This is a genomic window from Polaromonas sp. P4_H1 (genome assembly GCF_056400945.1).
The window spans coordinates 113,117-170,787 of record NZ_JBFUKG010000004.1 but is presented as its reverse complement, the minus strand read 5'-3'; the positions used below and the strand labels follow the sequence as shown (position 1 = coordinate 170,787).

Below are 57,671 nucleotides of genomic sequence, written 5' to 3'. Positions count from 1 at the left end.
CAGTGCCCGACTAAGGCGCATAGATTTTCGTCGCCGGGTTGCAGCAATTTACCGAATGGAGACGAATGACGAAGGGACAATGCAGACAGTTGGAGAGATTAATCAGCTGCTGGAAAATATCCCCAGAGAACCACCACTTCCCAAGGATCAAGCCGCAAGAGTTTTCTTTGCTGAAATAGACGTAGAGCTTCTAAGCGGCAATGTAGACCTTTCGAAAGGAAGGATTGAAGATGCATTCCGACGTTTTGAAGGCGCGCTCAAGCGACTAAGAAGTGGGGAAGTCGATGGCGAAAACGATAAAGGAGAATTGGGGAATTTCCTTTATCAGGCCCATTCCAGCCTGGCTGCGATGCCGCTTGAGTTCGTAAGTGAACTAGAGGCCGCAAAGCATGCGCTGAGCGCTGCCCAAACGGGGCGCATATCAGTCATGGTCAGCTTCGGCCGCCTGTCCACGGCCATCCTAAAGGTGAGTGATACGCCTTTACTAGCGCTGGAGTTCCTCAAGTCCACCATCGGAAACCCTGAGTTTCGCTCCAAGCGGTCTTTCTCAAACTATTACGGCCGCCAGGTTCGCTTGGTTGAAGTATTCCTAGAGTCCCTACTGCAGCTTTGTACAGCAATCTCAAAATTGCCTACTTCGGCAACATCCAACATTTTGGAGGCTGTTGTAGAGACGGTCGCCGGGCTTTTGGGTAGTCTTGGGCGACGCAGGCATACCGTTTCTGATAGAAGTGCGCGACAAATAGGCAATCAGGCGGACGACTTGATGCACGCATTGCTTACTTTGGGCATGACAAGAGACCAGCTCGATCCTCTCTTTACCGCATATCACCACTTCTTCCGATCAGCTCCGCGTGATACTGTGCCGCCGGAAGCTTGATGTCAACCGTCCCTCCTCCCGAGTCGCCACCACACTTATTCTTGAAATTGTGGCAGATAGCAGAGGCCGCCTCAGCCTCTGCTCGACTCACGGCACCTCCAGCTTCTGGGCACTTCAAGGCGATGGCCGCACGGTATTTGGGAGTTCAAAAACTCAGCGATTGCACCGAGGGGCTTGGCCTTTTGATGGGCGACGCTGGCATTGCCGGATTAGATCTAGGGCAGGTTCTTGCTTTAATGGTGGCGATTGATAAGACGTTCGGTCAGATACATCCGAGGTCCGTTGTGACCGTGGCCGGCGGCCTTAGGTCCGTCCCCTGGCTGAGCGACTTGAAGGCTCTACGACGCGAAACTGGTCACTACGCAACAGCCGAAAATTTCATGCTTGTGCCACGCGGACCGCTATGCCGGCAACAGCGGGCGGAATACATATCGAATACAGACAGTGTTGCCGATCGATTCGCCTACCTTGCGGTCGTACCTACTACAGCCAAGCAGAGCGCCAGATCGATCAATATCCAGATCAAGGTCATAGAAGCGCATGCCGCCCATGGAGTTTCTCCCTCGGCGGATCGTAGCAATCAGTTGATAGCATTTATTCCTGTTGCGGAGCAAGCATCGGATTTTCAGCCTACGGTGCGTGTTCACTCCGACAAGAAGTTCATTGATTTCAGGGTGGCCCCTGGCGTCAATGCGCCGGAGCGCTTGATCCAGGCGATCGAAAAGGCAGGCCCCTTGGATTTTGCGATGGCACCGGAACTGGTGATGTCACAGGATCACGCTGATCGCCTTTCGGAACTGGTTTTGCATTTGAGTACCAGGCCCAGAGTGATCATGGCAGGCTCCGGCCCAACCAGAGACAAGGAAGGCGCCCAATCCTGGAATGAGGCCACTACTTTGAACGGCATAGGGACGGTCCTTTGGACGCAACGGAAAATACTACAGGCAGGCATCAAGCAATCGCGAGCACTCCAGTTTGGCCTGGACGATCCCGGCAAAGAGGGCATGCTGCACGAAGACAATGCATCTGGGAACGAGGTGGTGATTGCAGATATTGCCGGCGTAGGCCGATGCGTTGTACTCATCTGTCAAGATATTGACGCTCCCCCGCTGACAGAAGAGATTTTGACTGCTTTCCAGCCCGATTGGGTGTTGGTGCCTGTGCTTGATCCATGCATCACCAAAGGTAACTGGGTGCATCAGCAGACCTGGAAACTTAGCGGAATTTCAAAGGCCAGATTTTTGGTATCTTGTAGCACCGCGCTGGGTCGTGACCCTCAAAAGCGTGAGGATTTGGCGTGCGGGCTGGCCGTCGGACCTCGGGATCCTTCGGAGGAAGACGGTGGACGAATGATGGCATTGGTTAGCAATGAACACCCTTCATCACCAGGTCTCGGGATAGTTCAATGGAAAGAAGACACCGCCAAATGGGAAAAAACCACCTTGGGTTCCAGTGCAATCGTGCCAAAGGCCTGAACTGGCGCCAGACAGAGGGCGCGTATCTCAAGGATCGCGACTCAGTGATGCTTCCGTTCTCTTGCCTCCAATCCGATATTCCCATTTATGGCGCCAATAGCGGTGGCCCGGTATTCGACGACGAGGGGCGCGCCTGCGCCGTGAACTGCACTAGCTGCTCGGCTTCGCCAGGCGGACGCCGTTCCACCCGCCATTAATCGAAGTGTTCTTCACCTTTAGACAACACCTAATCTTGCACCCCTATCATTTTATTTTGGATTGCATTGGCTGGATACGCTGGCAATTGTCGAAGCGGTAGATGCTCATAGGCTAACACTCCGCTGGTCTGTCAATCGGAGGCAGCTATGGAAAGTCGGTGGTGCACCGCATGCGGGTTTGCCTTTGAGCTCCGCCCTCAAGTCCCACATCAAACCTACTGCAGCAAGACCACCTGCCAGAAGGAGCGCAGAAGGCTCTGGCAACAGGTTAAGCGTTTAAGCGACCCCGATTACCTAGAAAACCAATCTCTCGCCCAACACGCGTGGGCGGTGCGCAATGCCCAATACTGGCGCAACTATCGGGAATCGCATCCCGATTACGTATCTCGAAACCGAGCCAGGCAGCGAGAACGAAACTGCGACCGGCGCAACGCAGGAATTGCAAAGAGTGACGCGTCAAATTCTCAAATTTCATTGGCGCCAGGGATTTATCAACTGAGCATCCTGGCAGCGCCAAAGATTGCAAAGAGTGACGTGTGGCTGGTCGAACTCACTCTGTACGGAGCCAATTAGCCGGAATAGCGTGTGATTGCAAAGAGATAACTTGTTAGCTGTTTCGCCACAAAACTGGTAACTTTGCCGTTCCAAGCAACCTGTGTAGTGAAGAAGTCTCTTCGACTTTGATGCGGTGACATATGGAAACAGAACTCTCTATGGCAGACGGTTCTCAAGGCACTAGCCAAGCCTTGTTTCGCGCGGCCGAGTATGTCCGCATGTCCACGGAACACCAACAGTACTCAACCCTCAATCAGATCGCCAAGATCCACGAGTACGCTGAACGCCGAGGCATCGAGATCATCAAAACCTATGCAGATGAAGGCAAGAGCGGCCTGACCATTGGCGGCAGGCAGTCGTTACAAAACCTGATCCGAGATGTGGAATCGGGCAATGCCGCCTACAACATGATCCTTGTCTACGACGTGAGTCGCTGGGGACGGTTCCAGGACGCTGACGAAAGCGCGTACTACGAGTACATCTGCCGCCGGGCCGGCATCCAGGTGACCTACTGCGCCGAGCAGTTCGAAAATGACGGATCCCCAGTTTCCACTATCGTCAAAGGCGTCAAACGTGCGATGGCCGGCGAGTACAGCCGGGAGCTGTCGGCCAAAGTGTTTGCAGGCCAATGCCGCCTCATCGAGCTAGGATTTCGCCAAGGTGGCCCCGCCGGCTTCGGCTTGCGCCGAGTACTGGTTGATCAGGCCGGCGCGGTGAAGACCGAACTTCAACGCGGCGAACAAAAAAGCCTGCAGACGGACCGTGTAATCCTCAAGCCTGGTCCGGATACCGAGGTACACATCGTCAATCAGATATACCGCTGGTTTGTCGACGACGAGCTGCAGGAGTCCGCCATTGCCGCCCGCCTCAATGAGATGGAGATCAAAACCCCTTTGGACCGCGATTGGACGCGCGCCACAGTACACGAGGTACTGACCAATGAAAAATATATCGGAAGCAACGTTTACAACAGGCAGTCTTTCAAACTCAAGAAGCTGAGGGTCTACAACGCACCCGAAATGTGGATCAGAAAGGAGGATGCATTCATCCCCATCGTGGCGCAGGACCTGTTCTACACAGCGCAAGGCATTATTCGGGCACGGGCAAGACGTTTTACCAACGACGAGCTTTTGGACCGGCTGCGCGTCCTGTACCAGAACCGTGGATACCTGTCGGGGTTGATCATCAACGAGACCGACAGTATGCCGTCGTCTGCCGTGTACATGCACCGGTTTGGTAGCCTGATTCGCGCCTACCAGCTGGTTGGCTACAGCCCGCAAAGAGACTATGGCTACATAGAAATCAATCGCATGCTGCGCCGGCTCCACCCCGAAATACTCGCAGAGACCGAGAAGCAGATCGCCCATCAGGGTGGCTCGATTTACCGCAACCCGCTGAATGACCTGCTTGACGTCAATCACGAGTTCAAGGTTTCGGTGGTATTTGCCCGCTGCCAGAGCGCCGATGTGGGCCAAAAAAGATGGAATGTCCGCTTTGACACGACGTTGCGCCCTGACATTACCGTGGCAATCAGGCTGGCCCCTGGCAACGAAAAAACGCTGGACTACTATCTCCTGCCAAGCTTGGACTTCGGACAAGAGCGCATCAGGCTGGCCGAGCAAAACGCCGTCGAGTTCGAGAGTTATCGATTCGACACCCTCGACTACCTATACGGAATGGGATCGCAGATTCGGCTAAGGCGCGCAGCATGAACTCACCGACCAAAGCCAGAGACATCCGTTTGATTCCCATTGACCGGATTGAGGTCCTGAATCCACGCGATCGCAATCAGGAAGTGTTCTCGGAGATCTCGGGAAACATCAAGGCAATCGGTTTGAAAAAGCCCATCACGGTGACTCCACGTCCTGGCTCAGACGGTGCCGAACGCTACCTGCTGATATGCGGACAAGGCCGACTCAACAGTTTCAAGCTACATGGCGAGCAGCGCATTCCGGCCTTGGTGGTTTCGGTCACCGATGATGAAGCGTTCATCATGAGCCTGGCCGAAAACATCGCACGCCGGCGCACCAAACCCCTGGAGCGGCTGGCGGGTGTGACCCTGCTCAGACAAAAGGGCTATTCCACCAAGGAAATCGCAGAGAAGACTGGCCTCTCCTTGCAATACCTTCAGGAAATTCTGTTGTTGCTAGACAAGGGAGAGGAGCGACTAATCGTCGCGGTCGAACGAAGAATCATCCCTCTCAGCGCGGCGCTGGTCATAGTCGGCGCGGGGGAAAACGACAAGGCGGTGCAGACCGCACTGCAGGAGGCTTACGAATCCGGAGAGCTGAGGGGGCGTCAGCTAATGGAGGCTCGCACCCTGATTCAGCGCCGGCACCTGCTCGGGCGATCGATCGCCAGAGGATCGCCCCGAAAGCATGCTGATGTATCGCCATCCAGCTTGGTACGCGCTTATCAAAAGGAAGTACAACGCCAGCAGATGCTGGTTCGCAAGGCTTCGTTTGCTCAACAGAAGCTTCTGTTCGTCGTTGGCGCGCTACGGGAGCTTTTCGCCAACGAAAACTTTGTCAATCTACTGCGGGCCGAAGGTTTGGATACCCTGCCGAAATACCTGGCCGACCACTTGGCGATCAGCCGGTGACCGCCATGACCCCCATCAATCTTGCGTTTCTCCTGAAACCCGTGACCGTTCCTTTTGAGAAGCTCCTGCCATCAAGGGTCCATCCTGAAGATCTACAGAAGTCCCACAAGTATCGGCAAATCCGCGAATCAATCCGAGAAATGGATCTTATCGAGCCGCTTTCGGTCGGTCCGGTAGACCGTAAAACCGGGCAGCACCTGCTGCTGGATGGCCATATCCGGTTATTGGCCATGAGAGAGCTCGGACACACAGAGTTTCCATGCCTGGTTGCCTCGGATGATGAGACTTACACCTATAACAACCGCATCAACCGACTTTCGACCATTCAGGAACACCTGATGATCAGGCGCGCAGTCGATAGGGGCGTGTCAACAGAGCGTCTGGCAAAGGCGCTCTGCCTCGACCTATCAAGTGTTCAGAAACGCCTTAGTTTGCTTGACGGAATATGCCCGGAGGCAGCCGAACTTCTGAAAGATCGCCGCTTTTCCCTAGCAGTCGCTGCGGCGCTCAAGAAAATGAAACCTACCCGTCAGGTTGAGTGCGCGGAGCTGATGATATCCGCCAACACACTGACAATACCGTACGCCCGCTCGCTGTTGATGGCCACTCCGTCGGAAATGTTAGTGAGAAAGAAGCAGCGACAGCTAAAGGGCATCACACAAGAGCAAATGGATCGTATGGAGCGGGAGATGGCAAGCCTGCAGGATCAGTACAAAACAGCAGAACAGACCTACGGCGACGACATGCTAAATCTGGTGCTTGCCAGAGGCTATCTGATTAAGTTGCTTGAGAACGCACAGGTTAGCCGATTTCTAATTCAGAATCAGATTGAGGTAATGAAGCAGTTCACGAATCTCGTTCAGACGACCTCCATGGAACTTTAGCGCTCAAACCTGTGCGAGATTTGATCTCACTGCCCATCTCACCATACGTAGTGGGAGACTATTAGCTCGCCTCATGCTGTCGGTCTAAACTTTGCGTTCGCTCCTGGCCGAATCCGGCAGGTTATTGCGGCATTACCAACGACCGGCTCCGCTGCAATCCCCTCGTTCGAACCCTAATCATCAGTGGCCGAAAAGAGCACAAACCCCGTCATTCGCCTGCGCACATACATCGCCTGAAAGCGGACATCCTGCGATCTACCGCCTTGTGATGTCAATGTCTGCAATGCGGGAGAGCGACTCCCCTCTTGACCTTCGCCTCACGGCCAGAAGCAGACGTCTTCTCGCCAGAGATCGCTAATTTTCGAGCGTTCGTCGGAGGGCGCGGCGCGATGCTCTCGTTCACCTGTGATCTTGGTACTTGTCGCGGCGGTTATCGAACGCGCGCTTTGTTCCTTCCAAGACATCCACAACATGACGGTTCGTATCTGAACTCTCGATAGAGCCTCCGAAATAGCTGATCTTCGATCCGCTCTTGCGATCGAACGCGGAGTAGATGATCTGCTCAGCATCGCAAACCACCGCTAGGTTGGGGTTGTGCGTGACCATGATGATCTGCCTCCGCTTCTTGGCTACTTCTAGGACCGGCACCAGCAGGCTGACGATTGTTTCGTTATCGAGATTCTCTTCGGGCTGGTCAAGGATGATTGGATGACGCCCTTTATCGACCAGCAAGTAGAAAATAAGCAATAGGGCGCCGCGCTGGCCCGGCGACAGTTGCTCAATGCGCGTGTCCTGGAACAGCAGCGTATACCGCGGCTCCAGAAAGGAGAGGCCGAAGAGAAGATCGTAGACCTCGACAGCCGTCTTGCCATTCTTCAAGATGGAGTTGATGCCCGGTGCCTTGTCTTTTCCCGCTGCGGCCTGCTGCACCTTGTCATGCAGCGCCGCGATCAAATTTAACGCATCATCCTTTTTGTTGAGGTCGTACTGCTCCACAGTTTTCCGAACTACGCCCAGACTTTCTTCTTCGCCCTTAAACTCCCCAGAGGTTCGCTTGATCAGGTCGAACAGGCGGGCTGCCAGGGCGTCTGGTGATCCGCCAAGGTCGGCCCTGAACTGCAGCTTGTAGTCGTCACGGATCAAGCTATTGCTCTGAATCACGTCTTGTACAGGCCCGAAGAGGGCTGCACGAGCTAGACGCTGGGTGTTCAGAATGTCGAATGCCTCGCCGGCCAGCGTCGACCTAGCCTCCCTCTTTTTCTGCAGTGCTTCCGGGAGTTTGTCAAGTTGGTCAATGCGGGCCGTCAACCCTTGCTGCGTCTCCGGTTGGGCCGCGCTACCGACATAGTCGGCCCGCTTCTTCTGCCACTCGTCCAAGTCCTTCAAGTATTTCTGATAGTGCTGCTGCGGCTCATTCAGTTGCTTTTTCAGTTCAGCCTGCTGCTGAAGCGCTTTTTCCCGCGCGTCCTTTGCCGCCTGCTGCTCCTGCCCAACCTTCGCCTGTTCATCGGATGCACTCTTCTCCGCCAAATTCAGAGGCTCCTCGGTGACCGACAAGGTCACTATCGCATCCAACTTCAGGCCCAGTCGCTGGAAGTCCGCCTCGGTATCGTAAGACAGTTGCTTGTGCTGGCGCTGTAATAGCTGAACGCGGGACCGAATTGACTGGATTGCGGTGATCTTGGCCGCGGCATCGGCGCTGCGGCTGGCGAGCAGCTTGTCCGCGTCGTCAAGCGTCTTCAGTTCATTCGCCAGCTTTTCGAGGTCCCCGGAAGCTTTCTGCTGCGCAGAAGAGAGCTGATCCGCAGGTTTCTCCACCTTGGGTGGAATCACCTTGTCATGCTCGTCAATCTGCTTTTGCTTCTGAACCTTCAGCTCAACGAGCGCTTTTCGCTTGTCGGGCTGCAGCTGCGCTTCGATGGAGGATATCTCCTGATTCACCTTGTTAAGGTTCTTCCGGTATTCCCCGAGCTGGTCGCGGTAGTCGCGCTCCTTCTCCTCGATCAGCTGGTCGAAGTCCAAGGCGCTCTGGCGAATTTCGCGGCTGGTGTGATCGAAGATAACCGATCGCAACTCCTTCTCGAACACGTTTGATTTTCCAGAAACATGGTCGTTGCACAGCTCTTCAAAATACTGCTGCGGGATATACCGCACCATCTCAACGGCCTCTGCGGAAGGATCGGTAGCCAGATTCCGCGGATTGACCGTTCCATCGCACCAAGTCAGTTTTCCCTCGAACTGCTTGGCCAAGATGGTCGGGGGTGCGCGGAAGCGTTTCGGGTGCAGAAACGAAAAGTGAACCGTACCGCGGCAGTTTCCCGCCAGTGCAATGACGTCAGCCAGAGCGCTCTTTCCGCTTCCTTTGTTGCCAATGACCGCAACCAGGTCTGGATTGAGCTTGAGCCGCGTGCCATCAAGCCAGTTCTCCTTCAAAGCGCTTCCCGTAACCTTATCGATTGCCAGTTCGTCAATGAAATACGTCTTGTTCCCCGCGACCTCAATCAGCTTACCCGGCTTGTCGCCGATGAAAGACCGCTTCGCAGGCTCCTTGATGGCTTGCTTCAAGCCAAGGAACGTGGGATTCGCCTTGATCCAAGTCGCTTTGCCGCCGGGAAACTTACCATAGTGGCTGTATGCGTGCGCATCGCTACCGGAGACCGCGAGCCGCGGCACTTTGCCGAGCGCACCCTGAAAGCTGTCGAACCACTTTTCATTCGTCGCGGTCTTGAGCCCGACAAACGCCTCCCAGAGCTCCTGCTTGCGAGTCTCGAATATCGGCGAGGCCGTCATAAGGCCAATGACGTAAGAGTAGTGAGTAACCCAGTCCGTATGAGCGAGCCCATCGTTGGTGTCCCAAGGCATGAAGCCGATCGCGTTGCCGTCAGGGACCGCAGCGATTGCCGCCTTATACGACTCCGCCGTAAGGTCGGCGATCATTGAGCCTGCCTTGAGAGCCACCGCCTCAGTCGACAGAACTTCGGCCTGCTTGAACCCGTGCTTGGACAGAATGTCCGGCTGCAGCTTACGAGCAAGCTTGATCAGACACTCGTCAGACAGCGGCAGGCCAATGATCGTCACCAGAAGTTTTGCCTTGAAATCCTGCAGGTCCTGGTCCGAGGTCTCGTTAGAGAAGACCACATGAGCGTTTAAACGATGCGTGGTCGGCGACACCAACCGGAGTTCGATGCCGGGGAATACAGTCTTCGCCAGTTGCGGTGCGTCAGCTTCGGCCAGGCGCTTTTTTAGCGCCAACCAGCCGTCGAAGGTCCAGTAGTCCATGAGAACGAACACCTGCGGTTCGGCGTCGTTCATCGCTTTGATCATGCCGTCGAGCGAGTCATTCTTCTCCTTTGCCGTCATGTCGGAAAAGCGCTGGCCAGACCATTGAAAAGAAGCCGGCGTATGAATATGAAAATCCCACTGCCGCCACTCCGCTCCTCGCGGATATCCTTGAGTCTTTTTCATTCTTGAGCCCCTCGGTCTGCCCAGCGTAGCATGACGCGCCGAAAATGCAAGAACTCACCATCCCGTCGTCCATGACTCCAGTTTTCAACCAATTGCGAATCAACCTCAGGATGCGACGGTCCCCTTGCCCGCGACGGTTGAAACGCGTGACCGCTAGTTGTCCGGTTGAATCCTTATAAAGATCGCGTCGGCCAGTTTCCGCGCTTCGAGATCCTGAACAGGGCTCAAAGGCGGCAACCCGAGCCCTTCATTGCCATCGGCATAGAGTGCGCCACCGAAGTCATCGTCGTACTGTTGGCCATCTTGTGGTCCACCATCGTGATAAGCGCGCATGGTAGATTTCGTTAGATCGGTCCCAAGCATCTTCGCGAGGTGCTGCCACATCCAGGCCTCGCCGGGATCAGTATTCATTGCCTTTTCGGCAAGCTCCCGGATCGCGCCGACATCGCCTGTTTCAGCCAGCTTCCTGAGTGCCAACTCGTCACCGTCCTGGGCCAGCGTTCTGATCGCATCCAATGAGCCCTGCTCCCCCGCTACTCGCAACCACCTGAGCCTTGATTCGTCGTCGTTCAGGGAGGTGGCAACTTTGACCATCCGCGTGACATCAATGGGCCCCGTTCCCCGCTCGGCCAATGCGTAAAACTCGGGATCATCGAATACCTCGGCGAATTCGGCCGCGGCCTGACGAACCCCTCCCGTCGCCGCTTGGCGCAGGTGGTGCTTGTACTTCTCGAATCGCGGCTTTTTCTGCAGGTACGCATCAACCCAGTCCTGCTCGACTTTGTTGAGAATGCGACCCTTGAGCGATTCTTCATACAAGTAGCTACTGGGCCGTCCGCAGCGGTAAAGCGCCGCAATTGCGAAGTGGGCCTCCGCATTGTTCGCTGCCGCCGCATGCTCAAGACCCTCCATCAATACACTGGATGTCAGGAACGCGCTTGCCTTCTTCTCGCCGCTGATTGCCACCGCCCCCGGGTCTTGATGGTCGTTAAGATCGTTCTCCCAATCCTCGTCGTCGTCATCACCGTCCTCTAAACGCACTTGGGCGGTCAGCGCTGCAAGCAGATCGCGCAATCTGATGAACGAGACCTGCCTTGCCCCAGCATAGTCGGTGAGGGATTTAGCGATCGCAGCGCTGATTGCTTGGGGGTACCCAAGTTGCATAACTCGACCGATTAGCTCGGTCGATGCGCTGGGCGGAAAAGCTACAACGCCGGCGTCTGTCAGCAGGGCATCGACACTGAATGCTGCGAAAGACTTAAACCCAAACGCGGCTGCCAGTAGCTCGTAGACGTGGGCTCGCCTGACGGTGCTGCCAGTGCTGGCCTGAATATACTGCTGGGCGGAGTACGCAAGTTCTTTGATTGCCATGAGAAACCTTTCTTAAATGCCGCGTCTATTTCGGGTCAGGCGCACACGTTTAAGTCCCCGACGACGAGGCTCAAAGAGAGGTTTGTAATGACAGAAGGATCAAGGCCTTTTTTTACTCGTGTGCAAGTAGGGTGGGCACCTGTTGGGATTCTAGCTGGCAAACTGTTCGCTAGGCGACCTGCCTCGACTGGATACGGCCGGCGACAACGAATGGGAAAGCGGTCGACTGATTTCCTAAGGTGCCTTGCGCCCAAGGGTGGCACGGTTACGTTAAGCGCTACCCGCTTCCATTGGCGCAGCCGATCTGGAAGTTCGGCGGAGGCGACCGCGGTGCCTACGGCAGCCGAAGCCGAATCATGGCAATACTATTCGACCCCAAGCGCCTTGAAGACTGCGTCCACCGGGTCGGAGTAAAACCCTGTCTGGAACTTCGCAAACAACTCCCCTGGTACCGACGGGATGTCTGTCACGCTCGACATGGGTAACAAGATCCGTTTGGCTCCAGCATCGAACGCGACTTGCATGGACTCGGCAAGGTTGCGTACCTGAACGATGGTTCCACCCAGGCTCATGTCGCCCATCACCGCCAACTGCGACTGGACAGGCTTGCCCAGCGCGGCGGAACACAAGGCTATGAAACTGGCCAGCGTCAGTGCCTGCGGAGCGCCACTGTTTTGCAATTCAACCAAGTGGGTATGGAAATCGCGCTCACCCGGCCTAATCGATGCGCTCACGCGTGATGCGTTGGCCTTGAAATAGTCGAACGCCACCCGCACCGCCTCACGCGGAGCCGCGCCCGATACATTGACCTTCCCGGCGCCCGGGATGGTCTGGATTTCTAGCCGATAAATACCGGGCATTTCGGCCGATCCCATGCTGATGGTGTGCAGCGAGCCAGGCTGCAGGCGGCCCTCCGGCACCAAAGCGCCGCCCGACTGTTCCGGAACCGTTACGAAGCGTTCGACACTGTCTGCGAGGTCGATGTAGCTAAAGTGAACGTCGTAGAACTCCATGCCACCGATCTTCTTGAGCTGTTCCTTGACCCTGCGGCGCGTCTCCAGCGCGTATTCCAGGCACTTGCGCACCGACTCCTTTGTGTATTCGCCGTTGGGGCAAACCAGCTTGAGCAAGCCGGAGGTCGTCCGGCGCACCGCGATGGTGTCGCGCTGATTCAGGTTGTTGCCCAGCTTGAACCACTTGTCGATGGCGTCGGCGAAGCTGTACTTGCGCATCTCGCGCAGGTATTCGGCCAGGTAGTCGACGATCAAACCGTACTGATTGGTGAAGAACTCGGGCCGCATCTTTGGGATTTCCCAACCCGGCACGTAGGCGTGGAAACGATCAAAAAATGCGGAATCAATCATCGCTTCAGGGAACGGAGCGAGCAGGTGCGATGTCTTCACCAGCGACTCCACACTTTGATTGATGTTGCCCACGAACACCATCGCTGCGTTTGCATTGATGGACTCACGACCCCGGCTGAAAGAGCCCGAGGCCATGTAGTCCTTCATGATCTGCACGCCGTCGTGGTCCTTGAAGTTGATGCCAGCCACCTCGTCAAATGCCACCACATCCCACAACCCGACCAGTCCAACCTTGCGTGCGCCCATGTTGTAAAACAGGTTCGCCACCGTGGTTTGCCCACCCGACACCAGAATGCTGTTCGGGCTGATTTCCTTGTAGATGTGGCTTTTGCCCGTGCCGCGCGGGCCCAGCTCGCAGAAGTTGTAGTTGTTCTCGACCAGCGGGACCATGCGCGCCAGCAGGTGCCATTTGACCCTCTCCTTGAAGCAGCTGGGCTCCATACCGGTTGAGCGGATCAGGACGTCGATCCACTGTTCGTCGGTGAAAGCCTTGCGTGCTGTGAACAGCTCTTGCATGTCCATATTGGGCATCTGGATCGGCTTGAGCTCGGTCACCGAAAAAGGTGATCCCTTCTGATCTTCTTCAAACTGATATTTCAGCGTGACAATGCACCAGATCCCGCCCACCAACAGCTTCTCGAACTGGCGCACATAGGTGTCTGACACTTCGGCGTTCTTCACCCCCAGGTTCGACAGCAGCGCTTCGTACACGTCCCGCTTTTCGTTGAGCTTCACGGTCACCTTGTCGATCACCTTGTAGGTGCCGCTCTCGCGGATTTTGGATTTGACCTTTTCGGCCTCATCAGGGCGCACGTAATTCTCGGCCAGGATGCGCTTGACGCCCTGCATTCCGTTCTGGATGGTGGCGTCATCATTGCTCGCGCAATACATGCCTAGCAGGTACTCCAGCACATAGACCGGAACGTTGGCCCCTTCCTTGATCAGCTTGGTCAGATCCTTGCGCACCACCTTGCCGCCAAAGTGGGTGTTGAGCAAGTCGTCCAGGCTGATGTCGGCCAGAGACTCGGTCTGGGTGTCAGGGGTTGTCAGGGCTTGCGTCATGTTCAGTCTCAAAAATCGTTGCCAAAAGCCAGGTTCACCTTGATTGGCAGGCGCAGCACTTCTACCTTAGTGACGGCATCGCGCATGATCAGGTCATAACGCTTGTGCGGGTCATGCGCGCCGGCCAGAACGGTCAGGAACACCGAACGCTTGCGTTCGTCCAGCAACTGCGAGGTGCTGTCAAAGGTCAACGACTGCTCGTTGCTGATCGGCTTGTCACCATCGCGCAGCGACACCACCACCGAGCGCGGCAACACCCGCTCCGACACCGCATCGGTCTGGATGAACTCAAAACGCTGGGTGCTGGTCACCACTTTGTTCGAAGCCCCTAGCAGGCTGATGCTGACAAACCGGGTTTTGGCGTGGTCGGCCTCGCTCTCGCGCACGGTGATGAGGGGCACCACAATCTCCTGCGGCATCGCGCTGCCGTGCACAAAGCGCGCGCCGCCCGCAAAGTGGAAGCGGCTCGCGCCCTTGGGTACCCAGAAGTCGACGCTGCCCTCCGGCGTGGTGCCCGCCGTTGTGGCCGTGTTGCCCGACCAGGCTTTCGGGGTTGCCCCCAGGTCCCGGCCGATCAGGTAGCGTTTCTTCGCCTTCAATGTTCCGGCGGGCTTGTCGTCCAGGGTGGATTTATCAGACTCGTCTAGTGCCGATTCCTGGTACATAAAGCCGTGGTCCGCCGTCACCAGCACGGTCGAGCCATTGAGCCCATTGATGATGAAGCCCAGCACCTGAGACAACTCCTGCACCGTTTGCGCCGCGGCCTCAAAGGTCTTGGTTTCGGAAGCCTGTTTGTCACCGATCATGTCGATGCGATCGTGGTAAATGTAGACCAAACGTTGGTCGCGCACCAGCTCCCGGCCCTTGTCCTTGCCCAGGGCCATCAGGTCTTCCGCCTTGATTGCGAGGCCGCCAAAGGGCTTGAGGTGTTCGCTGCGCTGGTCCAACGTGGCCACCGCGTGGCCGTCGGCAAACACATCCAGATTCGCGTTATCTTTGTATGCCAGCGTCTGGTGCGGCAGCAGCGCGGCCATGCCAAGCGCGGTGTAGCTGGGTAGCACGCCCAGCATGCTGCCCAAGGAGGCCTTGAACCGACTCTTGCTGTTGGTGTGCTGCACCAGTTCGTGGGCGACTTCGAACCTGAAAGCGTCGGAGATCACGACAAACACCCGCTTGACGCCGCCTTCATACAGCGGCAGCACCTCACGCGCGAAAAACTCTTGCTGCGGGGTCACCTCGGGCAGGGTCCAGCGCTTCAGCAAACCCTGCGGACCCTCCACTACCTTGGCCCAAGCCGTGCTCAGCTGTGGGATAAACCAGCCAGAATACACCCCCTCAATCGTCTCGCGCAACTCGTGGAGCACAGCCCAGCCCATGGGCTCAACTGCATCTGCCGCAGTGTGAAAGTGCCGGTAAAGCTGGTCGAAACGGAACAGAGCATCGCGATACTGGGCAAACGCGGCGCCTGCATCCGTAAAGCTGAAGCCAGCCGCATGCTCGGCTTTCAAGCTAAAAAAATCGGCGGCAGCGGTCAGCGCATCGTAACAAGCGGCCAGAGCCCGGGTGCGCTCGTTTGCACTGGCGAGCAAGGGGTTGGCCCAATGTCCGTCACGGCGGCGGGCAATCAGGGCACGCACCACGTCCATGTTCGCGCCGGCGCCAGCAACGATGCGCTGCTTCAAGTCTTGCACCACCCGCAGTTCAATGTCTTCAAAGGTCATGCACTCGACCAGTTGCTCTGCAGACTGGCCCGACAGCAGACTGACCAAGTCGACATCATTGGCGACCGCTTGCGCCAGCGCGTTGTAACTACCGAAGTGTGCGAGGTCAGACCGCCAGCGTGCCACAAAGACGGACGCGTTCGCCGCCAGCGTGCGGTCGGGCAGAACGAAATGCGCCAGCTGACGCGGAGAATCCCCGTCAAGGCCCCTGCAAAAGTCCGTCACCAGAATGCGCAGCAACAGATCGCGCAAGCTTGGGTTGGCGTCGTCGTAGCCCACCTGCGACTGAACTAGTTCCCAGAAGGCTGGCATCAGGTCGTTGGCGGCTATCTCTTGCCACGCCTTGGGCTGGGCTGCCAGATCAGCGTCACCGTCCACCACCAGGCCCGCATACAGGCGCTGCAGCATGGCAAACAGTTCGGGCTGGTCTGCCCGGGTCAAGACTGCAAGCATTTTGCGGTCCAAATCCAGCGCACTGTCACCCGGCAATACCAAGCGTTTCAGGCGGTCCACCCGGTCTTTGGCGCGCAAAAATTTGGCCCGCTCTTTCAGGTGACTTCGCAGCGCTTGCATACTCAAGCCCAAGTCCTCCAGCAGGATGGAGGTGGAATCGGCGCGAAACGCCTTGCTACGCAGCCGCACATCCAGCAGCCAGTCTTTGGTGGGTTCCGGCTCGGGTTGGGTGCTGTAGAGCAGCCAGCTTTGGCCGGGGTTGTGCTCAATGTCGAGCTTCACCCGCAGCGCGGGGATATCGTCCAGGCGCACCAGCTGCACGCCGACTAGCTGCAGGCCATCGACGGTCGACGCGAACTCGGCCTCCACGTCGTGCCAGAACACCACGGCATGGCTGGAAAACAAAGTGGCCAGGCTGGCAGAAATTCGCTGATTGCTCATATTTGATATTTAGAGTGCCTACCGTTAAACGCCGTAACTGGCTCCTTCTCTGTGTCATCAATCATGGCTCTACAACCAATGATGTCGAGAAATATGCTCAGGCGCTCATCGTAGGCGACCGGTAGCTTGACCTTATTAATCATCGCTCGCGCCACCCGTGACCGCCTTCACCTCAGCCAGCAGATCGCCAAACTTGCCATAGTTCACCTTCACCCCGTCATCCAGATCAAGCTTGATGCGCATATCGGCGTGGTGGCGGAGTTGTTCGTCGTAGGCTAGCAGCTCGACGTGTTTCTTTTTGAGCTTGTCGACTTCTTTGGCCAGCTTGTTGCGGGCGGCGGTGCTGGACGCTGCGTCGGCGTCTTTTTGCAGCATGTCGATGCGGGACTGAATTTTGCCGGTGAGGGGCACGACGTGTTCGGCGCGCAGGCGGGCGAGTGTACCCTCGTGGTAGCGGTGCAGATAGACCAGAGCCTGGAAGGCGCCTTGTTTGCCGCTGCTGAAGAGCCAGTAGATGGGGCGCTTTTTGTAGGTCTGTAGGTGGTCTTTGAAGAACTTGTCGGCGATGTAGCGGCGGACGGTCTCGTCTGGGGTTTCGGTGGCCTCTTTGGCCGATTTCTTGCCCAGGCTCTCGGCCAACCAGGTCATGTTTTCCTCCAGCGTCTCTGCCCCCCACACAGCGCGCAGGAATTCGCGGATGCGGCTTGGCGCGTCGTCGGCAAACCAGAGTTCGTCGGTGACGGGGACGATGCCGTCGGCATCTGCGGGGAAGGTGGCGTAGCGGTCCGGCTCGAAGCCGACATTGCCCGCGTGGGCATAGATCAGGCCAGGCTCGTCGAGGCTATAGCGGCCCATCATGCAGCCGATGGCGTAGGAGATCAGACGCTGGCAGTCTCTTTCCTCATCTGGCCTCAAAAATGTAATTTGGCTCGAAGGAACGCGTCCGAAAGCGTCTTCAGGCAATCCATACTGCCGGCAGATTTGCGAATAAAGCTGAGACTCAAGAGATTCCAACTCGGATACTCTTGAGCGAAGAGCCCCCCCCCAGTTTGACCATGAGTCTTTCAGGTCATTCCGACAGTGATCGCCACGAATAAAGGGATAACCTGGAAAATCCCAAGATCTTTCTGAAGTGCATGAGTCCTCAATTGACAACTCTACGCATTGCCGCACTACTGAAATAAATGTCGAATTTTCCAACTCCTTCAAACGTGGAAGTCCAAGGAAGTAGCCACCCGAGAAATGAAGAGTTGGATTAATCGCAGGAATTATTTTTTGAATCAATGGGCTATTTAAATAACCTAATGCAGCAATCTTCGATGACTCATTGTCAAAAAAAGCACTGTGACCTACGGTATCAAAAACGAAACCAGATGGATAGAGCCGAAAGGAAGTGTGGGATGAAGTGACATCAGACCAACTCAATGAATCTTTGAAATAGTAGTCTTCGTTTCGAATGACTGACTTAGGGATGAAAGCTTTTATTTCTGCTCCAGATTTTTTCCAAGCGACGACGTAGTCCAAGTTTCCGTAATATTTTCGAAACTCTCCACCCTTGTTGTAGGGTGCCCAGTTCGCAGCAGTTCGCTCAAACTCGGCGGAAGATTTACATCCAAATGCAATTCTGTCGAAATTTACTTCGTGCCAAAAGCGGATGAATTTCGATGTATCGCCAGTTGAGAGACCCTGTCGCGCTTCGCAAGCGGAGTTGATGAGAGGTGACTGATCGAGAATTGAATAGATTTCTTTACCAAGCCAATAGGCTATAGGGTTGCCAGTGATTTTTTTGAAATTGCTCACCTTGGACGTAAAGAACCATCCGCACTTCGGATCTGCAATCGCCTCCAAGGTCTTTTGTCGTTGAACATCCTGGCCTGGAAAGTCGGCTAGGCGTACGAAAGATGCGGAGTACGAGTCAATGGCCGATCCCAAGAGACTGAAAATGCATAAAGGGACTCGCACGTCACCGGATGCGTTGTACTCGAACTGAATCAATGATGAAATTGTTGATTGGTTCAATATTTTTGACCGCAACTGCTCATGAGAGGAGATGAACATCCACACCATGGGGGTCATGAATCCCAAAGATCCAGATTGCCTAGTAAATATTGAATTCCGGTCGATGAAGGCGGCGAATAAATCTCCGTCCAAACCAGGATATGAATCCCTCAGGTATTGCTTCAAGGACTCGGCCATGTATTTGCGACCGATATAAGGCGGATTCGCCACCACCGCATCAAACTGCATCGCGAGCACCTGCGCCTGCTGCACCAACGGCAGCAGATCATCCGCAGCGGCAGTCGCATACATATCCCCGCTCTGTTGCGCCAAGGCCAGCACCTCCGGCAACACCGCCAGATGCGTCTTGAGCGCATAGGGAATCTGGATCAGCGAACCAAAGGTTTTGGCGTGCTCAAAGGTGTCCACCAGCGCGGTGACGATGGCGCGCTGCACCTTGAACGGGGCCAGGTGGGTGGCAAGCTCGTCCACGCTCAGGCCTTTGCTCTCTTGCAGGCTCAGCACATTGAGCTTGGGCGGCTGCAGGTTGCCAGTGTCGTCCGTGGCGGTAAACAGGCGGCGGTCATCGGCGCGGGCTTTCATTAGCAGGGCAAAACCGGCCATTTGGGCGGCGCGGTCGTCAATGTCCAACCCAAAAAGGTTCTTTTCCAGAATCAGGCGCGGGATGTCCCTGACTCTGTAGCCTCGCTCCAAATAGATGGCCTTGAGCACGTCATAGGCCACCACCAGGATGTGGCCGCTGCCACAGGCGGGGTCCAGTACGGTGATGGATTCGGGGTTGAGCGCATCGCCGTCCTCCCGCATGCGGGTCTGGATGAGCGCATCGAGCTGGGCTTGCGCCTCGGGCGTTTGCTCTGCGGGGGTGATGTAGTACGGCCACAGTTGGGCCAGGGCGCTTTCGGGGTTGGCCATGAGCCACAGGCGGCCCACACTGTTTTGCACCAGGTATTGCACGATCCAGTTGGGTGTGAAGAGCTGGGTGGCGGCGGGGATGTCTTCGCTTTTGACGACCTTGCCAATGACCTTGTCCTTCTTCTCGGAGATGTAGAACTGGTACAGCCAGCCGATGATTTCGACCTCGGCCCAGTCTTCTTCCGGTATCTCTTCCACCAGCTTGGCAATGACGGAGTCGCTGCGCAGCAGGTTGTCGGGCAGCAGCAGCTCGGAGTCGTCGTCAATGCGCTCGAACAAAAAGGGCATGGCGCGGGACAAGGCGTTGCATTGGGCCACCAGCAGCATGCGGTACAACTCGCCATCGCGGTTGCCCGCCAGTTTCAAGTCAAGCAACTTGGGCGCGTTCAGGCCGGGCAGGCTGCCGCTTTGGGCCAGGTCGGCGGCGTGGGTCAGGAGGTCGGGCATCGTGCCTTCCGCGCTGGACAGCGCCCGGTGGCCGTGGCCCAGGTAGTCGTGCAGTTCCATGTAGCGCAGGGCGGCAACGCGGTTGAACCAGGTGTAAGCCACGGCTTCCATGGTGTGGGCAAAGCCGTCTTTCTGGATGCGGGCGATGAGCTGGTTGCGCTGCGCATCCACCTTTGCGGGCCAGGCTTGACCGGCGATCACCGTCACATCGCCCTGGGTCTGGCTGGGAGCGACTTCGAGCTTGCCACCTTTTTCAGACAGGCCTAGCAGGTGGGCGCGAGCGGTGACTGCGGCGATGAAGTCATTGCGGGCTTGCGGAGCGTAAGACTTGAGTTTGGCTTTGTTCATGTATGAAATGTGGTTCTAGCCCATATACAACGAGCACAAGCAGCTATGTATTTAGTAGCAAACAAGATGGGACTGGGTAAGCATCTAAAAGCCAGGCGCTTACCTGAAGACAGCGCCGTAGGTGACCGCCCGAACGTTTTTGGCTGAAAGCCGGTCAGCCAGCGGGTGTGCCGGGTTGATTAACGCCACCAGCTCTTCCGGAACGATGACGGAGGGAACGCACAGGATCAGACTGTCTTTATTTGTCAGCCACTTGGCCCCGACCTCCACGCTCGTCAGTCCTGCAGGGATAGCCGCCCAGCCCACCGGGAGTTGGTCAGCTGTAATTTCCTGGCGTTGGGCCCACAAGTTGTCAGGCACCTCGATGGCGACCAAAAACTTGTTCAAAGGCAAACCCATGGCATTGACATGCGCAGCCGTCTCCAACATGGCCAAAGCCACAGTCGGCGCGGCATAAACCACGACCTGGCCTGGTCCATTCCAGCGCCCCGGGTACTTTGCGGCCCCCTTGCCGCTCAGATCAACAGCTGCAAACTCGCGGGTTTCAGTGGCAATGCGCCAGAGCCTCACAGATAGGCTCCACTCTCCATCGCGCCCAGCAATTGGTGAACCATCTGCGTGCCGGTTTCGGTATCCAGAAGGTCAGATGGGCGCAGGCCATTGAGCGCCGGCTGGGGTTGTTCGAGCCACTGGCCAAGCCAATGCGCGGTATCAAAACCCTCTGCTTGGTCACTGGTGCTGTTGTCCACAATGCGCTGCGCCTGGGCGAGCAGCTTGACCATCTTGATGGTGGCCAGCCCTTCACGGCCCGTCAGAGGCGCCTTGGATTTGATTTTGCTGGCCAGTGTGGACCGCGGAAACTTGAAAATCTCCCCCATACGAGCCGAAGACAACCCCATCTCATCACGCAGATCGTTGAATAGCCGGGCAGGAACGCCTTGCCTCTCAAGCTCCACCAGCGAAAGCGGAGAGGCACGGGAGACGGAGTCTGTAAAAACTCGGATCGCCCCCTTACCCGGGCGATAAACCAAGGCAGACGGAATTGATTTTCCTGCGCTGCCCACCTTCAAAACCTTTACGGTCCTGCCTTGTGGTTCGCGTCGGGTTGCGGTGTGAGTCCTGGGGGTTGTACTTGACACAGTGCGAACTCCTGAGAAGTCGTCTTAAACTGGACCAATAGTAGTCCATTTTTGGACACTTAACCATCTTCGCTTGGACAAGGCCCTACTATTGCACCCGCGCCATTTGTCCAGAGTGAATGGCGGCCAGCAGCTCGGCCCTGAGTTTGGCCACAAAGGCGTCCACGTCAGCTTCAGTTTCAAGATAGGTCTTGCTGGAGAGTTCTGCGGCGCGGACGACGCGGGTGGTTTTTGCAACCGGCGTGGGCACATTAGGCGTCTGCACGGGATTCGCGGTGACACCCGGTGCCGCTACTCGGTGCGAGAGCTTTGCCATCGCCTCTTCGATGAGGGCGATCGCCTCGTCCATCGCGTCGCCGCCCTGCCCTTGCAGGTACAGGATCTGGGCAATGCTGGTCTGGCTGGCAATGCGGGTCTTGAGGTCTTGCAGTGGGCGCAGGGCTTTATTGCTCAACTCGGGCGTGGCACCCACGGCGTCGAGCTTGGCTTGCACCTCGGCAATCTTGGCGTCGATGGACAGCAGGGCTTTTTCGCGACGGGCCTGGGCGAGCTGCTCGTTGACGGCAGTGACAGCCGCCACAAGTGGTTCAATGCGATTGATCTGCCCGTAGGGCTTGGGATTGTCGCGGATCTGGGTCAGCTCGGCGAGCGCAGCGGCGGCTTGCGGCACCTTGTCGAGGGCTTCACGGTTGTCAGCGAAAGCCCGCAAGCCATCGAGCAGTTTGCGCCAAGCGGTGATTTGGGTTTTGTAAAAGTTGACCAGGTCGTGGATGTCGTCCGCAGTATCCAGCCAGACTTCTTTGGCGTCCAGCAGCACCTCGACGAATGCAAAGCTGTCGCGAACCGCGAGTTGCTGGGAAATCCGGGTCAGCGCGGTATCGATGTCGGCCCTACCCGGGTGATGGGGCGTGGCGGCGGTATGGGCGTAGCTCTTGAGGTCAGCTTGCCATTCAGTGAATTGGTCGCGGAAGTCGGCCACCAGGCTGTCTTCCTCTTCGCGGCCGAGCTTGCTGAACAGGTCCTTGTAAAGCTCGCGGGCGCGTCTGATGGCGCCGGCGTCTGCCGTTTTTCGCTTGAGGATGGAGACCTGCTTGAACCGGACGGACTTGGTCAGAGGCTCTGCGGCCGATTGGGGATCAAGGTCAGAGCCTTCCAGCATGAGTTTGATCTCGCCAGCCATGAACAGACGAGCGATGAGCAACACGGTTTCCCACTCAGGCTTCCAGCCCCAAGGAATGCCGGCAAAACGGTCCACCACATCAGACAACAGCACCCGATTTTGGCTGGCGGCCAGCTGCAGGTAGTCGCGCATCTCTTTGATGGCGAGCGCATTGCCTGCATCACCGTCTAGCCCCAGCGCGTGCTGGCCTAGGTCATCAGCGCTAAGCACGGCCTTGATCTCGGCGATGGGGTCGGCCTGACGTACCTTGAGGTAAGGCAACTTACTGTAGGTATTGGTAATGAGGTAGTTCAGCAGCGCCTCAAGCACCGTCGCGGGATTGCCGGCCTTGAACTCTACCGGCTGGCCCAGGGCGTAAAAGTCGCCCGTGGTCATGAGATCTGAGAGCTGATGCACCAAGCGCATCCGGCGTTCGCGGTTTTCGTCTTTTCGGTCAGCCAGGATTCGCTTGAGCGACGGGGTCGCATGGTCGGCCTTTGGACTGACAATGTATTTTTCGATTTGCAGGTAGAGCGCCAGTTCGATGTCGAGGCGTTCACCCTCGGCCAGACGGACGATGGCGCGCCCTGCGCCCTCGCTGCTGCGCAGAATGCACTTGGCGGGCTGGAGCTTGTCGTACTCATCACCCAGCGGGGTCAGCACTTCAAAGCTCAGGGCATGGCTGGCCTGACGCCAAGGAGCGCCATCGAGCAGGCGGTTGAACTCGTAGTCGGCTTTGGTGCCCTGGTGGCGTACCTTGGCTTGGTTGCCCAGTATTTCCTCAAAAATAAGCTCGGCGAGAAGGCGAGACTTGTCAGATGCGGAGACATCAACGTGGCCGATTTCGCGGGCGACATCGCGCTCTTCGTTGGTCAGGAAGAACCACAGGTCACCATTGCGGCTGACCAGGCGCTGCTGCTCTAGCCGGGCCAGACTCTCCTGAATATTGCGCTTGAGGGCGAGCTTGTCGGCGTCGATTTGGTCAATGCAAAGGGTGGCCAGGTTGTCGACATTCGGCTTGACGATGTCGGGGATGTACCGGATGAGGAACATCGCTTTGAGGAGCAAGCTGTCATAAGGCTGGAGCGCGGGGTTGAGCGGAGCTTCGTCAATGGAGCGTTTGGCCACCCCGTCAATGAAGCTCTCGATCGACGGGTAAAAGTCGTACAGCGGGACCAGCACAGCGGTGCTGTGGTCGGCATTGCGCGTAGCGGCAGACTGGAAGGCATCGAGCAGCGAACGCTCTCCCCGCGAGAGGTGTTTGCCAGTGGCGCCCACCTTGCGGATGGACTCAAAAATCTTCTGTAGCAGTGTGAACTGGTAGGGGGCAAACGGGTAGCAGGCGACGAACTCGGCAGCATCCTTGTAACCACGCAGGCTGACCGAATTGCCGGCAAACCCGAGCTGATTGTTGATGACATCGCTCTTGCCCGCAAAGTCATCACGCAGGAGGACATGAGCAGCCTCTGTTTTAGCGAGCAGGCGCTCGCCAATGACTTCATCGGTGTTGCTGCTGGCCAGCGACATCCGGGTGTGAAAGCGGCCCTGAATCTTGGAGAAGTCTTGCGACCTGGCCTTGTTGGCTTCGCCGATTGCTGCGTCGATGTCTTCCTGGCTGGTGACGATGACCCAGGCGCGGCCCTTGCACTGGGTGCCCAGTTGCTCGGTGATGGTCTGCAGGCTGAGCATGAGCTGGGCGTTGGCCCCGATGAACTGGCCCACCTCATCGACCAGAAAGATGACCTTGTGGTTTGCCGAGCGGGTGGCAAGGTAGTCATTGACCACCTTGGCAAAGCCTTCAATGTTGACGCGGAAGTCGTCGCGGGCACGGTCAAACCATTGGCTGGCGGACTCGGGCGTCATCTTCAGGACTTGCGCAAGCGCCGTAACCACGTCGTCACGCAGGAAATCAACCGCGTCACGCTCTTTTTCCCAGGTGCTGCCGTTGGACGCGGCAAAGGCCGACTTGAAGGCGTCGTAGGCGCCCTTGGCGACGAGGTGGCGCTCCATGTCGGCAATGTGGGGTGAGTCGCCTGAGTAACCCAGCTTTTCATTGAAGACCCGCAGGAAGACTTGCAGGATGGCATCGCGATCGGACTTGCTGTCGGCTTTGGCGTCGATGTTGAACAGAATGACATCGGCCGTGCCCTGCACCGCACGCTGGATGTCGGCGAGCAGCATGGCGTCTTTGATTTTCTGATGGTCAAAGAACTGGCCTGCACTGCGCTTTTCCCCAGTCTGGGGATTGCTGGCCTCGATGTTTTCCAGCAGGTAGGACAGGATCTTGATGAAATGGGACTTGCCCGAGCCGAAAAATCCCGAGACCCAGACGCCCATGCGATCGGTGATGGCGGCGTCATGCGGGCGGTCAGTGGCGGCCAGGTAGGCGTCAAAGAAGCGTCGCAGGTAGTCGCTGATCTGCTTGGTGACAACGTATTCTTCCAGCTCTTGCCAGACGCTGGCGGCGTCCATTTGGTCCGCTTTGATGACGCCATTGATGGGGCGGTCGATTGGCTTGAGAAATAGGTCTCTGATTTTCATGTTCTTATTTATCCCTGATTAACTGGAGATTGCGACTCGTGCTGGACGCCAAGTTTATTCGGGCACCAGTCGGAAGGCCCGGTAATAGTGGTCTTCCGCCAACGTATTGAACAAGCGCAGGGAATGCCCGTCGTAGCGGCCCGGAAAGAACATCAGCAGCGGCGTGTTGCCCATGATGGGGTGCAGGGCCGAAAGCAAGGTGTGGGTTCTGAGCATGGGATAGACACTACCCACGCCGGAAATAATCATGAGGTCGAGACCGGGAATGTCGAATTGGGTGGCGATCTTCTGGGCGAGCTTGTCCTCTTTGAGCACGGAGCGTAGCGCGGCGAGTGTGCTGTCGTCGCCCTTGCTTTGCTGCATTTCGATTGCCTTGTCGAGCAACTTGCGTTCTTCCAGCAGCCCTGTTACCAATTGGAGCAGATCGACTGTGCCGGCGTTAATTGATGGTTGGCGCTTGACGAGCGCAGGCAAAAGGATGCCCGAAATAAAGTCACGCACCGCCATTTCGTGGTCGGGGGGGTAGTCGAAGATCCAGAACCCGATTTCGTTCCCTAAGCCCTTGCTGTCGAGAAAATCCCGCGAGGTCACTCGCGGTAGGATTTGATTCAGTCGTTCATCAAAACTCAGCGTCATTTGGCGCGCTCCAGGCAGTCGAGTACATAGGTTTCACGGTGGGCGTTCAGGTAGCGCCTGACGTCGGGATGCAGGGATTTAGGCGTCAGTTTCATCGAACGGGCACTTTCGAGGTACTTGGCCTCGACCAGGATGCGAACAATCACCTGAAGTAGTTTGGCCCGGGTAGAGTCCGACCAACCTGCTACCTGCGGGTCCTGGTGTGCACACTCAACCAGAAACTCATGCCAGTCGCCGGGGGCCAACGAGGGCTCAAGGCGGCGTTGCCGGTTGGTATACACGTTGCGGATAAAGTCACCCAGCAGCCGGCTGTGCTTGACCGTTGCGGCCAGCAGCAGCTGGATGACCACCTCGTGCTCTCGCTCGGCGAGCATGGTCCACGCTTGGGGATCGAGCGTGGTGAGCCTTTTGCGGATCAGCGTTGCCTGCCGGCGGGCAGTGGCGGGGGTGTTTTTCTGCAGGATATTGTCAACTTCGATGGCGTGCCGCCATGCCGCCTCATCCGGAGATTCCAAAAGCAGCAATGCGATGCGCTTGCTCTCAAGCGGAAGCAGTGATCCGGCGGAAATTTCTGCGTTGTACAGGGGAATACCTATGAAGGGTTTATCGCCGCCAAGCTTACCAGCAGCCCGGAATCAGCATTGCGGCTACCTCCAACTGGCTGTCACTGCCGATGCGGATGTGATCAGGGGTGCCGAGGCTTGACTGACCACGCATCAGCGGCCGGCGGTCCACGATTGCCTTGATTTATTAACTATCGGGGTGGCCAACGATTTGTCGGCACCCCTGGTCACACTCGGGTCGGTGCCGACATATAGGTGAAGGAATTCGACATGACGGTCAGCCGATCACATCTCTATATTTCGCTAGGGCTCAATATGCTACAAGGCACTATCTCACCGCTCTGGCCATTGCATCTGGAAGCCAAGGCAAAAAATTAGCCTCGGTTACATAAGCTCAAAACAGATCCGGCGTCTCAGGCGGAGGCGGACGAGCCGTCCTCACACTACTACTCTTTGGCACTCTGGGTGGCAATGGCGCCGCAAAAGCGTCCAGTGGTCCTTGCCATTGCTTGAAGTACTTCGGAGCGTCTGCCACCGGACATGAAAGCCAGTCACCATAGTCCTTTGGATCCAGGATCACCACCATCCGCTTCTCGTCTTCTGGCTTGTGAAAGCATTGCATGACGGGGTGACCGTCCGCGTTCACGGTCAGCATGGCAAACGTGAATTGCTCAAGGCCGTTAGGATGACGCCACTTCCGATAGATGCCGGCAATGCCCATGGGCATTTCACCCGGTTGCTGAATGAGCCAGCGGACGGCCTTGCCTGATTCCCAATTTGGTTCGTAGAACGACTCAGCCGGGATGATGCAACGCCAACCGTTTTTCCAAGACTCCCTGAAGCTGGGTAACTTGGCGACAGTCTCGGAACGGGCGTTGTAGGTTTTGCGTCCTGCAGCGAGTTCAGCGAAGTGAGGGAGGAGGCCAAAGATTCCATCCTCGATGATCTTGTTGCCTGAGCCGACTTCGGCCAGACGTATGAACGGTGCCAACCCAAGCGGCCAAATATCCACTGGAGGCTCGTCTCTTGCACGTTCAACGCCAAAGAAAGTCAGCAGTCGATCCGACCGGGTGACAGGGCGGTAGTTCGAACACATGCCTCAATATAGCGTGAGGCGACCCCTAAAAGCCATCCTGCTTCACTGCCCATTGCTGCGCAGTAGTCTCAACGATCCACCGAGCATTCGCCATGGTGTCAGCCTCCGAGTGCCGTTTCACTGCAGCAGGAAAAGGCCAGGGAGAAACCTTGCGTAGACGCGGGGGAGGAGAAGAGGGCATTGCCGGACGCTGCGGGATCTGAGGTGAAGGTTGCTGCATGGCTCTGTTTCCTTTTTCCTGCGATTGCCAACAATCTTACTGGACAAGCTGTGGATTTATACAGTGTATTTGAGTCATGGACGAGATGACCCCGAGCCAGTGGATTGCCAAGTGTGGGGAGAAGCTGCATGAGCGTTGGCACACGGTTGAGACAGCTCAACTTGAAGAGGTTGCTGTGGCGATATGGCAGGACGCGAAGCTTCGTTCCATGCCACCGGAAGAGGCTGCTGCAGTGTGGCTAAGACCGGTCGTGCCTGGTGCTGGCTAAAGTGCGGCTGTCCCAATGAAAACCTACTCAGTCCTTTTCGTCTGCATGGGCAACATCTGCCGAAGCCCCACGGCTCATGGTGTATTGCGGCAAAAGCTCATCGAGCATGGCCTAAGTTCCCAGCCCCTGCCCGTTATGGATAGCTGCATGGTGCCCAAAGCGCTCCTCAGCGCTAAGGACGCATATCCTCGATGCGAACCTTCTTCCTGTTAGGGGCCTTTAGCATTCCTTTCATGTCCAGTATCGACTTGGTCTTAGCACGCACGATGATTCTTCCGTCTGGCAGAACATGCCACTTCAACTTGGTCCCAGGCTGCGCGCGTATGGCATCACGAATAAGCTTTGGCACAGTAGTTTGACCTTTGGCAGTGATAGTTGATTCGGACATCTGAGTTCCTTACTGAGCACTTTTTGGTAAGAGTACAACAGCGCTAAAAAATTGTCGATTTGGGCAGCCACCCGGAGAAGGTGACCCCGCTTTGAGCTTGTGATCAAGATTGAGTCCGGGCTCCGACACGCCACCTCCCCCTCTCATCTGATGATAGACAGCGTAACGCCCCCTGAGTATTCTGAGATTCTCATACTAGGAGCGGAGCACCATGAAGAGCAACAGTTGCAAAGCAACTTGCCGTTCGCTGTTACTTTGTGGATTGGTAATTCTCACCAGTTCTGACCTTATCGCCGAGCCCATACGGGTTGCCAGCTGGAACTTGGGCTGGCATGTCGCCCAAGCCGAAGTACCCAATTGGATCATCCAGTGCGGCAAAAGCTACCTCCGCAAAACTGAGGCGGACTCATCGGATACAGGTCTCATTTGCGACGGCCCTGATCGGACTTTTTTCGCTATATGCAGCCTTACGTCGAACGGCCTCTGCGGAGGTCAGTAGAAAGTGGTCGTGGGGCAGCAGCCCTTGTTTTTCAATTCGTCGAATCGCGCCAAGGGAAAACGACCCATGAGTGAAATCCAGCTTGACTTCGCGAAGGTAGAGAGCCGCAAGCAGTGCTCGACCATTTTTTAGCAAAAGGGCCTCCCAAGGTGCGAGTACAAGGAAATCGAGGGTGCCGTTGGTGCTGGTATGGGCCACGCACAACTTCCCCGCACAGCGCAAGCAGCGGTTCAACATGCCCACGCCCGCGCGGTCCGGGCCGCCACTGATCATGTCCGCAGGCAATAGCACTGGTGAAGCGCAATGCGGACAAGCATCCTCAAGAAGGCAGTAATGTTCTGGACACCAACGCCAGGCCTTGAAGCGCCAATGCAGGGGAAGATGTTTTTCCCTCTGCTCATATAGACACGACGGGCAAAAGCGGTAACGCGGAGCCCCTTCATGAGAGTAGAGATACTTAGCACCCTTGCGATCCAAGCTTGCAACCCCGAGAAACATCTTCCGGATGAGATGAAAGTCCTTATGCGGCAGGCCGCAAAGTCCCGCGATGCGCCGTATATTCCCCCGTACGAAGGCAATATCTGTATCACCTTTGAGGGGCAGCTCAAAGTACATAAGGAGCTCTCTCAACGAAATTCCTTGGCGTAACGCCAGCCGGCTTAGCCATGAGCTTGGTGACTCTGCCATCTGTAGCGCCGGAATGCCAACCAACTCTTTCTTGTATTTAGACATGGGACCACCCGAAGTCGATTTGGCTAAATTCGGGCATCCGCCCCATCATGCGACCAGTGAGTACCTCGCCGTACAGAGCACTGACCAGGTAGCGCGCGACCTGGCGCTCACTCTCATTGACGGATTGATGGGCAATCTGCTCGATCAGCGTTCTACTGACCAAAGGTTCGAGCCCCTGCCAAGCGGTGGTGCCGTCAATGGCTACTGCGCGAAGCCGGCCTACCCCCCTGGTAGCGACTTGCGCCCAGTAAGCAGTCCGAGCTGTCCGTCTGGTGATCCAGCTTGGACAAGGTTCAAAGGGCCTGGCCCGACTACCAAACGCGTGGACAATGCCGAGAAGGCCACCCAACCCTAATCCACCGAGCCAAGGGGGGAGCTGACATGCAGCCAGAGCGCTGTGCTTGTCAGTGGTTTCGGACCAGTTTTCGAGCAACGAGGACAGCGCAAGCGCATCCGGCAATTCTGGGGAAATTGGCTGATTTTTTCGTTCAAAAGGCCGGCCGCACTGGCACAAGTCGATTGCCGGGCGGTCCCAGCGTAATACGGACTTGCAGTAAGAACAGGCGTCGATCAACGGACAGCTGTGGCGAGTGCATGCAGTCACCAAGGTCATTTCCCAACCAAGCCGGCATAGACCATCGAGGTGAACACAGTGAGGGCAGATCTGTGGCTCCCGAAGCCGAAGCTGGTTTCGAAATAGAAACACCTCGCCCGCCTGGCTATAACACCGCCTCCCGTTAGACCGCCGCTCGCCTGCCAAGGCATTGGCAAGCCAGCCGGTGGAACACCCCAAGATCCAGGCTAGTTCCGGGGCGTAGCGGGCATCCAGCGGCTTGCCATAGCCGATGCCCGCATTACGTCTAAGCCAATGGAGATTCAAGCCATTCTGGCGCACCGCGCGCAAGCAGTAGCCGGAGCCGGATTCGCGCTCGAGCGGATCGGCACGGATAGGAAGTTGTTCATGCATAGGGGTTGGGGGACGCGCAGTCAAAGCCTTGTATGGACGTGAATCCCTTGGCGAGCGAATGCACGTCCAAGCTAGACAGCCCTGCGTTGGCGGCCACCAACGCGCCTTCCGTCAGAAGGCGTTTTATGCGCCGCTGGCTTCCACCGGTGGCAACATGCAGCCGCGCGCCTTCCTTTGGATCTTCTATAAGGCTAAGGTCAAAAGTCTGACATTGCTTCCTGAATGCTCTGAGGAAACCCATCCACTCTTTGTCAGCCGCAAAGTACCGCAGCTGATGGCGGGCTGAGATGCGATCGCCCAGATGTGAATCCACGGAATCCAGTCGATCAAGCGCATCCGTGCCAGCAAGAACCAGCCCAACCTTGCAGTCATCCATCAGGTCACGCAAAAAAAGTGTGGCACTTGGTTCGGAATCAGCGCCGAATCGAAGGCGCTGGTTCAGCAGCCGATGCGCCTCATCGATAAATATCAGGCGCGTTCCTTTCTCCCGTATCAAGTCCTGGACGAGGTAGCTTCTCGCATACACGGTCCCATTGGAGCCAGACCTGAATGGGTATTTATATGCGCGCAGCAGAGCGCCGACGATCTGCCCGGCCGTAGGACGGTCCCCAACGCGAATGCCAACAGCACCGAAGCCAGGACTGAACAGGGTCGACCGCGGGAGGCTATCCCGGAACCACCGAAAAAGCGCGGACTTTCCGCTTCCAGTCGGTCCAATCAATCGCAGCCCGTGAGCCATGGTGACTTCAGGCGCCAACTGAAATACCCTGTCAAGTAGTGCGAGTCCCCCCGAAAACTGAAGATGGTTCACATAAATGCGATCGATGGGAAGTGCCACTTTCAAGGCGTTCTTTGAGTACAGCTGCAAGCGTCGGGTCACAAGCTGAGCCTCGTCGGCTTCGATCTCGTCAAAGCTGACTGTTTGTTCGATAGGTGGTTGTTCGTTGTCCATTTTTTGCAATCAGGTTGAGCGCCGTTGAAAAGCGCCATGTTGATACTCAAGGTGATTCACCGGCGGGACATTTCGAAGGTCTCGAAATTCGGAATGTCCTCACAGGAAATACTCAATTCCTCACGCGCAAGAACCGTCTCTGCCGCCCTGGGCAAAGTGACGGTCCCCGACGCGGGACTGAACTAGGTCGACCGCAGCAAGCTATCCCGGAACCGCCGAAAAAGCGCAGACTTTCCGCTTCCAGTCGGGCCAATCAAACGAATCCCGTGAGCCATGGTGACTTCTGGCGCCACCTGGCATAGCCTGTTAAGTAATGCGAGCCCATCCGAAAACCGGTGGTGGTTCACATAAACGCGATCGATGGGAAGTGCCACTTGCAAGGCGTGCTTTGAGTACAGCTTCAAGCGTCGGGTCACAAGTTGTGCCTCTTCGGTTTCGATCTCGTCAAAGCTGACTGTTTTTTCGATAGGTGGTTGTTCTTTGTCCATTTTCTGCAATCAGGTTGAGCGCCGTTGAAAGGCGCCATGTTGATACTCAAGGTGACTCACCGGCGGGACATTTCAAAGGTCTCGAAATCCGGAATGTCCGCGCAGGAAATACTCAGCTCCTCACGCGCAAGAACCGTCTCTGCCGCCCTGGGCGAAGTACGAGAGGTTGTTCCCAAGACAATCTGGTCCGAAGACAGCCCACTAAACTTCGCGAGCGTGCGCGTGTCGCTGCTACGGTTCTTTTTCGCCACGCCATTCATCCAGAGCTCATGCAGCTCCTGACGAGCCCGCAAAAGCTGTTCGTAGCCACCGCCAGCCACGTGTTTTTCGCGTGCATGTTTACGAATCAGCCGGTGCTGGATCCAGGAGAGGCCTTCGGCATAGTCCGGCCGGATGTTTGGAACGGGCAGCCATTGCTTGTTGGATGGATCCTGCAGGTAGATAAAAGACATGTCGTCCGGATTCCACTTGACAAGTGTTTTGAAGCGGCTCCCCACGATCTTTTTGAGGCACATCACATCGGATGACGAGTACGTGAGTCCTTGGAGCTCCACCCCGCCTGGACCAACAGTCAAGGTTTTACTCATGGCTGCAATCAGATCCAGTTGCTCAAACGAGGTCAGGAAGGCCGGCGGGGGAAGCATGTCCAGCCCTTCCTTGAAGCATTCGAATGGCGTCAGGAGCCGGCGACTGTTCAACTCGAACGGATAGACATCGACGACAAACTTGATCAGCCCTTTGACGAAGTCAGAGAACATGATCGCAGCATCCTCTGAAGGATTGATGTTCATCACGTTGTCCATCGGCTTGCGTATCCGCCCTCTGATGAGAGAGAAATGATCCAGATTGGCGAAAAAGCGTTCAACTTTCGGCTTCAACCAAGGCGTCCGCACGCGGCAGTATTCGATGTCCATGCCCAGCTCCCAAGCCGCCAGCTGAAACTGAGGCGAGTGGAACTCCAGCCCGTTATCCAGCAAGATCGTTTCGCCAATGCCAAATGCAATCCAGGGTTGGGTCGTCCCCGCAGCGGCAGCAAGTTCATCCTTGGGCCGGATTACGTTCTTCAAAACATTCAGCACGCTGGTAAGACCGGGCCCATAGAAGGAAACATAGAGGCCAACGACATAGCCACTCAGACTGTCCACGACAATCGTTAAGGTAGGACGCCCCAGCGGTAATCCGGTTCGGTCGCAAAGAATTACCCAATTGAGCGGTGTATGGTCACACTCCAGGCTCTGCATAACGCGAGTTGCTTGAACACCCTCCACGGTGGTTCGGTATTTGGCCCTCGCATAATTCAACCCGTATCGCGCTCTGTCCACGTCGTAGGCCGGAAATTCCGCAAGTCGTCTGGCGACCGTGCTTAAACTGACCGAAGCCTCTTGAGGGGTGAGTTTTCCACTTTTGTGAAGCTTTTCTGCGGCCACGTGGATTTGGTCTAACGTGTGACGTAGCGTGTGCCGTGCCCTTGTAAGGTAAACACTCCTCAGCTTTTGAATAATCAGGTCGTCAATTAGTGGATGTGTTCTCCGGTTCCTACGCCGGCATCTATTGCGAGAGAGCAAATTCGCAGGATTCATCGATGACAGTTCAAACTTCCGCATCCAACCAAGTACCGTGGAAGTACTGGGTGGTTTTTCGTCCTTCAGATTCGCCGCAATCTCGGGAATAACTTTCCCGACCTTGGCGCGTTGCCCGCGGGACAGTTGCCGCTTTCGCATCGCCCTGACGTAAGCCATCCGTCGTTCTAGTGCCGTTCTGTCCGTGTCGGCCAGCGATGACAGGTCAGTCACTAACGCAGGCGACCGATTCGCACTGGACGGGTCTGCGGCACGCGCCTCTTCTGCCAACACCGGCAACAACTGCTTGGCAAGCACCCCCGCATAGAACCGCGAGAGCCGCATGGTTTGCACCTGGCGGGTCAACTGATCCTCGAATTGGACCTTCGTGTCGTTGTCCAGAAGACGGACAAATTCAAGCGTTCGTGCGCCACGGCGCACAACCAAACCAGCTTCCAAACTGATGAGCGGCATTTGTAATCTCCTGTTGAATGGGATAAACGAGGTCGTCTGCACTGAGCAACACTCGGCGATCGGCCGTGACGTAGCGGCGCGCGAGCAGGTGATAGAGCTGGTACTCCGATATCTGTAGGGCTTTGGTCAGCTTCCCGATTGCCACGCCGGCCGGATACCGGTCAACAAGCGCAATGGCACGATGAACCACGTCGCCAGCGATGGCATGCATGGCATACCGTCGAATCAGTGAAGCCCTCTGAGCACGGAAGTCACCGTCAATCTGCCCCTGATGCACCACAAAGAAAATCAGGTCACGCTCCGCCAGAAGCGTTGCGATAGAGTCCAATCGCTCTTTGAGTGCCTTGATCTTCTCGGACCTCTTCACTTCCACCACCACGCGCTGGCCATTGATGAAGGTCAGCAAGAAGTCGGGGGTGTAGAACTGTCTAGGCTTCTTTAGAGGAAGCTTGAACGGCTGGTGCGCAATGGTCGCCAAGCCCGGGAAAAGCATGGCTCGGTGCACAAAATGCTTTTCGAGGCGGCTTTCGTGTTCGATAGGCCGATCCTGGAACCATGGACAATTGATGAGTCCCACGGTTCGCTTGGGCGACCGCGTGACGACCTGGCGAGCGGCCTCTGTTTTTTTTGGCATGAGTTTCTCCATCAACGCGCAAATCGCGTTGTGTTCAGTTTTTGGGGTGAACGAAGCCTTGACGGAGGCTTTGGAGAAACTTACTATTCAGGTTCTTGACTTCTGAACTGTTTGTTTTTCCTAGACTCGGCCAATTGACCTCGTGAGGGGTTGATTGGTCGTTTTTACATTTCAGACTCCTCCAATATCGTTAGCAGTCTTTGGGTGGTTTTCGGCGTCAGCGTGTCGGCCTGTGCGGCCAACCGCAGCGCCACCAGACGTACGTGCTCAGGCAAGAACTTGGACGTGCGTATTTCGCAAGCGCGCTCCTGCCTTGCGGACTGTTCAAGCGCTATGGTTTCTTCTGCCCCTAGACCAAGAGCAGTCGCTATGCGCCGGACAGTCAGAGTAGGCGGTGGCCTTAAGCGGCAATTTTCTATAGATGACAGGTACGACTTCGATAGTCGAGCGACCCTGGCTACCTGAGCCTGGCTGATGGCCTCTTGCTCTCTGAAAGTGAACAAAAGTTCACCGAACCTCCGCGCTGGGAGGCCTTCCAGAGAAAGCATCGGTCGCCGCAATTCGGCGTCTTTTTGCTGGGCCATAGATATCTGAACATCTTACATTAGCTCCACTTTCTAACAGTAATGCTATAGTTTTAGCACATATTAGATATCTTTTACACAACAATAAATTCCGTTTGACTCGCCCAAATACGGTATGTGCCGCCAGCAATTCCAGCGGCTGAAACCTCTTCGTTCCACTGGGGAAACTGACCGTCCGCAACATCAATGGGATGCTCAGCTCACGCGGATTAATGACGCCAGAGATTCAACTTAACAACGATGGACCTCACCGTTACCGAGAGCTAGAGGAGCCCAGGCTCGCGCCGCCACGGATGTAGCACACCATCGATGTCGAGGAAGAGCATCAAGCCGCTCATAAATAGGAAATGCTCATCGCACGCGCGAAAGCTCCTCGGCCACCACATCGAGGAAGAGCTTGGTCCTTTCGTCGAGAGTCAGCGCGTCATATCCAGGTGGCGAGCCGCCCAGCATCATTTCAACGGGAGTCAGGCCGGCGAATATCTTTTGCGGGGCTCGCAGGAAACTCCAGAGCAAGGTCGTGGAAACATCCGCGTCGCGGTATTCCCGGATGATTTTCTTGAGCAGCGACTTGTCCAGACGTTCATCGAGTTGAAACGCGGGGTAGCGCCGGCCACCGGCTCGACCTGGCGCCCGGGCGGCAAAGAGCTCGCCCGCGACTTCTCGCTCACGAACTACCTCGGGCGTGCATTTCATTCGGTCGGCCATCTCGTGGGCTGTCAGCACACCGTATAAATGCGCAAAGCGGCCGGGGTGCGGGCTGCCGATGGCTAGTGGAGGCTGCTCGACAGCTGTCGCCATTTCTCCCTGGGGCATTTGATCGATACCCCAGGGGGCTCGCACTCTAAGCCAAGTACCCAGGGTTGCACGCAAACAGGTCTCGCATAAATCGATTTCGACTCGATTCCCATCACCAAAAATCGAGTCATAGCCGGCGTCGAAGCCGATGGACGTCATTTGGTCGAAACCGAGCTCGCTACGACGGACTTCTTTGCCACATCGATCGCACCGGATCTGATGGACTACGCTCACTGCTTCAATACCTTTGAGCTGCATCGAATACTCCTGGCGAAATGACAAACGATTGCATGCACGCCCGTTTTAATGCCTGCTTAGCCACCACTGGACGAAATCCGACAAGTCGGCATGCGTGGAATCGACAGCACTCAAGTGCTGTCCGATGTTCGGACTACCCTTGGGCCCCCGGAGAACCAGCGCCTTGTGAATGCTTCCATCCACACCCACCATGTACGGGACATAGTCATCTACAAAGGCAACTGGCTTCAACCGATCCAGAACATCGGCTTTCGGACTGCGTCCCCCCAGGGAATGTGCGGTAGCAAACACTTTCTCAATGGGGAAGTCGTGCTGGCGCAAATTCCGGAGCCGGGCATCCGCAAGGTCTTCTGCTAACGCCGTCACGCAGACCAGCTCGTAACCCTGATCGCGCAAGCGATGGCAGGCCTCGACAGCAGAGGCCAGTGGAGGAATCGTGCTCCAGAAGTCCACATCAAAGCAAGCCCGGAACTGCTCCAGCCTCTCTCCGCTAAGCCTTTCGACATCCCATCGATCTATGGCCCAGTAAGCCTGGATGTCTAGTTCCGCGGGATACCTGCCAGTCGCTCTCTCCCAGGCCTTGGCGTAGGCCAGGTTGTAGTCCAGCAGGACCCCGTCACCATCCAGCGCAATAAGAGGTCTTGGGTCCATTGCTAAAAGCTCCTTGGGCTGAACGTTCTGGGCAGTGCACAACGGACCGTCCGTTAATGCAAATACCTCACGCCACCCTCACATTCCAGGCATGAATCCCCATCAAGCGGGATCAGCTCCGCAGGCAGATCACTCACCTCGAGCCATGTACGGTCATTGAGCGCGGCTCTCCCCACCGCCTCCTCGACGACCTGGTAGATTTCCCTGGGGGTCAGGTGCGCAATCCGCAGCACCACCTCCCGTTTGGGCGGTGCAAAGCCCGGTGATGCCGTTTTCTCAATCGCGTTAGCCGCCACCGAAAACGCCAGCGTGATGGCCTGCTCGGCAGTCGGATGGTCGATGTGAAACTCCCTAAACCGCGACCGCAGCGAGGAGGGGATGGACGTCACGCGGTTCGCGGTGGCAATCCAGGTCACCAAACTGGCGTCGAAGACGAAATCCAGGGAGGCATCGCGAACCTGCGTCGATGTGCTGGGTTCTAGCAGGCTGTGTAAGGGCGCCAGGGGATCGTCCTTAGTGTCCCGCCCCACCTTGTCCAGCTCGTCGAGCAGCACCACCGGGTTGGCGCAGTCGCCCAGACACAGGAGATCGAACAGAACGCCTATGGCCGAGTTCGACCACTTTCTGTCCGAGCCTAAGAGAGTGGTATTGGAGACAGATCCATCCCAAGAGCAGCAGCGGCAGACGGTTCCCAAGGCGTCGGCCAGGTCGCGAGTGAAATGTGACTTGCCCAGCCCCGGTCCGCCGAACAGCAGGATAGGGGGTATCCGCAGGGGTTTTGCATTCGCCCGGCATCGGACGACCTGGACTTTGACGAAATCAATCACCGCTCCAAAGTGGGGATGCCGGCCCGCCAGCCTGTCGAAAGGCGCCAGGCTCGGATCGGACTGGAAGGGATTGATGATCCTGCGCAAGGGCCCCTTGGCCTTCAGTCGCTCCACGATCTCCAGGTCTCGCACCCTGATCCCCTCATCGGCCATCAGCCTGGCCCGGAGAACCACCGCCTCTGGCTCCGTTGTGGCGTAGGTCAGATGTTCGAGCTGGGGGTTGAAATCGATGCCGGGCACAAACGATTTAGGGGGAGCGTTTTTTGCCGGAACCGGCGCCGCAGTCAAGGCCGCCGCGGCCGCTGCTTTCTCTTCGCTCGCGCGATCGGCCATTTCATACCGGGAAGCCTGCCTTTCCCGGCCTTCCCTTGCTACTTTACGTTTTGCCTCATCCAGCATTCTTGCCTCGTCATTGAAATGATCCACCAGGTGCTGGGGAAGAAAAATCTCAATGCTGCAACTCTGGCTGTCAAGGCTTTCACCGCGAACGGTTCTTCGTATCTTCTCGAAGCCTGACGGCTTCTCATCCATGTCATCGTCACTCATTTCGGACTCCTGCTGATGGGGGAGGAGCCCGAGCCACTTGCCTTAACTAGTCATCCGCAAGCTCTATAGGCCCGAACCCCTCTGAGTTAAAGAGGAAGCTGGCTTTGCAGGTTTGGACAGACCGGGAATTCATGATGCTGGAACTAATTCCGCGCCGGACCATGCTGCGCAAATGAGGACGGATTGGCGTCATAGGTGAAGCGCATGCTCATGGCGAGCACCGAGCGCTTGACTGAGGAGGTCGTTGCGACTTGAGAAAAGCTGTCTTCTTGGGAGCCAAGGCAGCGATTTGGTTTTATCAGATTCAACATGGTGAAACCGTTTTTGAGGACTTCTAGAGTACTCAAAAGCTCGATGTCACGCAACTTTTTTTCGAAAAACCCTATTTAAATCAATAGGTTACAAAAAAACCTCATCCACCAAAAGTTCAGAGTTAAGTGAGAAAAGTTCAAAGTTAGCCGAGAATCGACAGTCATTTCACAGCCTTTGCGCAACCTCCCGCCTTGAAAACTGCCTTAAATGCCTCTATGATTAGCACTCGATGGTATTGAGTGCTAACAAAGCGCATTCAAGCCACCAAGTTAACAAGCACTCACTTTCGTTGAGTGCTTTTTGATTCTCAAAAACCATTGTCCTCAAACAAGGAGCTCTCATGAAACTTCGTCCTTTGCACGACCGCGTGATCGTCAAACGCGTGGAAAACGAAACCAAAACCGCCTCTGGCATCGTCATTCCTGACAGCGCCGCTGAAAAGCCTGATCAAGGCGAAGTCCTGGCCGTGGGCCCGGGCAAGAAAAACGACAAGGGCGATTTGAGCCCGATGGCCGTCAAAGTGGGCGACCGCGTGCTGTTTGGCAAATACAGCGGCCAGACTGTCAAGGTCGGCGGCGACGAGCTGCTCGTGATGAAAGAAGACGACCTGTTTGCGGTCGTTGAGAAGTAATTTCTCGGCTCTTTCAATCCCTCATCAACTGAATCTGGAGAATTAAACATGGCAGCAAAAGACGTCATTTTCGGCGGCGAAGCCCGCGCACGCATGGTCGAGGGTGTGAACATCCTGGCCAACGCCGTCAAGGTAACCCTGGGCCCCAAAGGCCGCAACGTGGTGCTCGAGCGCTCTTTCGGCGCCCCTACCGTGACCAAGGACGGTGTGTCCGTTGCTAAAGAAATCGAACTCAAGGACAAGCTGCAGAACATGGGCGCACAGATGGTCAAGGAAGTCGCTTCCAAGACGTCTGACATCGCAGGTGACGGCACCACGACCGCTACCGTTCTGGCTCAAGCCATTGTTCGCGAAGGCATGAAATATGTCGCCGCCGGCATGAACCCGATGGATCTGAAGCGCGGTATCGACAAAGCTGTGACGGCACTGGTCGAAGAGCTGAAGAAAGCATCGAAAGCCACCACCACCTCCAAGGAAATCGCCCAGGTCGGCTCGATTTCCGCCAACTCTGACGAAGCCATCGGCAAGATCATTGCCGATGCGATGGACAAAGTCGGCAAGGAAGGCGTGATCACCGTGGAAGACGGCAAATCGCTCGAAAGCGAACTCGACGTCGTTGAAGGCATGCAGTTTGACCGCGGCTACCTGTCGCCTTACTTCATCAACAACCCTGAAAAGCAGTCCGCGATTCTGGACAACCCGTTTGTTCTGCTCTACGACAAGAAAATCAGCAACATCCGTGACTTGCTGCCTACCCTGGAACAAGTCGCCAAGGCTGGCCGTCCGCTGCTGATCATCGCTGAAGAAGTTGAGGGCGAAGCCCTGGCTACGCTGGTGGTCAACACCCTGCGCGGCATCCTGAAAGTGGTCGCTGTCAAGGCGCCAGGCTTCGGCGACCGCCGCAAAGCCATGCTGGAAGACATCGCCTGCCTGACCGGCGGCAAAGTGATCGCTGAAGAAGTTGGCATGTCGCTCGAAAAAGTGACACTGGCCGACCTCGGCACGGCCAAGCGCATCGAAGTGGGCAAGGAAAACACCATCATCATCGACGGTGCCGGTGAAGCCAAGGACATCGAAGCCCGCGTCAAGCAGGTTCGCGTTCAGATCGAAGAAGCGACCAGCGACTACGACCGTGAAAAACTGCAAGAGCGCGTGGCCAAGCTGGCCGGCGGTGTTGCCGTGATCAAGGTTGGCGCTGCCACCGAAGTCGAAATGAAAGAAAAGAAAGCCCGCGTCGAAGACGCCCTGCACGCTACCCGCGCTGCCGTGGAAGAAGGCATTGTGGCTGGTGGCGGTGTGGCGCTGCTGCGCGCCAAGCAGGCTGCTGGTGCCATTAAGGGCGACAACGCTGACCAGGAAGCCGGCATCAAGCTGGTGCTGCGCGCCATCGAAGCGCCTCTGCGCGAGATTGTGTACAACGCAGGCGGCGAAGCCTCTGTGGTGGTGAACGCTGTGTTGGCCGGCAAGGGCAACTACGGCTTCAATGCAGCCAACGACACCTACGGCGACATGATCGAAATGGGTATTCTGGACCCCACGAAAGTGACCCGTACGGCCCTGCAGAACGCTGCTTCCGTCGCATCGCTGATGCTGACGACCGAAGCCATGGTGGCCGAGGCTCCGAAAGATGAGTCTGGCGCCGGCGGCGGCATGCCAGGCGGCATGGGTGGAATGGGCGGCATGGGCGACATGGGCATGTAATGTCCAGCTGAGCCGGCTCACCCCGGTTCAGACGCCAACAGGCCAAAAGGCCGCGGTGCTTTCGCCCCGCGGCCTTTTTTATGCGTCCGTGCGCAGAACTTCGGAGGTCTGGCTAAAAAGGTATCTGCAGGGCTGCGCCCACCGACCAGCCGCGGATGTCGCTTTGCGACAAAGTGGTGCTGTACAGCAAGTTCCATTGCATGCCACCGCCCAGCAAGCCCTTGACACCCAGCGTCGCCAGTGCAAACTGGCCGTCCGGCCTGTCGCCATCGACGGTGATGGTGTTGCTCGCATAGCTGCCCATCGTCACGCGCAGGGGGTCATGGTTCAGGTCTTTTTCCAGGCTGACACGGGCGAACGGCTTGATGCGCCCCATGTCGTAAGTGCCATTGAACCCCAGCGACACACGCCGGGATTTGTAGGTGGTGTCGCCAAAACTGAAGGCCAGCGGACCGGGCGCTTCGGTGTAAGCCTTCACCTTCACGCTTTCCTCGGTCAGCGACAGCGTAGGGCCGCCAGAAAAGCGGCCCGACTTCACGATGTAGCCGCCGCCCACGCGCATTGACGCATAGTTGCCGGTCGTTTGTCCCGTCGAGGAAACCAGCAACTGCGTCGACCCCAGCCGGACATCGCGGTGAACGTTGTCAAAGTCAATATCGCCATAAGCCAGTGCCGCATTCAGGTACCACTCGGGCGACAAGGCCACGGTGGCGTAGGCCCCCATGGTGGTGAGCCGGGTTTTGAAGCCGCCGGTGTTTTCCGAGAATGACAAATCGCCATCCGCATGCGACAGCACCAGCCCGGCCAGTGCATTGGGCGCCAGCGTGATGTCGCCGCCGACCAGCGCCACGGTGGTTTTGGCTTCATTGCCCATCCGCACGCCCAGCGTCGAAGCCCCGAAGCGGCCGCTCTCCAGCGCGGTGTACATCTCAAGATGGCCCTTTGGGCGAAGCACGATTTTGCTGTCGTCGGACTGGCCGACCAACAGCGCACCCGATGTCAGGCGCCCTTCCAGCGTCTGCGCATGTTGCCGGATGGCGACCAGCGGCGCCACCGCCAGCGTGCTGTTCTGGCCCGCGGCACGCATGCTTGCCAGCGTCACCTGGGCAAAAATCTTGTGCGTTGCCGAGGTCGGATGCACCCCATCGGCGAACACATAGGTATCGGCCTCCGGGGGATTGACGCACAGGAGCGATGAGCTGCCGGGCGGCAGGCAGGCCGGCTGGGTCGCAGCATTCAGCGCGGTAAAACCGTAGGCAGCAGGCCGCGCGCGCAGATCGTTGAGCACCCTGTTGGTGTCAAACACCAGCACATTGCGCCCGACGGTGGCCTGTAGCAGTTGCTGGTTGAAGGTGTCAGACATCGCCGTCAGCAAGCCGGCGCCCGCAGGCCCTTGCGAAAGTCCGAATGGCGTGACGCCCAGATCCGGCAGCGTGTTGACGAGGATCAGTTTGGCCCCTGCCGCCTGCAGGCGCATGATCTGGGCGTTCAGGTCACCGGCCGAGGTGCCGACATTGACCAGCGCCGAGGGCACCGGCAAGCCCAAGCCCACCGCGCCGTATTGGGTAAATATGTCGTTGGCTCCGGCCCAGACCGTGACAAAGGCCTTGCCGTCAATGCGGCCGCCGGTGTCGGCCAGCAGACGGTCAACCTGGCTGCTGACCGGGTCGGCCGTGAACCAGACGCCGGCTCCGACCCCCACGCCAGGACTCAGCAAAACCCGCGAGCCACCCTGTGCGTAGTTGGTTCCGCCGTTGGGAGTCCGCGTGGGTGCGCCACCCTGGTTGACGATCGCCGCCTCGCTGGAAAGTCCCAGCGACTGGCCCAGGTACTGCGTCCAGACCAGCCCCGGGTTGGTGGTGAAGCGGCCGGAACCGGGCACAAACAATTGCGTGGTCGGCGCATACGTGCCGGCGTCGCTCAAGCTGTCGCCAATAGAGTAGAGATTGCTGATGAGCTGGGCCTGGGCCGAAAAGGCCAGAAGGCAGGCTGCGGCGGTCAGGCTGTAACGGATTGGTTTTTGCATGAAATATTAGAAAGAATAATTAAGCATCAGGCCAAAAAGAATCGCCAAAAAAAGGTCGCCAAAAGGATTGGATTGAATCGCGATCCAGTCGCATTGGCTACTAGGGCTAACCTCATCACCGCGGCATAGGCATACAGGGGCGGCAGGAATATAAGCACGCCCCATGCCGGCCGATGCCCGCAAGCCGCTGATCCCCCAAGGCAGGCCAGGTCCGAAGGGCCGCAGCGCTTACACGCCGCAACCCTTTTTTCATGAATGTTGAATCTTCAGGCCGAGGCCGCGTCGTAAACACCGGCGTCGTCAGACGCAGGCTGCACCCACCAGTAAATCAGCAGGAAATAACCGATGCCGGTGAGCATGATCAGCTGCCACCACCCACTTTTGCCAATATCGTGCAAGCGGCGCGTGCCCACAGCCAGTGCCGGCAGCAGCAAGCCCAGCACCATCAGCCCGTTGAGCAACTCGCTCGCCATCGAGGCGGCAACCGACACCAGAACCTGGAACAGAAAGAACCACCAGAATTCAGGGCGCGATGCGCGACCTGAAAATTGCGCGTACTTGGAAAGGCAGGTGGAAATGGCTTGACCGAAATTCATGGCGCGTGTCCTCCTCACAGGATTGATACCGGGGTAAGTTCCCCGCGCCATGATATGCGCAAGACTGAGGCCCTCGCTACCGCGACCTAACGCAGACGCTGCAACAGCCCGGCCGTAGAGCCGTCAAGCCCCGATACATCCCCGCTGTGCAAACGCGGCTCGATGTTTTTGGCCAACACCTTGCCGAGCTCAACACCCCACTGGTCAAAACTGTTGATGCCCCAGATGGCACCGCTCACAAACACGCGGTGCTCCTGCAGGGCAATCAATGCGCCAAGGCTGGCGGGCGTGAGTTGGTCCAGCAGCAGGAAGGTGCTGGGCCGGTTGCCGGGAAAATGCCTGTGACCACCCTCGTCGTTTTTGCCCTGCATCAGCGCCTGCGCCTGTGCCAGCACATTGGCCAGCAATTGTTCATGGTGCCCGGGCAGGCCATGCACCGCCTTTTTGACTGCCACGAACTCCACCGGCACCACGGAAGTGCCCTGGTGCAGCATCTGGAAATAGGCATGCTGGCCGTTGGTGCCGGGCTCGCCCCACAGCACCGGCGCCGTCGCAAACGGCAGGGGCTGGCCATCCACATCCACGCGCTTGCCGTTGCTCTCCATTTCCAGCTGCTGCAAGTACGCCGGCAGGCGCCGCAAGGCGCTGCTGTAGGGTGCGATGCTGCGGCTGCCGAAGCCGTGGAAATTGCGGTACCAGACATCGAGCAGGCCGAGGCGCACCGGCAGGTTGTGCGCCAGCGCTGCCGTGCGAAAGTGCTCGTCCATCGCGTGGGCGCCGGCCAGCAACTCGCGAAAGCCGGCTGCGCCAATCGCCATGGCAATCGGCAGACCGATGGCCGACCACAGCGAGTAGCGGCCACCCACCCAGTCCCAAAAACCGAAGGTGGTGCGTATGCCAAACGCATTGGCCGCCACGACGTTGGTCGTCAGTGCGGCGAAATGCCGGTTGATGTCGCGGCCGCCGCCCGCCTCAAACCAGCGCTTTGCGGAATGCGCATTGCTCATGGTTTCGGTGGTGGTGAAGGTCTTGGACGCAATCAGGAACAGCGTGCTGTGCGGCTTGCATTGCGCCAGCACGCCGGCCAGTTCCTGGCCATCGACGTTGGAGACGAAGTGAAAGCGCTTGCCCGTGGTGGCAAATTCGCCCAGTGCCAACACCGCCATTTGTGGCCCCAGGTCCGAGCCGCCGATGCCGATGTTGACGACGTCAGTTATCACGTCGTCGGTGCGCAGCTGTTCCGCATAGGCCAGCATGGCGTCCAGCGTAGTGTGGACCTGGCCCAGCTCCTGAGCCATGTCGTTTATAGCCGAGGGCGCCTGTTGTTGGCCGGGAGGGGCCGGTTGTCGCAACAGGAAATGCATCACCGCGCGTTGTTCGGTGCTGTTGATCCTGTCGCCGGCAAACATGGCGTCACGGTGCTGCTCCAGCTGGCATTGAACTGCCAAATCCAGCAACAGCGCGTGGCTGGTGGCATCCAGAAGATTTTTGGAGAGGTCGGCAAAAACGTAGGGCGCTTCCTGGCTGAAGCGGGCAAACCGCTCCGCATCGCTGGCAAACGCCTGACGCAGATCGAAGGTTTTTCCACCGGCTTCAAAGCAGGCCTGCAGCGCAGCCCAGGCCGGGGTTTGGTCACAACGCAAACGGGTCATGATCATCTCACGCAGCGATCAAAAGCTGTTCGAGCTTCACCGCATCGGCGGCAAACGCGCGTATGCCTTCGGCCAGCTTCTCGGTGGCCATGGCGTCTTCGTTGAGCGCATAGCGGAAACCGGTTTCGTCGTAATTCACCGCTGGCAGGTCCAGCGACCTGGCCGCCCCGGCGTCGAGCGAGCGGGCCAGCGGCGTATCGGACGCGGCCAGCTGGGCCAGCAGTTCGGGACTGATGGTCAGCAGGTCGCAGCCCGCGAGCGCGGTGATCTGGCCCGCATTGCGGAAACTCGCGCCCATGACCTCGGTGGCAATGCCGAAGTGCTTGTAATGGTTGTAGATCTGGCGCACCGATTTCACGCCGGGGTCGTTGGCGCCTGCATTGGCGGTCTCGTCCCAGGCGGCGCCGGCCGACTTTTTGTACCAGTCGTAAATGCGGCCCACAAAGGGCGAAATCAGCTGCACCTTGGCCTGGCCGCAGGCCACCGCCTGGCAGAACGAAAACAGCAGCGTCAGGTTGGTATGGATGCCGCGCCGCTCCAGCCTTTCAGCCGCCTGGATGCCCTCCCAGGTGGCGGCCACCTTGATCAACACGCGATCAATGTGAATGCCCTCGGCCTGGTACAGCTCGACGATGCGCTCGCCGCGCGTATAGCTGGCATTGGCATCAAAGCTCAGGCGGGCATCGACTTCGGTGGACACACGTCCCGGGATGATGGAGAGGATTTCACAGCCAAAGCGCACCAGCAGCCGGTCCATGACTTCATCGAGCGGCCGGCCCTTGAACCGGGCCACCGTCTCCTTGAGCAGGGGCTGGTAGTCGGCTTTTTGCACCGCCTTGAGGATCAACGAGGGATTCGTGGTGGCGTCCTGCGGCTTGAACTGGCCCAGTTGCCTGAAGTCACCGGTATCGGCGACCACGGTGGTGAATTGTTTGAGGGATTCGAGCTGATTCATGGCCAAAAGTGTAGGTGACAGGGGTAAAAAGCGATGTAAGAAGACTGCCTGTTTGAGTTACCATTATGCCGAATAAATGTGAAACTAAATTACAAGAACGACGTGGGCGACTTTCGCTAGCCTCCCGCACTTCCGACTAATCTCCTTATCAAGGTTTTCATGAGTTTTGACCTCATCCTGTTTGGCGGCACCGGCGATCTGGTGTGGCGGAAAATCATGCCCGCGCTGTTTCAGGCCTTTCGCCACGGCTCGCTACCCACGGGGGCGCGCATTGTGGGCGTGGCACGCGACGATCTGTCCGACGACCAATACCGCGCCCTGATCAAGGCCCGTTTCGACCACGTCGAGCTGGCCAAGCGGCCCAGCGAGGAGGAGTTTTCGCGCTTTGCGGCGCTGCTCGGCTACCTGCGCATGGACTTGTCCAACCCGGCCGACTATGCGCAACTTGCGGCCCGACTGCAGCAGCGGCCGGCCGAGGTGGTGGTGATGTATGTGGCAACCGCCCCCAGCCTCTTCACGACGGTGTGCGAGCAGATTGCCGCCGCAGGCCTGAATGGGCCGCAGACACGCGTGGTGCTTGAAAAGCCGCTGGGTCATGACCTCGCCTCCAACCGCGCCATCAACAAGACGGTGCGCAGCGTGCTGCAGGAAGATCAAATCTTCCGCATTGACCATTACCTGGGCAAACCATCGGTGCAAAACCTGTTTGCACTGCGCTTTGGCAACTCGCTGTTTGAGCCGCTGTGGCGCCGCGAGACGATTGCCAACATCCAGATCACGATTGCCGAAGACCTGGGGGTTGAAAAACGCGGCGCGTTCTACGACAGCACCGGGGCGCTGCGCGACATGGTGCAAAACCATGCGCTGCAATTGTTGTGCGCCATTGGCATGGAGCCGCCCATCAACTCGCACGCCGATGCGATCCGCGATGAAAAGCTCAAGGTGCTGCGATCGCTCAAGGCCTGGACGCCGGAAACCCTGAGCCAGCACGTCGTGCGCGGCCAGTACGCCGCGGGCAACATCGACGGCGAGGCCGTGCCCGCCTACCGCGACGAAAAGGGGGTGCCCCTCGACAGCACCACCGAGACCTTTGTGGCGCTGCGTACCGAGATTGCCAATTGGCGCTGGGCGGGCGTGCCGTTTTACATCCGTACCGGCAAGCGGCTGGCGGGTCGGGATGCGCACATCGAGGTGAACTTCCGGCCGGCGCCACACGCCATTTTCAAGTCCCCCCTGGTGGAGTCGAATGTCGGCAACCGCCTGGTGATCAACCTGCAGCCCAAGGACGGCCTGGAACTGCATCTGCTGGCCCAGGGCTCGCACCAGCGCCATGACCGCGGCACCCCCTCGTTGGTGCCGGTGCAGCTCGACCTGGACTTCGACAAGCGATTCGGCGCGGAGCGCGTGGGCGCCTACGAGCGGCTGCTGCTCGACGTGATCGCCGGACGGCTCAACCTCTTTGTGCGCAGCGATGAGCAGGAGGAAGCCTGGCGCTGGGTCGAACCCATTCTGGACAGCTGGAACAGCCAACCAGCCGGACCCCGCCCCTACGCGGCAGGCACATGGGGACCCAGCGCGGCGAGCGCCATGATTGCCCGGGACGGGTACTGCTGGAGCGAGGAATGTTAGCCCCCACGCTCCCCACTGCGTGTGGTTCGCGAGGCCCTGCAGGCCGCGGCTCGCGAGACGCTTCGCCTCTGTCGCCCGTCCAAGCCTGCGCAGGCAGGCTTGGAGCCGCGCGCTCCAGCCCCGAGGGGGCCACTGCGCCTGCGGCCCGGCAAAGCCGGTTCCGCGGCTCGGACTGGTGTTTTGAGGGCCAGCGACTTGCAACGTGCAGAGCGCCACACGCAGCAAGCCTTCGTAGGGATGCATACGGCAAGCCGGGGCCGCGGGACTGGCTTTGCCAGACCGCAGGCGCAGCGGCCCCCCCGGGGGGCAGGGAGTTACACGAAGTGAACGACCGTGGGGGCCAAGATGCTTGACCGAATCAAAGCCTCCCTGCCCTCGCTGGCGCCTGCGGAACAGCGGGTCGGCCGGCTGGTGCTGACTGATCCGCGGGCGTTTGCCAACCTGCCCATCACCGAACTGGCCAACCGCTCCCACGTCAGCAAACCGACGGTGGTGCGCTTTTGCCGCAGCATGGGTTACGACGGCCTGTCGGATTTCAAGCTCAAGCTGGCGGGCAGCGTGAGTGAGGGCGTACCGTTCATTCACCGCAGCGTGGATGCCGATGACAAGACCAGCGATGTGCTCGTGAAGGTCATCGACAACACCGTGGCCGCGTTCCTGAAGTACCGCAACGATGCGAGTTCGGTGGCCATTGAGAAAGCCACCGAGGCGCTGCTGGCCACTTACAACACCGGCAAGCGCATCGAGTTTTTCGGGGTGGGCAATTCCGGCATCGTGGCGCAGGATGCGCAGCACAAGTTCTTCAGGCTGGGCATCACCAGCATCGCCTACAGCGACGGCCACATGCAGGTCATGAGCGCCTCGCTGCTGGGCCCCGGCGACTGCGTGGTGGTGATTTCCAACTCGGGCCGCACCCGCGACCTGATGGATGCCTGCGACATTGCCCGCAAGAACGGCGCGACCACGATTGTCATCACCGTGACCGGTTCGCCGCTGGCGGCCGCAGGCAACATTCACCTGGCGGCCGACCACCCCGAAGGCTACGACCGCTACAGCCCCATGGTGTCCCGCCTGATGCACCTGATGATCATCGACATCCTGGCCACCTGCGTGGCGCTGCGCATAGGGGCCAAGCTGCAGCCGCTGCTCAAGGAAATGAAAAACAACCTGCGCAACAAGCGCTACGCCTGAGGCCGGCCCCTCGCATTGCTTACGTCCTCTCCCTCTGGGAGAGGGTTGGGGTGAGGGCCGCTGCCTGGGAAAAGGGCCGGATTTTTTCAACCGCCGCAAGCCCTCACCCCTGCCCTCTCCCAAGGGGAGAGGGAGTCATGCCGTCTGCACTCTCCCGGAGGGAGAGGAGGTCATACCGCCTGAGGCTTGAGCGGCAGCGAGCGCTCCACAATCCCCGCAAAAAGGGCCGAGCCCAGCGGCAGCACGCTGTCGTTGAAGTCGTAGCAGCTGTTGTGCAAGAAGCGGCTGCCCACGCCGCCAATGCTGGCGCCCTTGCCATCCGGAATCTGCTCGCCCTGCCCCAGGCGCAGGTAGGCGCCCGGCTTGACCTTGAGCATGAAAGAGAAATCTTCCGAACCCATGCTGGGCTCCAGGTCACGCACCACGTTTTCCGGGCCGACGAGCTGGTCGGCCACGGCGGTCGCCAGCGTGTACTCGGCCGGTGAATTGATGGTGGCCGGGTAAATGCGTTCGTAGGTCACGGTGGCGATGGCGCCAAAGCCCTGCGCCACCGAAGCGCACAAATCCTGGAGGCGCCGCTCCACCAGGTTCTGCACATCGGGCCTGAACGTGCGCACGGTACCCACCAGCGTCGCGCTGCCGGCCACCACGCTCATGGCCCCGGGGTCACCCGCGTGCATGGCACAGAGGCTGATCACTGCGCTGTCCATGGCCTTCACGTTGCGCGAGACGATGCTCTGCACCGCCGTGATGATGTGAGCGGCCACCAGCACCGGATCGACCGTGAGGTAGGCATGCGCGCCATGGCCGCCTTTGCCGGTGATCTCGATGGTGACGCGGTCGGCCGCGGCCATCATCGGACCGGGGTTGATGCCAATGGTGCCGGGCTGCATCGCGGGCCAGTTGTGCATGGCGTAAATCGATTGCACCGGGAAGCGCTCGAACAGTCCGGCATTGATCATGGCCTCTGCCCCGCCACGCCCCTCCTCCGCCGGCTGGAAAATAAGCACCGCATCACCGGCAAAGTGGCGTGTTTCGGCCAGGTAGCGGGCGGCCCCCACCAGCATGGTGGTGTGGCCATCGTGGCCACAGCCATGCATCAGCCCGGTTTTGGAGGACTTCCAGCCAAACTCGTTGTGCTCCGTCATGGGCAGCGCATCCATGTCGGCGCGCAAAGCCACCATGGGCCGGGCGCCGGACGTGAAAGGCGTGCCGGTCTGCTGGCCCTTGATGACGGCGACCACACCCGTTTTGGCAATGCCGGTGTGTACTTCATCCACACCGCATAACTTGAGCGCATGCGCCACGCGGCTCGAGGTATAGACCTCTTCAAAGCCCAGTTCGGGGTGGGCGTGCAGGTCCCGACGAAAGGCCGTCAGCTCAGGATGGAATTGCGAGATTTGTGCAAAGGCCCGGCCGCTGGCGCGCAGCTGGCGCGGGCGGTCGGCGTGCACTGAAGTAACGGCGGAAACAGTAGCGTCAGATGCAGTAGCGTCAGATGCGATGGCAAGGGAGGCTGCATCAATAGTGGCCGGAGCGCGCATGGGGATGGATCCTCGGTTCAGCAAATACCAATACTAGCGGTGAGCCATGAAGACCGTGTTGAGCTTATGTAAATCGCAGTTGCGGTCATGGGGTTTACAACGGTTGGGAGGGTGTTACAGCTACGCGGCTACACAACTATTGCTGGCAGCCCCTCAGGGCTTGAGCGCGCTATCGGCAGTTCCGCTCGAGGCGAAATCGGCCACCGCGGATTGCACAGGCTTGGCGAGCAAGGTAACCGGGCCATACCATGCCCGGGTCTCTTGCCGGGTGTTGTCGGTGTCCGTCATGATGGCGATGCCCACCAGTGCACCGGGTGCCTCGCCAAACGCTTTTTCATAATCGGCGTGAATATCGCGCTCGTAGTCGAGCCAGCGGCCGAGCCGCTCCGGCCCCGATTCAAGCACCAGCTTGCGGATGCGGTCTGTGCGCGAATTGACAATCACGGTCCCGGTCGGGCGGTGGTTTGCCCAGACATACATCAGGGTCGCATAGGGCATCGGCTCGCCGGTCAATGCCAGCGCCAGTTCCGACAACATGGCGTCTTTGGCGGAAAGCTTCGAACGGTCACCCTCAAAGGCCAGCACCAGCCGCACCGGCGAGTCGCCACTCTCACGCTGGGTCAGGTCCGCCCCGGTAATCAGCGCCGTCGCCTTCCAGGAAAAGCCAAGCCGGCCGAGCTCGCCTGGTTCAACACGCAGGCTCTGCCGCAACATGCTGGCTGCACTGCTCGAGTCGCTCTGGACGGCGTGACGGCCATCGATGCGCAGGGCGCGATAGTGTGTGGGCTTTTTACCCGGAAAAGTACAGTGCTGCCACATGACGGGACTGCTTGAAGGCGCCCCATTGGCGCGCAAGGTAGACACCCACTCCACATCCTGATCAGCCGCACGTTCAACGGGCGCCACCCCTGCGCAGGCCGTCAGCAGGCACAGCGAAAGCACGGCGCCCAGGCGCGGCAGCAGACCGGGTGAACAAAAATCAGGCAATAACATAAGGGTGCAGACTGGTTGCCGACTGGTTGGAAGATTAGAGAAGGGTTGAGAGGGGCGCTGGGTGATCTCAACAAGGCTCAACAGGTGCCTGGGGAACAGGACGTCCTCGCAAGGTTGAAAAATCACCCGCAACCATGACAAAACGTCTTCGGCCACATTGCGTTTACCTTATTTACCCTCATCCATAAAAAAAGCCGCCTCGGGTTTCCCCGAAACGGCTTTTAGGTTTTCATCAAAAGCTGGCTCAAGCCAGCCTCAGATTAGAACGTGTGGCGAAGGCCAGCGGCGTAGGTCGTGGTGCGACCGATGTTGCTGGTTGGGTAAACCACTTTGATAGCGTCAGCCAGATCGCCGTAAGCCTTGGTGCTCAGGGCGCCTGCGTACAGGGTCGTGCGCTTGCTCAAAGAGTACAGAGCCTGGACACCGAAGCCGGTGCTCTTGCCCAGATCGTCACCCTTGGAACGGGCAACACCAGCGCTCAGGGTCGTAGCGCCCAAAGGCACTGCAACGCTCAAGCTAACTTCTTTCTGTGCTTCCAGATCGCCAGTCACGCCCAGGACCGTGAGGTCTTTGTACTTGGCACGGTTGAAACCAACGCCAACTTTAGCCACGCCGAAGTTGTAAGCAACGTTCAACAGGGTGTTTTCCAGAGCAGGCTTGGCCGTAGCGGTACGGCTCGTGGCTTCAGACTGGTAACCACCGGAGATCAGCAGAGGGCCGTTGGCGAACTTCAGGTTAGCCGAAACGGTTTTGCTGGCGCCAGTCGTGTTGGTCTTGTCTTCGCCCAGGCTGTACATCAGGCCGCCGCTGAAGCCGCCAAAGCTGGGGCTGGCGTATTTCACGCTGTTGTTGAAACGGCTGTTGTAGCCGATCCAGGTCGTGTTGCGACCAACGAAAGAAGCCAGTGCAGTAGCGCCAGCGGTGGTCGGTGCCACCAGGCCCAGAACAGCTGCTTCGGCAGTAGCTGCGCTGTTGCCGTTGTTGGTGTTGGACGGATCAAAAATCGTTGCGCCCATCATGGCGTGGTCAGCAGCCACGTCGTCGTAGGAGCTGGTGTTGCGACCCAGGGTCACGGTACCGAAGCCGCCGGTCAGACCGACAACAGCTTTACGGCCAAACAGGGCGCCCTGTGCGGAAGCACCGGTGTCGATGTTGAAACCGCTCTCGATGTTACCAATGACAGCCATGCCGCCGCCGATGTCTTCGCTAACGCGCAGGCCCCAACGGTTGCCGTTCAGGCCGCCGCCGTCAATTTTGGTCTGTTTCAGGCTCTGAACAGAAGCGGTAGCGCCCGTGCCAACAGCAACGTTGGTTTTGTAGCTGCCGAAGTTGGCGTCGAGCAGACCGTAGAGGGTCACGGTCGACTGAGCTTGTGCTGCACCAGCCATTGCGCCGAGTGCGGCCAAAGCGATAAGGGTCTTTTTCATTTGAGAGTTTCTCCAAGGTTAAACATAGGGCTCCGGTACGGGGTCCAATCAGCTTGCGCTTTTCGGCTCCACCAGAGACCCGGGCCAACCCCCTTTCGGGAAGTTGGGTCTATTGCACCAGACCCCGCCCTGTTTCGCAAAAGAATCGGCCCAAAAACTCGCCATTCGTTGCATGCCCACAACAACTTTCCTCTGCCCCGTGGAACTGAAACAACACAGCACCGCGTGTAGTGCAAAAGTTCCTACTGCTGATGCCGGTTTAAATCTGGGCTGAAAGCCTTGGCAAAAGCCCTGTTTGAATCAAGGGCGCCAATCGGACAGCGGTATCCGCGCAAGGGCTGTGGCACGCCTGCCACGCCACCGGGAAACTAGAGGTAAAAGCCTAACCGATTCTGCGGCCCCAAAAAACAAACGTGGCCGGTGCGGGTACGCACGGCCAAAAGACCCACCGCTTCAGAGGAGAACAAAGGAGAAAACCCGGGAAAGCAGCCAAACGCCATGTCTCTTTTTTGACATCCCGGAGCCCCGCCAGGCAAAGGGTTTTCCCCTGTCGCCGAAGCGATAAGCCGGGGAATGCCACTCTTTACGGTTCTCCGCATCGCCCTTAATCTCGCCTTCGTCGAAACAGCCCGGGCAATCGACGGCGATTGCAAATATTGACCTCTTATTTTTCTTTCGTTTTTTGCTTTTGTTTTGTTTTTGTTTTTTGTTAATTAGAACTTTTGGAGACTCCATGAAAAAACTGACCCTGGTCGCCACTGCAGTGATGGGACTGTTGTCCACCACGGCCGCGATAGCCCAAAGCACCGTGACCATCTACGGCCTTCTTGACGGCGGTTACAACCACGTATCGGGTCTCCGGCAGGGCAGCGTCAACACGATTGCCAGCGGCATCATGGAAGGTTCGCGCTTTGGCCTTCGCGGCACGGAAGATATCGGCGGCGGCTACAAAGCCATTTTTACCCTTGAAAACCGCTTTGAACTGGATACCGGATCGGTCACCAACCGGCCCAATTCCGGCGCCCAGTTGCCTGATCGACTGAGCAACGCCGCGCTGATGGGCCTGCCTGGCGCCTTCCAGCCGGTCCTGAACTCCGTTGGCGCCAGCATTGGCTCGACGATCGGTGTGAACATCGCCGGCAACCTGTTCGACCGCCAGGCCTTTGCCGGCCTGATCACGCCAGTGGGTGCATTCACCTTTGGCCGCCAGTACACGCCAGCCTATTTGACCAGCGCAGCGTTCGATGCAACGCAGACCCAGTCGAGCCTGGCACTGGGCCAGATCGCCACCTTTCCGCCCAGCGTCGATATTCGCCTGAGCAATACCGTCCAATACGCCATTCAGATGAGCGGTGTGACCGCCACGCTGATGTATGGCGCAGGCGAAGTCGCCGGCGACAATTCCAAGGGCCGTTTCTTCGGCGGCATGGCGATGTACAAGGGCAGCGGCTTCTCGATGGGCGTTGCTCACAACACGCGCAACAACGAACTGGGTCAAAAATCCCTGACTGACACCGTCCTGGGCGCCACGGTCGATGTGGGACCCGGCACCGTGTATGGCCAGTATGCCAAGGTCAAGGACGACAACCCATCGGGCCTGTCAACTATCGCCGCGACGGTGGCCCCGTCGGTTGGCGCAGCGAACGCCGCCCTGATCCAGAATGCCTACATCAATGGCTTCAAGCAGGACGCCAACCTCATACACATCGGCTACCGCGTCACCAGTGGTGTTCACACGGTCGTGGTGGCTTACAACCGGCTGGATGACAAGCGCCCAAACAATGCGGACACCACCTCCTACGGCGCGACCTATACCTATGCGCTGTCCAAGCGCACCAACCTCAATGCGGTGCTGACCCGCTTCAACAACAAGGGCCTGGGTCAGGCGGCTCCTGGCGGAAACGGCTTCCTCGGCGGCGTGACGTCTACCGCGGGCACCGACTCCACCAACATCGCCTTCGGTATCCGTCACACGTTCTGATCACGTCCCCGGAAAACCGCAAAAACACCGCAGGAACGCCGCAAGGGCTCACCCACGGCGGGCCTCACGGTCAAATGCCATAAAAGCCCCCTTTCTTGGGGGCTTTTTCTTTTTGCTTCCCGGCGGCCGGGGCCCCTACCCGCACACCGCTTGTCCCCGCCCGTCACACCGCGCTAACATGCTGGAATACACCGTCCAGATGAGAGAAAAGGCCATGACACCCGCACTCGATACCGCGCTGAATGCTGCAGATGGCGCGCTGCGCACCCTCTTTGCCAAACCCCAGGCCAGCCGTACCTGCCCCACCGTGGCGGGCCAGCGCACAGAACTGAGCACGCAGGAAAAGACATTGTCGGGCGCACTGATGCGGGTCAACCATGTGGGCGAAGTCTGCGCGCAGGCGCTTTACGCGGCGCAGGCCCTCACCACGCGGGACCCGGCACTGCGCCGGCACTTCCTGGCGGCCAGCCGCGAAGAAGGCGATCACCTGGCCTGGACGCGTGAACGGCTGGACGAGCTCGGCGCGCGGCCTTCGCTGCTCAACCCCTTGTGGTACGCCGGAGCCTTTGGCCTCGGGCTGCTGGCAGGTCGCCTGGGTGACCGGGTCAGCCTGGGGTTTGTCGTGGAGACCGAGCGGCAGGTGGAAGCCCACCTGGCCAGCCACCTGGAACGCCTGCCCGAAGGCGACCACGACTCCCGGGCCATTGTGGCGCAAATGAAAGATGATGAAGCCCGCCATGCGCAGGATGCGCAAAACGCCGGCGCCATGCCCATGCCGGCACCCGTCAAGGCGCTGATGCAGGCCTCGGCCAGGCTCATGACCACCACGGCCCATTACCTCTGAAGCCGGGTTCGCTCCAGTCGTCTTTTTGCTACTGATTTAGCAGCATGACATGCTTGGAGAGCATGGGCCACAGCCTGAAAACAGGCTGTGCTCCTTGGGCAGCCTCCGCGCTACGCGCTGCGGTGCCATTCGCCTTGGGAGCGCCCCGTCGGCTCACACCTCCTGCAACTCAAAACTGGTGGTGATGTCGGCCGTCTTTCCCAGCATGATGGTGGCCGAGCAGTATTTGTCGTGACTCATGGCGATGGCGCGCTCGACCGCGCTGGCGACAAGGCCGCGCCCGGTCACGACAAAATGCATGTGGATTTTGGTGAACACCTTGGGGTCCGTCGGCGCCCGTTCGGAACTGAGCTTGACCGAGCAGCCCCGCACATCGTGGCGGCCGCGCTTGAGTATCAATACCACGTCATAGGCCGTGCAACCGCCGGTGCCGGCCAGCACGGTCTCCATGGGCCGGGGTGCCAGGTTGGCACCGCCGTTTTCCGGCTTGTCCGCATCGGGCGCTCCATCCATCACCAGGGTATGGCCGCTGCCGGTTTCGGCCAGAAACGTCATGCCCGAACGTGACCCGGTCGTTGCGCTGGGGCCTGTCCAGCTCACTGTGCATTCCATAAACATCATTCCTTATGCAAAAGATTTATAACCAAAACGCTGGAAATGTCGAATTTTTGCCACATATATTGTGCAGCGCAGCATTGCTCCGGCTATACTGAAATCATCGCAGCAATACAAAAACAAACCATAGCGGTTTTGTATTTTTGCACTGGTTGTCTCCTCCACTCCTCTAAGGGTGGATTTATAGGCCCAGACCGCAAGGTCTGGGTCTTTTTTCTTGCCCACTATGATGTTGGACTGCGAGAAAAACATGCCAACCCACACTCCCCCTGCTGCCCCCCCCTCCCCTCAAGCGGCCAAAACCGCACGCAAAGTGTCTGCGCAAGGCCTCAAGCCCGCCGATTACCTGAAAAAAATCCTTACCGCGCGGGTCTATGACGTCGCGCTGGAAACGGCCCTGGAGCCAGCGAAAAACCTGGGCCGGCGGCTGAACAATACCGTGCTGCTCAAGCGCGAAGACCAGCAGCCCGTCTTCAGCTTCAAGCTGCGCGGCGCCTACAACAAGATGGCGCACCTCAGCAGCGCCCAGCTCAAAAAGGGCGTGATTTGCGCCTCGGCCGGCAACCATGCCCAAGGCGTCGCCCTGAGCGCGCAAAAACTCGGCACCCGCGCCGTCGTAGTGATGCCGACGACCACGCCACAGGTCAAGATCGATGCGGTCAAAGGCTGGGGTGCAGAAGTGGTGCTGCACGGCGACAGCTACTCGGATGCCTATGCCCATGCCGTGTTGCTGGAAAAAAAACGCGGCCTGACCTTTGTGCACCCATTTGACGATCCGGACGTGATTGCCGGCCAGGGCACGATTGCGATGGAAATCCTGATGCAGCTGCAAAGCCTGGGCTCCAGCCGGCTCGATGCGGTGTTTGTGGCCATAGGCGGCGGCGGCCTGATTTCCGGCGTTGCGAACTACATCAAGGCGGTGCGACCCGAGATCAAGGTCATCGGCGTGCAGATGAACGACTCCGACGCGATGATGCAGTCAGTGAGCGCGAAAAAGCGCGTGACCCTGCACGACGTGGGCCTGTTTTCAGACGGCACGGCCGTCAAGCTGGTGGGCGAGGAAACCTTTCGCATCAGCCGCGAGCTGGTCGACGAATTCATCAGCGTGGACACCGACGCGGTGTGCGCCGCCATCAAGGACGTGTTTGTGGACACGCGCAGCATCGTGGAGCCTGCGGGCGCGCTGGCCGTGGCCGCCATCAAGCAGTACGTGGCCACGCACAAGACCAAGGGCGAAACCTACGCCGCCATTTTGTGCGGCGCCAACATGAACTTCGACCGCCTGCGCTTTGTGGCCGAGCGGGCCGAAGTGGGCGAGGAGCGCGAGGCGCTGTTTGCCGTGACGATTCCCGAAGAGCGCGGCAGCTTCCGGCACTTTTGCGAGCTGATCGGCGAGTTG

45 protein-coding genes and 1 pseudogene (2 of these 46 running past the window's edge) are annotated in these 57,671 nt (G+C 58.1%); 13 read left to right on the top strand and 33 right to left on the bottom strand.

The features are described 5' to 3' along the window. From AC1DS5_RS07730 to AC1DS5_RS07710, 5 genes are all read left to right on the top strand, one after another. A protein-coding gene (locus AC1DS5_RS07730; protein ID WP_477717667.1) for a KGGVGR-motif variant AAA ATPase crosses the window boundary here: on the top strand, window positions 1-880 show its 3' end. Its footprint begins 1,409 nt before the window's first position; 880 of the gene's 2,289 nt are visible here — the last part of the coding sequence; the start codon falls outside the window, past its left edge; the stop codon is at window positions 878-880. A 122-nt stretch (window positions 881-1,002) separates the two neighbouring features. Then, window positions 1,003-2,355, top strand: a complete 1,353-nt coding sequence (locus AC1DS5_RS07725) for a hypothetical protein (protein ID WP_477717666.1) — start codon at window positions 1,003-1,005, stop codon at window positions 2,353-2,355. Between the two features lie 892 nt (window positions 2,356-3,247). Then, entirely contained in the window at window positions 3,248-4,819 is a 1,572-nt protein-coding gene (locus AC1DS5_RS07720) for a recombinase family protein (protein WP_477717665.1), read from the top strand. Further along, the gene (locus AC1DS5_RS07715; RefSeq protein ID WP_477717664.1) at window positions 4,816-5,709 is read left to right on the top strand and encodes a ParB/RepB/Spo0J family partition protein; all 894 of its coding nucleotides are present in this window, start codon (window positions 4,816-4,818) and stop codon (window positions 5,707-5,709) included. The genes AC1DS5_RS07720 and AC1DS5_RS07715 overlap by 4 nt, the downstream gene beginning before the upstream one ends. A gap of 5 nt (window positions 5,710-5,714) precedes the next feature. After that, window positions 5,715-6,593 (top strand): plasmid partitioning protein RepB C-terminal domain-containing protein, encoded by an 879-nt coding sequence (locus AC1DS5_RS07710; RefSeq protein ID WP_477717663.1) that lies wholly within the window; start codon window positions 5,715-5,717, stop codon window positions 6,591-6,593. Between the two features lie 399 nt (window positions 6,594-6,992). Here AC1DS5_RS07710 and AC1DS5_RS07705 read toward each other — a convergent pair whose 3' ends face one another. The 11 genes from AC1DS5_RS07705 to AC1DS5_RS07655 form a co-directional block, all read right to left on the bottom strand. After that, entirely contained in the window at window positions 6,993-10,058 is a 3,066-nt protein-coding gene (locus AC1DS5_RS07705; RefSeq protein WP_477717662.1) for a TrlF family AAA-like ATPase, read from the bottom strand. A 153-nt stretch (window positions 10,059-10,211) separates the two neighbouring features. Then, on the bottom strand, window positions 10,212-11,429 hold the full coding sequence (locus tag AC1DS5_RS07700; RefSeq protein ID WP_477717661.1) for a hypothetical protein: 1,218 nt from the start codon (window positions 11,427-11,429) through the stop codon (window positions 10,212-10,214). Between the two features lie 365 nt (window positions 11,430-11,794). Next, entirely contained in the window at window positions 11,795-13,855 is a 2,061-nt protein-coding gene (gene brxL / locus AC1DS5_RS07695; protein ID WP_477717660.1) for a protease Lon-related BREX system protein BrxL, read from the bottom strand. An 8-nt stretch (window positions 13,856-13,863) separates the two neighbouring features. Next, window positions 13,864-16,470: a BREX-1 system phosphatase PglZ type A gene (gene pglZ / locus AC1DS5_RS07690; RefSeq protein WP_477717659.1), complete on the bottom strand. Its 2,607-nt coding sequence runs from the start codon at window positions 16,468-16,470 to the stop codon at window positions 13,864-13,866. 135 nt (window positions 16,471-16,605) lie between these two features. Next, complete coding sequence (gene pglX, locus AC1DS5_RS07685; RefSeq protein ID WP_477717658.1) at window positions 16,606-20,196, bottom strand: BREX-1 system adenine-specific DNA-methyltransferase PglX; 3,591 nt, start codon at window positions 20,194-20,196, stop codon at window positions 16,606-16,608. 99 nt (window positions 20,197-20,295) lie between these two features. Continuing rightward, window positions 20,296-20,766, bottom strand: coding sequence for an RES family NAD+ phosphorylase (locus tag AC1DS5_RS07680; protein WP_477717657.1), 471 nt, complete (start codon window positions 20,764-20,766; stop codon window positions 20,296-20,298). Further along, on the bottom strand, window positions 20,763-21,260 hold the full coding sequence (locus tag AC1DS5_RS07675) for an antitoxin Xre/MbcA/ParS toxin-binding domain-containing protein (protein ID WP_477717783.1): 498 nt from the start codon (window positions 21,258-21,260) through the stop codon (window positions 20,763-20,765). The genes AC1DS5_RS07680 and AC1DS5_RS07675 overlap by 4 nt, the downstream gene beginning before the upstream one ends. A gap of 163 nt (window positions 21,261-21,423) precedes the next feature. Continuing rightward, window positions 21,424-25,035, bottom strand: coding sequence for a BREX system P-loop protein BrxC (gene brxC / locus AC1DS5_RS07670; RefSeq protein ID WP_477717656.1), 3,612 nt, complete (start codon window positions 25,033-25,035; stop codon window positions 21,424-21,426). A gap of 54 nt (window positions 25,036-25,089) precedes the next feature. Next, on the bottom strand, window positions 25,090-25,671 hold the full coding sequence (locus AC1DS5_RS07665) for a DUF1788 domain-containing protein (RefSeq protein ID WP_477717655.1): 582 nt from the start codon (window positions 25,669-25,671) through the stop codon (window positions 25,090-25,092). After that, window positions 25,668-26,240, bottom strand: coding sequence for a DUF1819 family protein (locus tag AC1DS5_RS07660; RefSeq protein ID WP_477717782.1), 573 nt, complete (start codon window positions 26,238-26,240; stop codon window positions 25,668-25,670). The genes AC1DS5_RS07665 and AC1DS5_RS07660 overlap by 4 nt, the downstream gene beginning before the upstream one ends. Window positions 26,241-26,628: 388 nt before the next feature. Continuing rightward, complete coding sequence (locus AC1DS5_RS07655; protein ID WP_477717654.1) at window positions 26,629-27,330, bottom strand: SOS response-associated peptidase; 702 nt, start codon at window positions 27,328-27,330, stop codon at window positions 26,629-26,631. Between the two features lie 503 nt (window positions 27,331-27,833). Between AC1DS5_RS07655 and AC1DS5_RS07650 the strand changes: the two are divergent. Further along, window positions 27,834-27,941: pseudogene (locus AC1DS5_RS07650) on the top strand (arsenate reductase/protein-tyrosine-phosphatase family protein); the annotation flags it as partial. A 49-nt stretch (window positions 27,942-27,990) separates the two neighbouring features. Here AC1DS5_RS07650 and AC1DS5_RS07645 read toward each other — a convergent pair. From AC1DS5_RS07645 to AC1DS5_RS07590, 12 genes are all read right to left on the bottom strand, one after another. Then, the gene (locus AC1DS5_RS07645) at window positions 27,991-28,206 is read right to left on the bottom strand and encodes an AbrB/MazE/SpoVT family DNA-binding domain-containing protein (protein WP_477717653.1); all 216 of its coding nucleotides are present in this window, start codon (window positions 28,204-28,206) and stop codon (window positions 27,991-27,993) included. Between the two features lie 406 nt (window positions 28,207-28,612). Beyond that, window positions 28,613-29,437, bottom strand: a complete 825-nt coding sequence (locus AC1DS5_RS07640; RefSeq protein WP_477717652.1) for a TniQ family protein — start codon at window positions 29,435-29,437, stop codon at window positions 28,613-28,615. Next, complete coding sequence (locus AC1DS5_RS07635; protein ID WP_477717651.1) at window positions 29,430-30,404, bottom strand: TniQ family protein; 975 nt, start codon at window positions 30,402-30,404, stop codon at window positions 29,430-29,432. Before AC1DS5_RS07635 ends, AC1DS5_RS07640 begins: the two co-directional genes overlap by 8 nt. Then, on the bottom strand, window positions 30,397-31,356 hold the full coding sequence (locus AC1DS5_RS07630; protein WP_477717650.1) for a TniB family NTP-binding protein: 960 nt from the start codon (window positions 31,354-31,356) through the stop codon (window positions 30,397-30,399). Before AC1DS5_RS07630 ends, AC1DS5_RS07635 begins: the two co-directional genes overlap by 8 nt. A gap of 182 nt (window positions 31,357-31,538) precedes the next feature. Beyond that, a complete protein-coding gene (locus AC1DS5_RS07625; protein ID WP_477717649.1) occupies window positions 31,539-31,844 on the bottom strand; it encodes a hypothetical protein in 306 nt (101 codons plus the stop codon). A 56-nt stretch (window positions 31,845-31,900) separates the two neighbouring features. Beyond that, window positions 31,901-33,877, bottom strand: a complete 1,977-nt coding sequence (locus tag AC1DS5_RS07620; RefSeq protein WP_477717648.1) for an integrase catalytic domain-containing protein — start codon at window positions 33,875-33,877, stop codon at window positions 31,901-31,903. Continuing rightward, window positions 33,819-34,511: a Tn7 transposase TnsA N-terminal domain-containing protein gene (locus tag AC1DS5_RS07615; RefSeq protein WP_477717647.1), complete on the bottom strand. Its 693-nt coding sequence runs from the start codon at window positions 34,509-34,511 to the stop codon at window positions 33,819-33,821. Before AC1DS5_RS07615 ends, AC1DS5_RS07620 begins: the two co-directional genes overlap by 59 nt. A 164-nt stretch (window positions 34,512-34,675) precedes the next feature. Beyond that, a complete protein-coding gene (locus AC1DS5_RS07610) occupies window positions 34,676-35,059 on the bottom strand; it encodes a helix-turn-helix domain-containing protein (RefSeq protein ID WP_477717781.1) in 384 nt (127 codons plus the stop codon). 387 nt (window positions 35,060-35,446) lie between these two features. Then, complete coding sequence (locus AC1DS5_RS07605) at window positions 35,447-36,151, bottom strand: hypothetical protein (protein ID WP_477717646.1); 705 nt, start codon at window positions 36,149-36,151, stop codon at window positions 35,447-35,449. Between the two features lie 45 nt (window positions 36,152-36,196). Continuing rightward, window positions 36,197-36,802, bottom strand: a complete 606-nt coding sequence (locus tag AC1DS5_RS07600; RefSeq protein WP_477717645.1) for an HAD family hydrolase — start codon at window positions 36,800-36,802, stop codon at window positions 36,197-36,199. Window positions 36,803-36,855: 53 nt separating this feature from the next. Then, on the bottom strand, window positions 36,856-38,175 hold the full coding sequence (locus AC1DS5_RS07595) for an AAA family ATPase (protein WP_477717644.1): 1,320 nt from the start codon (window positions 38,173-38,175) through the stop codon (window positions 36,856-36,858). 143 nt (window positions 38,176-38,318) lie between these two features. Continuing rightward, window positions 38,319-38,540 (bottom strand): hypothetical protein, encoded by a 222-nt coding sequence (locus AC1DS5_RS07590; protein ID WP_477717643.1) that lies wholly within the window; start codon window positions 38,538-38,540, stop codon window positions 38,319-38,321. A gap of 287 nt (window positions 38,541-38,827) precedes the next feature. On the opposite strand from AC1DS5_RS07590, the gene AC1DS5_RS07585 reads away from it, so the two are divergent. Together AC1DS5_RS07585 and groL are read left to right on the top strand one after the other, a co-directional pair. Then, window positions 38,828-39,118: a co-chaperone GroES gene (locus tag AC1DS5_RS07585; protein ID WP_477717642.1), complete on the top strand. Its 291-nt coding sequence runs from the start codon at window positions 38,828-38,830 to the stop codon at window positions 39,116-39,118. Window positions 39,119-39,166: 48 nt separating this feature from the next. After that, window positions 39,167-40,819 (top strand): chaperonin GroEL, encoded by a 1,653-nt coding sequence (gene groL, locus AC1DS5_RS07580; RefSeq protein WP_011481718.1) that lies wholly within the window; start codon window positions 39,167-39,169, stop codon window positions 40,817-40,819. Window positions 40,820-40,931: 112 nt separating this feature from the next. Here groL and AC1DS5_RS07575 read toward each other — a convergent pair whose 3' ends face one another. The 4 genes from AC1DS5_RS07575 to tal all read right to left on the bottom strand — a co-directional run bounded on the left by AC1DS5_RS07575 (window position 40,932) and on the right by tal (window position 46,048). Beyond that, entirely contained in the window at window positions 40,932-42,845 is a 1,914-nt protein-coding gene (locus AC1DS5_RS07575; protein ID WP_477717641.1) for an autotransporter domain-containing protein, read from the bottom strand. Window positions 42,846-43,111: 266 nt separating this feature from the next. Then, on the bottom strand, window positions 43,112-43,441 hold the full coding sequence (locus AC1DS5_RS07570) for a DUF805 domain-containing protein (protein ID WP_477717640.1): 330 nt from the start codon (window positions 43,439-43,441) through the stop codon (window positions 43,112-43,114). Window positions 43,442-43,527: 86 nt separating this feature from the next. Further along, window positions 43,528-45,093 (bottom strand): glucose-6-phosphate isomerase, encoded by a 1,566-nt coding sequence (gene pgi, locus AC1DS5_RS07565; RefSeq protein WP_477717639.1) that lies wholly within the window; start codon window positions 45,091-45,093, stop codon window positions 43,528-43,530. A gap of 7 nt (window positions 45,094-45,100) precedes the next feature. After that, complete coding sequence (tal, locus tag AC1DS5_RS07560) at window positions 45,101-46,048, bottom strand: transaldolase (RefSeq protein ID WP_477717638.1); 948 nt, start codon at window positions 46,046-46,048, stop codon at window positions 45,101-45,103. A 159-nt stretch (window positions 46,049-46,207) separates the two neighbouring features. Here tal and zwf point away from each other — a divergent pair, with 159 nt between their 5' ends. Then, the gene (gene zwf / locus AC1DS5_RS07555; RefSeq protein ID WP_477717637.1) at window positions 46,208-47,677 is read left to right on the top strand and encodes a glucose-6-phosphate dehydrogenase; all 1,470 of its coding nucleotides are present in this window, start codon (window positions 46,208-46,210) and stop codon (window positions 47,675-47,677) included. A gap of 345 nt (window positions 47,678-48,022) precedes the next feature. Further along, the gene (locus tag AC1DS5_RS07550; protein ID WP_477717636.1) at window positions 48,023-48,868 is read left to right on the top strand and encodes a MurR/RpiR family transcriptional regulator; all 846 of its coding nucleotides are present in this window, start codon (window positions 48,023-48,025) and stop codon (window positions 48,866-48,868) included. A gap of 170 nt (window positions 48,869-49,038) precedes the next feature. On the opposite strand, the gene AC1DS5_RS07545 is transcribed toward AC1DS5_RS07550, so the two are convergent. The 4 genes from AC1DS5_RS07545 to AC1DS5_RS07530 form a co-directional block, all read right to left on the bottom strand. Next, window positions 49,039-50,412 carry a M20 aminoacylase family protein gene (locus AC1DS5_RS07545; RefSeq protein WP_477717635.1) on the bottom strand — a complete coding sequence of 458 codons (1,374 nt, stop codon included), beginning with the start codon at window positions 50,410-50,412 and terminating at the stop codon, window positions 49,039-49,041. A gap of 153 nt (window positions 50,413-50,565) precedes the next feature. Then, on the bottom strand, window positions 50,566-51,561 hold the full coding sequence (locus AC1DS5_RS07540) for a DUF3047 domain-containing protein (RefSeq protein ID WP_477717634.1): 996 nt from the start codon (window positions 51,559-51,561) through the stop codon (window positions 50,566-50,568). 104 nt (window positions 51,562-51,665) lie between these two features. Further along, entirely contained in the window at window positions 51,666-52,811 is a 1,146-nt protein-coding gene (locus AC1DS5_RS07535; RefSeq protein ID WP_477717633.1) for a porin, read from the bottom strand. A 474-nt stretch (window positions 52,812-53,285) separates the two neighbouring features. Further along, window positions 53,286-53,567, bottom strand: coding sequence for a hypothetical protein (locus AC1DS5_RS07530; RefSeq protein ID WP_477717632.1), 282 nt, complete (start codon window positions 53,565-53,567; stop codon window positions 53,286-53,288). Between AC1DS5_RS07530 and AC1DS5_RS07525 the strand changes: the two genes are divergently transcribed. Further along, complete coding sequence (locus AC1DS5_RS07525; protein WP_477717631.1) at window positions 53,566-54,813, top strand: porin; 1,248 nt, start codon at window positions 53,566-53,568, stop codon at window positions 54,811-54,813. The genes AC1DS5_RS07530 and AC1DS5_RS07525 overlap by 2 nt on opposite strands. Before the next feature lie 214 nt (window positions 54,814-55,027). Next, complete coding sequence (gene coq7, locus AC1DS5_RS07520; RefSeq protein WP_477717630.1) at window positions 55,028-55,657, top strand: 2-polyprenyl-3-methyl-6-methoxy-1,4-benzoquinone monooxygenase; 630 nt, start codon at window positions 55,028-55,030, stop codon at window positions 55,655-55,657. Between the two features lie 153 nt (window positions 55,658-55,810). Here coq7 and AC1DS5_RS07515 read toward each other — a convergent pair whose 3' ends face one another. Next, window positions 55,811-56,269 carry an OsmC family protein gene (locus tag AC1DS5_RS07515; protein ID WP_477717629.1) on the bottom strand — a complete coding sequence of 153 codons (459 nt, stop codon included), beginning with the start codon at window positions 56,267-56,269 and terminating at the stop codon, window positions 55,811-55,813. 12 nt (window positions 56,270-56,281) lie between these two features. Beyond that, entirely contained in the window at window positions 56,282-56,524 is a 243-nt protein-coding gene (locus AC1DS5_RS07510) for a hypothetical protein (protein WP_477717628.1), read from the bottom strand. Between AC1DS5_RS07510 and ilvA the strand changes: the two genes are divergently transcribed. Continuing rightward, window positions 56,523-57,671: the 5' portion of a threonine ammonia-lyase, biosynthetic gene (gene ilvA, locus AC1DS5_RS07505; protein WP_477717627.1), read on the top strand. 474 nt of this gene lie beyond the right edge of the window; only the first 1,149 of its 1,623 coding nucleotides appear in the window; its start codon is at window positions 56,523-56,525; its stop codon lies off the right edge, out of view. The genes AC1DS5_RS07510 and ilvA overlap by 2 nt on opposite strands.

Coding starts and splice junctions, on each gene's coding strand:
- AC1DS5_RS07585 (WP_477717642.1), top strand. CDS start 38,828: ATGAAACTTCGTCCTTTGCACGACCGCGTGATCGTCAAACGCGTGGAA.
- zwf (WP_477717637.1), top strand. CDS start 46,208: ATGAGTTTTGACCTCATCCTGTTTGGCGGCACCGGCGATCTGGTGTGG.
- AC1DS5_RS07530 (WP_477717632.1), bottom strand. CDS start 53,567: ATGGAGTCTCCAAAAGTTCTAATTAACAAAAAACAAAAACAAAACAAA.
- AC1DS5_RS07550 (WP_477717636.1), top strand. CDS start 48,023: ATGCTTGACCGAATCAAAGCCTCCCTGCCCTCGCTGGCGCCTGCGGAA.
- AC1DS5_RS07515 (WP_477717629.1), bottom strand. CDS start 56,269: ATGGAATGCACAGTGAGCTGGACAGGCCCCAGCGCAACGACCGGGTCA.
- AC1DS5_RS07635 (WP_477717651.1), bottom strand. CDS start 30,404: ATGCATGAACAACTTCCTATCCGTGCCGATCCGCTCGAGCGCGAATCC.
- AC1DS5_RS07625 (WP_477717649.1), bottom strand. CDS start 31,844: ATGGACAAAGAACAACCACCTATCGAAAAAACAGTCAGCTTTGACGAG.
- pgi (WP_477717639.1), bottom strand. CDS start 45,093: ATGACCCGTTTGCGTTGTGACCAAACCCCGGCCTGGGCTGCGCTGCAG.
- pglZ (WP_477717659.1), bottom strand. CDS start 16,470: ATGAGCAATCAGCGAATTTCTGCCAGCCTGGCCACTTTGTTTTCCAGC.
- AC1DS5_RS07595 (WP_477717644.1), bottom strand. CDS start 38,175: ATGAGTGACGATGACATGGATGAGAAGCCGTCAGGCTTCGAGAAGATA.
- AC1DS5_RS07605 (WP_477717646.1), bottom strand. CDS start 36,151: ATGCAGCTCAAAGGTATTGAAGCAGTGAGCGTAGTCCATCAGATCCGG.
- AC1DS5_RS07655 (WP_477717654.1), bottom strand. CDS start 27,330: ATGTGTTCGAACTACCGCCCTGTCACCCGGTCGGATCGACTGCTGACT.
- pglX (WP_477717658.1), bottom strand. CDS start 20,196: ATGAACAAAGCCAAACTCAAGTCTTACGCTCCGCAAGCCCGCAATGAC.
- AC1DS5_RS07545 (WP_477717635.1), bottom strand. CDS start 50,412: ATGCGCGCTCCGGCCACTATTGATGCAGCCTCCCTTGCCATCGCATCT.
- tal (WP_477717638.1), bottom strand. CDS start 46,048: ATGAATCAGCTCGAATCCCTCAAACAATTCACCACCGTGGTCGCCGAT.
- AC1DS5_RS07725 (WP_477717666.1), top strand. CDS start 1,003: ATGGCCGCACGGTATTTGGGAGTTCAAAAACTCAGCGATTGCACCGAG.
- AC1DS5_RS07615 (WP_477717647.1), bottom strand. CDS start 34,511: ATGCCAAAAAAAACAGAGGCCGCTCGCCAGGTCGTCACGCGGTCGCCC.
- AC1DS5_RS07610 (WP_477717781.1), bottom strand. CDS start 35,059: ATGCTTTCTCTGGAAGGCCTCCCAGCGCGGAGGTTCGGTGAACTTTTG.
- AC1DS5_RS07640 (WP_477717652.1), bottom strand. CDS start 29,437: ATGTCTAAATACAAGAAAGAGTTGGTTGGCATTCCGGCGCTACAGATG.
- AC1DS5_RS07720 (WP_477717665.1), top strand. CDS start 3,248: ATGGAAACAGAACTCTCTATGGCAGACGGTTCTCAAGGCACTAGCCAA.
- brxC (WP_477717656.1), bottom strand. CDS start 25,035: ATGAAAATCAGAGACCTATTTCTCAAGCCAATCGACCGCCCCATCAAT.
- brxL (WP_477717660.1), bottom strand. CDS start 13,855: ATGACGCAAGCCCTGACAACCCCTGACACCCAGACCGAGTCTCTGGCC.
- AC1DS5_RS07630 (WP_477717650.1), bottom strand. CDS start 31,356: ATGGACAACGAACAACCACCTATCGAACAAACAGTCAGCTTTGACGAG.
- AC1DS5_RS07665 (WP_477717655.1), bottom strand. CDS start 25,671: ATGACGCTGAGTTTTGATGAACGACTGAATCAAATCCTACCGCGAGTG.
- AC1DS5_RS07715 (WP_477717664.1), top strand. CDS start 4,816: ATGAACTCACCGACCAAAGCCAGAGACATCCGTTTGATTCCCATTGAC.
- groL (WP_011481718.1), top strand. CDS start 39,167: ATGGCAGCAAAAGACGTCATTTTCGGCGGCGAAGCCCGCGCACGCATG.
- AC1DS5_RS07700 (WP_477717661.1), bottom strand. CDS start 11,429: ATGGCAATCAAAGAACTTGCGTACTCCGCCCAGCAGTATATTCAGGCC.
- AC1DS5_RS07645 (WP_477717653.1), bottom strand. CDS start 28,206: ATGTCCGAATCAACTATCACTGCCAAAGGTCAAACTACTGTGCCAAAG.
- AC1DS5_RS07705 (WP_477717662.1), bottom strand. CDS start 10,058: ATGAAAAAGACTCAAGGATATCCGCGAGGAGCGGAGTGGCGGCAGTGG.
- AC1DS5_RS07510 (WP_477717628.1), bottom strand. CDS start 56,524: ATGTTTTTCTCGCAGTCCAACATCATAGTGGGCAAGAAAAAAGACCCA.
- coq7 (WP_477717630.1), top strand. CDS start 55,028: ATGACACCCGCACTCGATACCGCGCTGAATGCTGCAGATGGCGCGCTG.
- AC1DS5_RS07525 (WP_477717631.1), top strand. CDS start 53,566: ATGAAAAAACTGACCCTGGTCGCCACTGCAGTGATGGGACTGTTGTCC.
- AC1DS5_RS07620 (WP_477717648.1), bottom strand. CDS start 33,877: ATGCCGCTCATCAGTTTGGAAGCTGGTTTGGTTGTGCGCCGTGGCGCA.
- AC1DS5_RS07600 (WP_477717645.1), bottom strand. CDS start 36,802: ATGGACCCAAGACCTCTTATTGCGCTGGATGGTGACGGGGTCCTGCTG.
- AC1DS5_RS07575 (WP_477717641.1), bottom strand. CDS start 42,845: ATGCAAAAACCAATCCGTTACAGCCTGACCGCCGCAGCCTGCCTTCTG.
- AC1DS5_RS07710 (WP_477717663.1), top strand. CDS start 5,715: ATGACCCCCATCAATCTTGCGTTTCTCCTGAAACCCGTGACCGTTCCT.
- AC1DS5_RS07570 (WP_477717640.1), bottom strand. CDS start 43,441: ATGAATTTCGGTCAAGCCATTTCCACCTGCCTTTCCAAGTACGCGCAA.